This is a genomic window from Spirosoma terrae (assembly GCF_010435915.1).
GTDB lineage: Bacteria > Bacteroidota > Bacteroidia > Cytophagales > Spirosomataceae > Spirosoma > Spirosoma terrae.
The window spans coordinates 288,358-346,028 of the sequence record NZ_JAAFZH010000006.1; the positions used below are offsets into that span (position 1 = coordinate 288,358).

Here is a 57,671-nt window from a genome sequence, read left to right on the forward strand (position 1 = left end):
AGTCCATTCCTTCGAACCACAGGCAGTGGCCAAAGGAATCCAGCTAACCCTACGTACCGACAATATCACCAGTCAATATTGGTTTGATACCGATAAGCTCGAACGTATCGTTTCAAACCTGATTGCCAATGCGCTAAAATTCACACCCATGGGTGGTAAAGTTTCGGTTGAGCTATCACTCATTAACAGACTGGGGTTCAATAGATTTCCAGACACAATAGCTCCTCAGTCCTCTCTCTTACAGTTATCGATAGCCGATAATGGTATTGGTGTTCCCCCTGAGCAGCTTCCTCACATTTTTGATCGATTCTACCGTGGCGACAGTTCAGGTGTAGAGTATCAGGAAGGTACCGGCATTGGCTTAGCGCTCGTAAAAGAACTGGTTGAAATACAGGCCGGTACCATTACCGCTACCAGCAAAGTAAGTATAGGAACTACTTTCACACTTACGTTGCCCTATCGTCCGGCAGAGGCCCTTCCCGACTTTCCTCCCAAACCGGCCCCACTTCCCCAACATCCGCTGCAGCAGCCCACAAACGACTCCGTTGCCGAAGAAACAGCTGTGGTACTACTTGTCGAAGACAATGCCGCTTTAAGTGACTTTATCGCTGATACTTTTCCAGCAAATTACCAAATTCACCGGGCAGCAAACGGAGCAGAGGGCCTGGAAAAAGCGTCGCAGCTAATCCCGGATTTAATTATTAGTGATGTGTATATGCCCGTTATGGATGGTTATACCCTTTGCAGCCGATTAAAAAAGGACACACGTACGAGTCATATTCCTATAATTCTGTTGACTGCTAAGTCGTCAATTGATAGTAGGCTGGAAGGATTATCGCTGGGCGCCGACGATTATATTGCCAAGCCTTTTCATATACAGGAACTTCAGCTTCGGGTTCGCAATTTACTGGAACAGCGTCGGCAGTTGAGGGAACGTATTGTGTCTAGTTTAGCTAACCCTGCTACGCCTACTGATAGCATTACTATTGCTACCGATCCCTTGCTGGATAAACTTTCCCAATTGATTGAACAGCATTTGGACGTAGCGTCTTTCGGCGCTGAAGAACTCGTGTTGGAAAGTGGTTTGAGCCGAATGAATTTACACCGAAAACTCAAAGCGCTAACGGGTGAATCGACGGGTGAGTTTATCCGGAATTATCGCCTTAAACGAGCCGCTCAGTTACTACGTCAGGGCTACTCCGTTTCAGAAACGGCCTACCTTGTTGGCTTTGAAGACCCCTCCTACTTTGCGCGTTCTTTTAGAAAAACGTACCAGATGACACCGTCATCCTATTCAAATATGTACAAATAATTTAATATACACAATAAAAAATATACTATACTTAATAGAGCTACAGTCACTTTATTTTTATGCAATTGGTACGCCAGTACCTGTTTTTGATATAAAAATACCAGATATAATTGGTACAATGAACGGACATTTGTAACCCATGATTAACTTAAAATGACAAACTAACAATGCAAGTGTATTCCGTAACTCGTAGACAAAATTCTCTTTTTCTTCAATTATTAGATCAACCCCTGAAAACGTTTATAGACCTCCGGTTGATGGCTAATGACAGGCCTATCTGATAAGCGATTCGTTTGCAGCATTGCTGTATCTACCCACCTAATTTTTAAGCCGTTTACTCACCATGGAAAAGTTATCCGTACTTGATAGACCTAACACACACCCATTGCCCAGCATTGAACCAATTGATAGCTTCGACAATATCTACAAACGATACGTAGGGAAAGTATATCAAAAGTGTTTGGCAATGATACATGATCCTGAAGTAGCCAAAGATTTCACTCAGGATATCTTTATAAAAGTCTTCGTTAAACTAAACACATTTGAGAATCGTTCTGCTTTTTCAACCTGGCTGTACGCTATATCCCATAACTATTGCATCGATTATTTACGGGCTACGAAACGTACTGAGTCATTAACAGAAGCCATAGTAACTGAAGTTAGCGAGCAGGATCAAACAGAAACCCCGGCCACCAGCCAATGGCAAGCGCTTAGCTTATTTATGAACAACCTCCCCGACGAAGAGGTAGCGATGCTACGTATGAAATATGAGGAAGGTTTGTCCGTAAAACTCATTAGCCAATTATATAATTTATCAGAAAGCTCGGTTAAGATGCGCCTGAAACGAAGCCGCGACAAATTACGGCTCTTATGCCTAACCGCTATATCTGACAAAGAGAAACACTTTCGAAACACTTTGTTATCATAAACTATCACCCACCGGAATACTGTCCCTACCTGCCGAGCAGGTAGGGATATTTTTTAGCCGATTTTATGGCTAAACCATTGGCAACAATGGATAGGCCCCCATCAATACGCGTTGCACATCAGTTTCCGGCAAATTGAGCCATTGCTGCAATACGGTCGCATAAACCGATCTGAAATCGTGCTGCATGGCGATGTTATCATTCACCGTGGCATTGGCAGGCAATGCAGGATTGGTGCCAACGATCGCAGCTTTCACCGCGTTTCCAAAATAAACCACGGGAGCAGCTACACCATGATCGGTCCCCCCACTGGCGTTGGATTTAATACGTCGCCCAAATTCGGAAAATGTCATGCCCAGTACTCGATCTGCTACGTTCAGCCCTTTAAGATCGTCCATAAAGGCCCCTATTCCTTCCGAAACCCGACGTAGTAGCTGAGCGTGCGTTCCTGTTGTCGTATCATCTGCTTCGGCTTGCCGGGCATGCGTATCGAAACTGCCGGTGCTAACTAAGTAAACTTTTGTCCGTAGTCCCCCAGCTATTAAGCGGGCCACAATCTTAAGCTGGTCAGCCAGCTGATTTTTACCGGGCGATGGGTACTTATCCGACTGCCTGGTAACGGCCAGGGCGGCTTTTTTGATCACACTGGCATATTGATCCGTCTTCTGTGATACTTCCTCAAGATAAGCCAGTTGCTGCCCCCAACGCGAATCGTTCGTTACGTCGGTTTTATCTTCCACCAGATTATAAAAGTTTGTTGGATTGCTGATGGCAACACCCATAGTAAAAGCCGGCCCCTGAAAAGCCGATGCCACCACCGAGCCTACCTGAATGGCCAATGGGTCAGGCATGGTTTCATTTGGGTATTTATTGGGGAATCCCGGAAATATATCGTTCAGATACCGACCAGCCCAGCCTGTGTTGAGGATCTTGTCGGAGTCGGAGCCAGTCATCCAGATATCAGTGGCCCGGAAATGCGAGAAATTAGGTTTCGGATAACTCACCGCCTGAATAATGCCCGCCTTTCCCTCGTTAAAGAGCTGCTGAATGTCACTAAGAGCCGGATGCAGACCAGCCGAACCGTTCCCGTTTATTGGTAGCAACTTGTTTTGGGGAATGGCAATGTTTGCCCGGGCGGCCTGATAAGCACCATACTGATCGATGGGAACAACGGTATTTAAGCCATCATTTCCCCCATTCAACTGAATCAGGACCAATACCCGGTCGTTCGCTAACTCATGTCCAGCAGCAGGCATCAGCGATGTCTGTGCCATTGCTTTCAGCGAAAATCCGTTCAAAAACTCAGGAATGATAACACCGGCCACCGCGGCATTCCTAATGAATTCTCTACGTTTCATAAGCGACAACGATGCTTGTGTGAATAATAAGTAGATGATCAATACTAGGCTCAATGCTTTCCAGCTAAGCCAACTGATACTGGGGTAGGTTCATAAGGTATTTATATAAGCTTTTCAGCTTCTTCTGCACGTTATTACGGTTAGCGGCATCATCCGGTCTGGCCGTCAGATTCGTCCAGGCTTGCGTCCAGTAATGATCCGACATGGTATCCTGCAACCCCGACAATAAGATGCTGCTTTTTATATATTGCTTATCCTTATCGGGCAACTCGATCATATAAAGCCGCTGAACAGCATCGTCAATGAGCGCAACCGGATCAGCCGGATTGGGTAAAGCCTGCGTGTAGGCCATCACATCGATCAGTAGCTTATTACCGTTCCGATTGATATTTCCGTTGATCATACCATCGGAAAATACATTGCGTTTGGGTAAGGTATCTGAATTGACCCATATTCTATCGAACATAGGTGCCTGATAATAAGCTGGCCATCCCGCCACATTAGGTGGATCGCCAATATCCTGCTGCATATCGGCCGTCCTATTTTGAACAGCCTGCCACAACCCATACTGGTCGACATAGTTTGCTGTTTGTGGAAACGAAACGCCAAACTCCCGACAGAGCCCAATCGTATAGTCCAGCGGACTCTTTATCATGGCTCCTCGATTGGCTGCGTCAAAAAAATGCTGACTCCCAAACAATTCCCGCAAAACGGGCTTGATTTCGTACTTATTGGCCCGAAATACCTCAGCTAGAGGTCCTATCACCGTAGCCTCGGTCGCATCATCGATCTGGTGATAGACAAAAAACCGATACAACTTCCGACAGATAAATCGAGCCACTTCATCCTGGGCAAAGATCATCGTCAATAGATCGTCCAACTCCTGCTCACCCTCTGGACCTCGACGGCCCTTTATCGTAGTGTTGCCGTAAAACTCCGAAAATGTTTTATCGGAACTATCGTGACGGCCCGGATCGAAAAGGCTCACAAACGTAGTGGTGTCATTCCGAAAGCCGGTTAATACTTTAGCCGCTGCCTTCACGTCGGCCTCCGTGTAGTGAGAACCAGGCCCTTTTCCCACCGTAAACAACTCCTGAAGCTCACGGCCATAGTTTTCGTCGGGTGCTTTTTTATTACTGGCTGTTCCGTTCAGATACTTCAACATGGCCGGGTCTTTGGTAACAGCTTTTACGAGTTCCTTAAAATTTCCGAGCGCGTACTGACGTAACAGGATATTGTGCCGGTAACACATCAGCGCATTATCGATCATGTTGGTCTGAGTAGCAAAATGATTATGCCAGAATATGACCATTTTTTCTCGGAGGGTTCGATTCTGATTGACCATTAACCCAATCCACCACGATTTAAATGAATTCTTCCGACGATAGTTGTTCATACCATCATAGTTAATCGAGGTTGTCCAGGTTTCGCCGGGCAAAATTTCGTCGTCGGTGAATTTGTCGTCGTTATAGTTATTAATGGGAGGAGCAGGTGCAGGCTCGTCGGCCAGCAGCGTGCCCAAAGCCTTTCGAAGACTGAGTGTCTGGACATACGCTACGTCCTCTGGCTTAGCGCCAAACATGGTACGTTTTAGCAGATGCTTTACATCCTCAACAGTCCACTTTCCGCGAAAGGGCTCCAGTCGTTTTGTAGGCTCCATCATCTTTATAACCTTACTTCGGTAGGCAACTTAGTAGATACAGACCTATAGTTAAACAGTGAATTCGGGCAAATAGCGCGTTTTTAATTAAAGTTTAACTGTCCCATTGGCTCAATCAGCAGCCTTTCTTGCCACTCATCCTGTCATACAACCACTGCAGTAGTTTGCATTACATAGTACCATCCACAGCCTATATCTTTGTTTCACCAATCGGAAATAATCCGGCTGGAAACAAAACAGAAACAGACAAAACAACATAGCCATGAAAACCTCCATCAAATCTCTGCTTTTCGCCCTTTCTCTGAGCGCTGTTACATCATTTGCTGCTTTTGCTGACGTAAAACCCGAACGTCCAGCCCAGGTGGCCGCTTTTAAATCCAGTGTTTTCCCAACCATCGATGGCAAGCTGAGAATTTCGCTCGACAAAGAAATAGGTGGTCCAGTTGATATTCGCTTGAAGAACGACGAAGGCGCGGTCGTATATAATCACCACCTCGACAAAAAAGATACCCAATATCGTACGAGACTCAATTTGAGCGAGCTGCCCGATGGTACGTATCAGGTAGAAATTACGAATGGTACCGAAATCAGTACGCAGTCAATCACAATCTCGACTAAAAAACCAACAACGCCTACTCGCCTTGTTGCTCTCAATTAACGGTTTGCACAGAGTATGTAAAAATCCCCACAAGCCTTGCTTGTGGGGATTTTTCTTTTGCCTGCAGATAGAAAAGAAGTAAATCCGTTAACCGCTCAAAATACGCCTGGCCTTCCTACTAGTAAACGGCTGATGGGCCGATAATCGACAAAATCAATATCGGGCGCTACGTAGCCTGGTTTTACCGGTTCTTCTTTTACCAGATCCGTACTTAGGTATTTCTTATTGCTATCACACAGAATGGTAACCACTTTGGCAGCCGGCCCTAATTCCCGCTGAAGATTGATCGCTCCAACCAGATTGGCACCCGATGAAATACCAACGGCAACGCCCAGTTGCATGGCCAATTTCTGCGCTACTAGAATTGAATCCCCATCGCTAGCCTGAACTACTTTGTCCAGCTCTTCCAGTTTGAGTATATCAGGAATAAATTCATCGAAAAAACCCTGAATCCGATGCGTCCCCGTTTTATAACCAACTGATAACGTTGGCGATTCGGCAGGCTCCAACGGATGAACCCGAATGTCTGGCTTCCGTGATTTTAAATAACGGCCAACGCCCATCACCGTTCCGCCCGTTCCGACACCAGCCACAAACGCATCGGGTGTTACATCAACGCCCTGCATCTGAAGCCATATTTCTTTGCCGGTAGTCAACCGGTGGGCCTCCGCATTATATTGATTGGCGAATTGCCGGGGCAGAAAAACGTGCGGATCAGCAGCCGACATTTCTTCTGACCGACGGATGGCACCCAAAAAGCCACCTTCTTCTTTCGTAAACAAAATTATATCGGCCCCCAGACTACGTATAATATCGATACGTTCCTGACTGATTCCGGCGGGCATTATAATCGTTACGGGATGTCCAAGCGCCCGCCCAACAGCCGAGAAGGCAATTCCCGAGCTACCACTGGTTGCTTCAACAATACGGTCCCCCGGCTGAATATTCCCCTGACGATACGCCTGATGGAGCACATGTAAGGCCATTCGGTCCTTCATACTACCCGTCAGGTTGTAATGTTCACATTTGACATAGATTGATCTGGGTTGCCCCCGATCGGTATAAAACAGTTCGAGCATAGGCGTGTTGCCAACAAGATGCCAGAGATGCTCAAATTTTTCCTGAACAGGTGCAGTAAGCGCGGTGTCGATGGCTGAATTCATACGAGACAATATACGGGGCCGTTATCTTTTTTAGCTACGAACAAACAAAGTAATCTGATCGAGCTCGAAATTGCGATAGAGCCGATAGTAGATAACTATTATTCTTCCATAAGAGATACTTAATTAAGGAATTTTACAAATCTAGAGTAAGTATATTTAACACGTTTTTAATTGATCAGCTGGCCATATTCCTTTCTATGCGTTGTTACTTTGCCGGGTAATAATAGGATCGAATGTTGTTCAACAAACTCACGTGCTACCTATTCAGCATGAGCTTACTGAGTCTGACCGCTTCAGCTCAGCCAACAATTACCTTACGACAGGCTCTCCAACAAGTGCGAACAAACAGTCCTGTTCTGCGGATCGAGCGCCTGAACGTTAATGCTGCTCAAGCCGATCAGGTAACGGCCAATCTGCGCCCTAACCCATCACTGAATAACCAGACGCTCATCCAGCTAACGCCTACCCCAGGTGCCGAAGCCGTAGGTCCTTTCAGCCGACAGCGACGTCAGTTCTGGATACAAGCAACTAAGGAGTTCGATATTCACAATAAGCGGCAGTATCGCAATCAATTTGCCGAAGCCAATACCAACCTGGCGGTTCAGAACGTAGCAGAAACAGAACGAAACCTGCTCTTCGATGCGGCTAACCGTTATCTGGATGCCTGGTATGCGCGCGTTCAGCTAAACCTGTTGCAACGAGCCAAGGCGAACGTCGATACGTTGGTAAAACTCAATCAGGTTCGACTGAAGAATCTGGTTATCAGCACAACCGACCTGACGCGGACTCAGCTTATTTCGGATCAGTACGACATTCAGACCCGCACTGCCCGGCAGGATCTCGCCAATCGATTGAATGAATTGCGATTAGCGCTGGGAACGACCGACAGTATCAATGTAGCCATGAATGATTCCGTCGTTAGTCCGTCGGTAGTGAACCCGCTGGGACATCTGCCCAACGTAACAGTAAGCGAAGATAGTCTACTCCAGTTAGCGGCCACCTCTCGTACCGATGTCAAAGTAGCCGCAGCCAGTCTGGAAGCGGCCCGACGTAACGTCGATCTACAGCAGGTACTGGCCAAACCACGTAACGAAGCCGGTTTTATCTGGAACCCACAGAATGCTATTCCTTATGCCGGTATTTTCCTGACGATAGAACTACCGGTGTATAGTAGAAATCAGGGGGAAATTCAAAAATCCAGGGTACTCCAGGAACAAACCGGCCAGGCAGCGGCCCTTGTTCAGGCCCGTATCCGATCTGAAGTCGAAACCGCGTATCAGTCGTTCATCACCAGTCGCCGGAATATTGACCGATATAGCGGCATTCGGCGGGATGCCGATCAGGTACTAGCCTCTGTGCGGTATGCCTATCTGCGTGGAGCCACTACGCTGATCGATCTGCTTCAGGCCGAAAGCTCCTGGTTCGATACCCAAACTGCTTACTATCAAACACTTTATACGTACCGTCAGAACTACGTTCGTTTGCTCTACGTAACGGGCGAGATCAATTCCTATTAAGATGAAAGTTTTTCATATCCTGTTCATAGCGCTCTTCCTGTTCACAAGTTGCAAGGACAAAGCCAAACCCGTTACGCAGGCCATACCTCGCCCAACCGTCAGTCCGGATGGCGTTCGAATCAGCTTTCCGGATTCAGCGATGATCCGGTCGTTTGCCACCGAACCAACTCATTCTGAAACCATCCGAACCGACTTTGCGGCACCCGGACACGTAGCGGCTATGGTCCTAAAATCCAGCGAAAATCCATCGGAACGACTGGTTCTGTTCGACGACCCCAGCTTGTCGAATAACTACACGGCCATTCTGCAACACCGAATTAATATTCAGACCGAACGCGGTAATCTCGAACGGGTAAAAGACTTGCAAGTGCATGGCGCAGCATCGGGCAAGGAAGTTATTGAAGCCCAAACTCGACTGGCAAACGAAGAAGCAGCCATTATTGCGGATGAAGCCACGTTAAAACTAGCGGGCTTCGACCCGGAGGAGCTTCGTCATGCCCGCCCGAATACCATACTGGTCGTATGCGAAATCCCGGAAAATCAGTTTGGTATGATCACCAAAGGGCTACCGTGTATCCTCAACTTCACCTCATTCCCCAATGAACGGTTTCCGGGACGTATCGACAACGTAAATGATTACGTCGATAACACAACCCGCCAGATTAAGCTTCGTATTTCGGTTCCGAACCCGGATGGCCGACTCAAGGCTGGCATGTTTGCTACGGTCGCTTTTGGCGTTACAGAAGGCAATTTCATGACGGTATCCCGCGATGCTGTTGTTACGGTGCAGGGCCGTGACTACGTCTTTGTCAAAACGGCGCCACTCGTTATTGAGCGTCGGGCGGTACAGCTTGGCCAGCAACGGGCAGGCCGCATTGTGGTGCTTAGCGGCTTAAAAGAAAACGAGCCCGTTACGGTCGTCAACACCATGCAGTTAAAAGGCCTAAGCTTTGGCTATTAGTGATTTAGAGAGTGGCGCTGGCCTTGGTAACCCATCACTGGCTGGCTGCTAACATCCTTTACGTATGATTCAGAAATTAATCACATTTTCTCTCAAAAACCGCTGGATTATTGTCGGGCTGGCTATTGCGGTAATGGGGCTGGGTTTATGGTGTTTCAAACTGCTCAAGATTGAAGCGTACCCGGATATTGCGGATACCAACGTCATTGTTATTGCCAAATACGATGGTCGGGCCGCCGAAGAAGTAGAACAGCAGGTGACGATTCCCATCGAACGGGTTTTGAATAACGTACCACACGTAACCGACCGCCGATCTCGTACTATCTTCGGCTTATCAGTCGTACAGCTCAACTTCGATGAGACGGTTACCGATTATTTTGCCCGTCAGCAAATTATCGAACGACTGAGTAATGCTCAGTTGCCCGACGGCGTTGAACCTGAGCTGGCTCCACTCACTACGGCCGTAGGCGAAATTTACCGGTACGTGATCGAAGCGCCCCCGAGCATGACGCCTATGCAACTGCGCGACTTGCAGGACTGGACCATTATTCCTCAATTGCTTCAGGTACCGGGCATAGCCGACGTAACCACGTTTGGTGGACCAATCAAGCAATATCAGGTTATTCCTGATCCGGCCAAACTTCGCAAGTTCGATCTGACGTTACAGGACGTTATTCAGGCCGTTCAGAACAACAACCAGAATACAGGCGGGAACGTCATTTCGCGGGGTGGTCAGGGTTTTGCGGTCAGGGGGTTAGGAGCCCTGAAATCGCCGGAAGATATTCAAAATATTGTCCTGAAAACGAATGAAGGCGTTCCCGTACTCGTTCGCGACGTAGCGAGCGTAGAGATCAATCCACCGTCTCCATCCGGCATTTTGGGCTACCGCATTCCAGATGAGAAGCTGGATGTTATCGGTGCCACGGAAGGTATTGTGCTGTTACGTCGGGGTGAAAACCCGAGCGAAGTCCTTGAATTGCTTAAAGAAAAAATTGCCGATCTGGAAGCACGTGAGCTGCCTGCCGGAGTTCATCTTCGCGTACTGTACGACCGTGGTTTCCTGATCGACCACTCGCTGGAAACCGTAGCGCACACACTGATCGAAGGAATTTCTATCGTAGTTATCCTGCTGGTTCTGTTTCTGGGAAGTCTACGGGCAGCCCTGGTTGTTACGGTCACAATTCCGTTTTCGCTGCTGTTTGCCTTTATTCTGATGAAACTGGTCGGTATTCCTGCCAACCTGCTGTCGTTAGGTGCCATTGATTTTGGCATTATTGTCGACGGAGCCAGCGTGATGGCTGAGCACCTTATTCGAAAATACCGATCGGCCGGCCCAGCCGAACGAAATCAGGGCATTACCAACGTAACGGCCCGATCGGCCGGTGAAGTGGCGCGGGAAATTTTCTTTTCCGTTACCATTATCATTCTGGCCTATATGCCCATTTTGCTCATGCAGCGGGTAGAAGGTAAACTCTTCAGCCCGATGGCACTGACACTATCCTTTGCGGTTATTGGGTCGTTGCTGTGTGCGTTAACGGTTATTCCGGTCCTGATTTCATTTGCCTTCCGCAAGGCGCTGGCTCCCGATGGGAAACCTCTGAAAGAACATAAGAACTTTCTGCTTTCTCCGCTGGAACGTGGCTACCAGTGGTTACTCCATTCGGCGCTTTTCCGGGCTCCGCGACTCGTCGTCGGAGTTGGTATGGCGCTCGTTATGGTTATGATTGGATTTGGCCTGAAACTAGGCACGGAGTTTCTGCCCGAACTCGACGAAGGCTCTATTTTCATGCGGGCTTTTATGCCTTCAGGCATTACGATCCAGGAAAACGCGAAGATTGCACCAAAAATCCGCGACATCGTTGCCAAGTATAAACCCGTCAGTTTCGTTATTACCCAATCGGGACGGAACGACGATGGGACCGACCCGTTCCCTACCGACCGCACTGAAATTCTGATCGGGCTGAAGGATTACAGTACCTGGTCGGATAGTATCTCGAAAAAAGAGATTGTTCGCCTGATGCAGAACGAGTTGCAGGAAGCCTTTCCAGGCGCTTTCTTCTCTTCGGGCCAGCCCATCATCGACCAGGTTATGGAAATCGTAACCGGAAGCGCTGCCGATCTGGCTATTTCTGTCGTCGGCAGCGATTTGTCACTGATGCGGGCCCGAGCCGATAGTATTGCTACGTTGGTGAAAGGCATGAACGGAGCCGTAGCGGTCAATATCGAGCAGGAAGGCCCTCAGGATCAGCTGGCGATACGTATTAACCGCCCTGCTGCAGCCCGCTACGGAATTAACGTACTGGAAATTGAGAATATGATCGAAGCGGCCATTGGCGGAAAAGCCATCGGCTCCATTTACGACGAAGCCAAACGCTACGATATCATTGCCCGCTTTACGCCCGAAAGTCGCGGGAGCATCGATGCTATTCGACTGCTACAGGTTCCTTCCGCGTCGGGGGCGCTGATTCCGATGAGCGAACTGGCCGACATTCGCTACGTTCAGGGACAAACCAATATTTACCGGATCAACGGCAAACGAATGATTACGGTACGTACCAACATTCGAGGACGCGACCAGGGCGGATTTGTTCGGGAAATCAGCCAGAAGGTGAGCGACCACGTTCATATTCCCGAAGGATACAGCGTCATTTATGGTGGTCAGTACGAAAATCTGGAACGCGCGGGCGGGCAACTGGCAATATCCATTCCGCTCACGATCGTAGTCGTCTTTTTATTCCTGTTCATGCTCTACGGCAACGTACGCGATACGTTGCTGACGCTAACCTGTTTGCTGTTTGCCCTGGCGGGCGGGATTGGTGCTCTGCTACTACGTGGCTACAACTTCAACGTATCAGCAGGCGTTGGGTTTGTATCAATTTTTGGCATTTCGGTGATGGCGGGAGTTCTGCTGGTGTCAGCGCTGAACCGCAACTTAATGGTCAGCAACAAACCGCTGATGGAGGTAGTCATCGAAACCGCCCAGGAACAGTTCAGAGCTATTATGGCTATCATGGTCGTTGCCATTATTGGGCTTGTACCAGCTGCTATTTCAAGCGGAATTGGCTCCGACGTGCAACGGCCACTGGCAACGGTTATTATTGGTGGTCTGACCACTACACTGCTCTTTACGCCCCTGATCATTCCTCCTCTTTTCTATATCGTCAACAGGAAGCGGCCACGCCCGACACCCTTAGATGCATCGGGACATCACCTTCCCCAACCGATTGAAGAAGGAACAGAGATTTAGGTTTTTGACAGGGTTAACAGGATGTGCTGGTATTCAAACAGATACCTTCCTGATTCTGTTAATCCTGTCAAAAAACCACTAAAAATCAGTGTTAGCCTGTTTCAGATCGAGCTCCTTAATCCAGATATTCCGGTAAAGCACATCATGACCTTCGGCCTGAAGTTTTAGTCCACCAGGCGTATCGGTAATACCTTTTCCACCGTTGTTACCACCGTCTATACCCGAATTAGGTCCGCCCCACACCTGATTGATAGGATGATTCGTATGCGCTTTCGTACCATTTAGATAGATAGTAACCATGGCCGGTTCAACCCGTTCGCCATCTTTAAAACGGGCGGCCCGAAACTCAATGTCATACGCGTTCCATTTTCCAATGCCTGTGTAGAGTTTGTAAGGCGATGGCGATTCGTTGATAATTGCTCCCAGGCCATGCGACGTAGTATCCCCATCAACAATCTGAATCTCGTACCGATTTTGCAGGTACACGCCACTGTTGCCACCGGGTTTGCTAACGTAAAACTCTACGTGCAGGCGAAAATCGCGGTACGTTTTCTTGGTAACAATATCGGCAGCACCATATTTCCCGCCCGCAGCCGATGGGTCGTTGCTGTTCATAACCGTACCGCTCCCAGCCGGGTCTTTTTCAATGGCCCACTTAATGGGCAACGTAGCAGCTAGCCGAGGACCTTCCCAATACGTCCATTTTTCATCGAGCATCTTACGCGACCCATCAAATATAACTTCGGCCCCTTTAGGCGCTTTGGTACCAACTCCCAACTGGGCATAGGCTGGTGCAAAAAGGCTCAACGTAACACAAACAGCCAGTCCGGCATCACGTAGCGCTGTCGATAATCGTCCAGATAGATTCATCCAATTGAGGTTTCTTTTTATAGAGAAGTATTTTGACCTGTTTATCTAACCTAGAAACGTCAGCCTTCTACTTCTTTATCCGGAGCGATTGGGTTCTGATGAAATATTTCCTCCAGTCTCGCAAACAGCTTAGGATGTCTCTCCTCCAGTAAATCAGGGCGTTTAAAGAAATATTCCGACACGACGGCAAAAAACTCCGCTTCGTTTGTAATTCCATACGGATTAATGTCGGAGTGATTGGCTTTTATATCGTTGATGCTCTTGTGAATAAGCTCTAGCCAGGGCTTTATATGGCTCTTATCCAGCAAATATTCCGGTAAGCCATCCGTAGCGCCATCCACTTTATCCAGTAGATGAACAAACTCATGAATGCCCGTATTGCCCTTACTAGTCTCATTGGCGAATCCTTCATGAAGGGCCGGTTTCGACAGCACCATGGTACTTTGCAAGGCTCCCCCTTCGCCTACCATTCCTAAAATAGTCCGATCGTCGCCCGTTGTCTCGTAGGCATCGTTAAACCGATCTTCATAAAGTAGAACATCCGTAAGCGGATAGTACCAGTCTGTAAATCCGAAAATTGGAATGATGGCACTGCTGGCAACCAGCACCCTATCGACATCATCAATGGCAATACCGACGCCTTCCACCTTAGTACGATTCAGAAAAAGGCGAACGCGTTCTTCAAACTCTCGTTTTTTACTATCACTTAAGGATCGGTAGTAGGAAACATGTTCCTGCAACAGTGCCGGATAATCGGCTGGCAAAGGCAAAGCATCTTGCTTTTTCTGCTTCCATTTCTGCCAAATAAACCAGGCGGCCAGCAGCACAAATATACCGATCAGGAAAATCATACAGTTAGTAGGTTTAGTTATCTCCGTTGAACCGCAATCAGGCAGCCAGCGCCCCATATACGTTCACAGTCTCACAAACGAAAGTAAGGCTACTTTCTTATTTATCAGTAAAGCCGATTAAAGCTTTTGTACGTGAACTGATACGTTCGACTCCACATGAATCAGCGCCTGGATACCATCGGGACGGACGGCCACGCGCTGCGGCACGAACCGGAAGGATTTAATACCCAAATCTGTCTTTTTACCCGGTCCTTTTTCGAAAGCCTCGTTGATTCGTTCAGGCAATTTCTTGATTTCACTGCCCAACGGGATCGTTAACATTTCTTCCAGCAGTTTACATATACCTTTATGGATCAATGAATTAGATAACTTTGATAGCGCATTATCTGTCTTCGCATCGAAATCCAGATCGGTGACGCTCAGCGTATTCGTAAGCGTATCGAACACCGGTCGTCCGCGCAGATACAATGTTCCATCAATCAGACCGCTTACCCCCGCTTTGACGACTACCATCCGCTGACTACCATACACCGACGCGCTGTTTATTTTCAACAGCCCCATCGCCACTTTTTGCGGCTCTTTTTCCAGATAATTAGCCAGTGTACGGTTAATATCCGCATAAGGAATAAAACTGACCACACTTAGCTGGGCCGTTTGCGATACCGTATCGCGCTTCTGGAGTTGTGGCAACGGAACGTCTGGATGAGTAGGTTCTTTTGGCTTTAACTCCGTCTGGGTTTCGAAAGCAATACGTAGATGCGTCGTTATTTGCTTACTGTTACCTGTTATCGGGCTGGCAGCCACACTCATCGGCTTCGGCAAGAGCCATAAGCCGTATTCCTTGTTGAGTAACAAAGGTTTTTGAATATCCCGCCAGATTGGGCTCACGGTTTTATCAAGTCGCAAATCGTTATAGATGGCCGAGTTGATGGCCTGCTCGATGCTCGACTGGTGTTTTTCGAGAATATTCTGCGCAAAATTGGTTAATGAAATCTCCTTACCCAGCAATCGAATTTCTGGCTCGATGATCCACTGATAATCAACAAATTTAACATCGCTGGAAAGTCGCCAGTCGGACGTAACGCTCAGTGGACTCTGAAAATTTACGTGTAGCGCACAAAACGGCTTATCTGGCGGCTGTTTATCCCTCCCGAAAGGACTGATCAGCCACAGTTGCAGGGGAGCCGAAAACTTGATTTGCTGATTTTCGTATTGAATATGCACCGGCCCCGAACGTTCGACTCTAAACGATACAATGCCTCCGGCCTTCCCGCCCTTTGAATCTTTACCGACCAATACAGGGTCTAACTCCCGATTAATTTTGGCTTCTAATTCGTTCAACTGGAACGTAATAGGCCCTGCCAGATAAGAAATCTTGGGAGGAATCGGCGGATCGAATCCTTCTTTTTTGGGTGGCTGCGTATCTACATTCTGACATTGCATCAGAAATAGAGCTACCGCCAATCCAAATAGTACCTGGATTTTTGATAAGGGTTTCATGAACGTGTAGTGATAACTCGCTTACTGTTAAGCATTACGGAATAACAGAGCGGCCTATACTATAGATAACTCCCATCGAATTCAGGTTGTTTCTAAAGTTTCTCTTGCCGATTGTGAGAAATCTGTCCGTACCTTGTGTCTATGAATGAAGCTCAGGGCGACACTAATCTGCTGAAAGAACTACTCCATTATCCAATGCCCTTCGGTAAATACAAAGGCCGTTTGATTCGGGAGTTACCAATATCCTATCTGGAATGGTTTGTTAAAGAGGGGTTTCCGGCGGGAAAACTTGGTATGTTGCTACGTACTATGTACGAAATTAAGCTGAACGGATTGGACTACCTCCTGGATGGCATCCAACGTAACAGATAAGCCCGGCAAGCCGGGCTTATCTGTTACAGCTAGAACAATTTTTCATTAGGTGGCTTAACACCTTTCATGCGAATGTAAATTGTGCATTGACCACGATGGTGGGTCTGATGTTCAAATGCTTTTGCCAGAACAACTTCTTTGGTCATTTCGCGCTGCCCCATTTTCACGGATTCGCCTAATTGGGCATCGCTCATACCTTTTACAGCATCGATCACAAAATCGTAGCTATCCATAACTGCTTTGGTAAGGGCAACTTTCGTTTTTAGATCGGCCATTTCTTCTAATTTCTTGCCCTGCATTGGATTTACTTTTCCACTGGCTAAAGCGCCAAAATTATAATTAGCGTTGGCCAGATGAAGCATCTGCTCGGCAAAACTGCGAATTTCCGACGTTGGCTTATAATTCACTCCATCTTCAGGCATAGCATCCAGGTATTCTTTCGTGTACTCTTTGGCACGCTGCCAATCGGCGGTTAGCTGGCTTATTGTTGCCAGCGGAGCAGATGCCTGTGCTGCTGATAAAGCGATTAGCAGGCCTAAAACGATCAGATAAAGGCGAGGTAATGGTTTAGTTAACATGCTGCTACTTGATTAGTTGGGTACGGGTACGAAGCTAGCAAATTACTACTGGTTTACAGGCTTATAGATCACTTTTTCTCATCTTCTTTTCCTTTGCCTGCTGTACCCGCTGATTTCCAGAAATCAGGTGTTCCGTATTTCCCTCTGGACACATCACCACCATACAGTACCGAATTAAGCAAAACCCGGTACGTTCCCAGCGGTTGCCCACGCCATTGCGGCCGGAAGCCAATCAGAATAGCATGTCCTTTACCGTGCTGTACGTCCAGTGAAGCCGCGTATCCCTGCAAAAATTTCTCGCCGAGCATATAACCCGACCGTAACGGCGAACCAGTTGGCGCAAATTTGGCCAGTGCCTGCCCCTTAAAGCCATCTAACGTAGCAAAAACCGGACTTCCATCTACGAAAACAACAGCTCTGGAGGGCATACCAGCCATGACCGGATGTGTTGGATCAGTTTCTACTTCCAGCAATGAGCCGCCCGTAAAATAGTCTTTCCGGGCAACACCAGCCACTACATTCTTGACGGGCAGATGCAATGCTTCAATGGCGAAATCGCAGCTTGCATTCAGGCAAACCAACGTACCGCCCTGGCTAACGAAAGCAGACAGATTCTTTCCGCCCTGATCGCCAAGCCCACCTTCGTAGGCAGGCGGTACCATGCCTTTTACAAACCCATTCTTTATCGTTTGCGGGCGGTCGGAGGCCAGTAGAATCACATCGAACCGATCACTGAGGTCGCCCGCCAGCACATCGGCATTGCTGATGGTCGCGAACGGAACCTCAAACTGTTCCAGCACCCACTGCGTCCAGCCTTCATCCATACTGGCAGTCCAGGGTTTGTAGAGGGCAATACGGGGTTTCACAACAGCTCCGGCTGTATTCGTGGTCAGTTCGGACGTAACGCCCAGTTCCTTAGTCCATGGCTCCAACGATGCTTTGCTTACCCCACTGATGGCATACCGCTGATTATCTTTGTTAAATTTAACCGTGCCGCCCGCTTTCAGCGAACGACTGATTACTTTGAAGGCATTATTCTCGGCCGGACTAACGAGAGCCACCGTTCCCGAGCCAGTGATACGTCCTTCGGGTGCTTTGATAGCCGCTGAAACGGGATTGGTATCGAAGCCAATACCACCCACAAAATCGGCTGGCGTAGCATCCTTTTTATCATCTTTCTGCCAGTCCTTAGCCGTCGCACTAATCAGTTGAATCGCCCCTTTTACGTCGGCAGTAAGCGGGGTGGTGGCCGGTATTACGTTTAGTTCAAATTGCAGCGGCAGAGTCCAGCCAGCGGCATCATAGGGCTGCTCGGGCGGTCCACCGGGAAATTCACGCAGATCAGGATACGACTGCACATCCATCAATTGCTTCGTCAGCTCAGCAAACTCCTGATTCATGGGAATCACCCACGTCCCTTTCGGATACGTACGTCCGTCAAACGCTACCTCTTTGGTTAATTGGCCGATTCGAATTCCGTGGAACGCCAACCGACGTAACAATTCGACGGGACGTACCGGATCACGCTGTTTTTGCGGAATAAAATAAGCATATGGAGGTTCCTGCTCGTATTTCCTAATCGTGTTACGTCCAGCCTGATAGCGATTGTACAACAATACGTCACCATATTTAGCCGCGTAATCGAGGGTAGCTAATGAAGCCGTCTGCATGTACGCAATGGCATCGCTGATACGCCACCAGCCACCCGGCCAGGGGCTGGAATAGAGCGATTCGATCCGAAATTCGTTTTTGTCTTTCGGGAAATCACGGACGGTATAAAAGTGGGGCGTTGCGTAGTTATAGAGCGCTGTTTCAGTCCAGAACGCTGGAATATTCTGCATAACGGGCATAAAGTCGATGTATCCCGGATACCAGGCATCGAATCCCGTGCCCATGTGCGTAGCGCCTTTTTGTCCGTTTGTTTCCAACGCCTGCGCCATAGCCATGCCAATCATATTCACCTCGCGGGCAATAATGGGTGGTGTTTGCGGAGCAATGGGTTCGGCAAAAGGAGGTAACCAGATACGGGTCGGAAAAGGCGATGTCTGGTGGTGTACAAAAATGATGTTAGGCTCCCAGTCCCGCCAAGTCCGTTCAACCACCCGCGACTCGATCATGTTCAACATGTAGGCATCGCGGTTATTATCGTGACCTACATATTTCTGATATAAAAACGGCGTTGGTGCGATCTCGTAGGGCGTTCCTACGTTTGATGCGTACCAGTCGCCCACCATTGTTTGCCCATCGGGGTTGAGCGAAGGCCAGAGTAAGAGAATGACATTATCCAGAATGGCTTTGATTTTCGGATCATTGGCTTTGCTTATCATGTCATAAGCCAGCGAAATCGTATGCTGCGCTCCTGCCACTTCCGTCGCGTGTAAACCACCGTCGATATGGACCAGCGGTTTGCCTTCTATAGAAAGCTTTTTCGCTTCCTCATCCGTCAATCCATCCGGGTGAGCGAGACGTTGGGCGATGCTACGGTATTTGTCGATGTTGGCCAGATTTTGCGGAGACGAAATCAGCGCAAAGTACCAGGGTCGGCCTTCGGAGGTTTCGCCAACGTAAACCAGTTGCAACTTATCGCTGGCCTCATCGAGCTTTTTAAAATAGGCTAGTGATTGTTCATACGTAGCCAGTTTGAAATCGGCCCCAACCGGAAAGCCAAGCGTTTCTTCGGGTTTGGGAATTGGTTTTTGCTGCGCTACCGCCAGCGACCAATAACCTAACAGCGTAAATAAAAAAGCCCATTTTGAGGGATACAGGAAGGTAAATTTCATGGATGGGTATTCAGGTTGTATATAAATGGCGGCCTGGCTCTATTAACGAGTTAAACTACAGCTGACAAGTATAGAAACAACTATTGAATTTTTACACCAAATCAATCTTTAATACTTTTTATTACCAGTAATTCATAATAAAATTTCACTATATCATCAATACATTACGTATCTACTCAATGCAAAATACGTATCAGGATAGCAGCGGATTGCTTTTCATGCCAGCTACAGTTTCTGGAATAAACAGCACCGTGACTTCCGACAAAAAAAGCAGAAGCACCGTTGTGCTTCTGCTCTATGAATACCAGTAAATGATTCCTGCTTAGTTGCCTCTCGATTCAAGTTTTACGAGCGCATTGATCTGGTCGTCGGTCAGCGCGGCATTATAAAGCCGAACTTCATCCAACGCACCCGTCAGATAACTCGCCCAGGACTGACTCGTTGATTCACTCGTCAGACTGGGGTCGGTCTGAAACTGGACCGTACCAAATACCATTTTACCGGGTTTATTCCAGGCTAAAGCGCCGAAATTCGTTACCGCCGACGTAGCAGCTTTATTGCCATTGACGTATAACGTAAACGTCGACGTAGCGGCATTGTACGACAGCGCAATATGGTTCCAGGAATTGTATAGATTAATAATGCCTTCTTTTGTCACCCAGGCATCTTTGCTCCCGTTCTGAATATGAGCCTTAAAGATCCCATCGTTGCCTGAGCCACCGTTCTCAAAAAAGGTTTCGATATTTCCCCAGAATCCGTTGCTCTGCGATAAGCCCACCAAACCGATGATACCACCGGCAGCCGTTGTCGACTGACTATTTACCCAATAGCCTAGTGTGAAGCTTTGCATTTTTAGAATGGCATCAGTCGGATCAAATAGCATATAGCCTTTCTGGGCACCTTTCATCGCCTGACCTTTCAGGCCATTGACAAAGGTTGTACCCGTTGGTGTACCCGCTTTGTTCGACACCTTGTCGGTATAGTCACCATCGAAAGGCCAATAGCCAACCAGATTCGCCTTACCAATTTCACTGGATGAGGAGAATCCGCCAATCGACAGAGCGGGTGCATAGCTCTTGGGGTCGAATTTTTCATAACAGCCAGACAAGCTCATGGTTAATAAGCCTCCCAGCAAAAGTGTTGCCTTGGATTGTATCAATTTCATGGATAATTCGGTCAGTTTATGGTAGGACCGATCTGATTGCCAGCCCTTTTGTAGAGCAAGCAACCAGACAGTTCCATAGTAAATAGTGAGCTATTAATAGCCAGGATTTTGCACCAGTAAACCAGCACTCAGATCAATTTCTGTCTGAGGAATTGGCCATACTTCGTTCTTATTGGCTTTCCACCCTTTTGGTCCAAACACGGTAGCCGCGCGTCCCTGACGGATTACGTCAAAATACCGGTCAAACTCCATGGCTAACTCTACCCGACGCTCCTGCCAGATAGCGGTACGTAGCGCAGCCTTATCGGTGGTGGTTATTTTAGGCAGGATGGTGGTGCTGGTACCCCGCGCCCGCGCCCGAACCAGTTCGAGTGATGCCAGTGCCTGCGCTGAATTACCCAGTTCATTGGCTGCTTCGGCATTCATCAGCAATACGTCAGCGTAACGAATAACCCGTACATTTTGCTGAGCCCCTTCATTGAAGCCACTAACAAAAAGCTTAAACGGAACATACGACTTCTGGTTATACATCGGGTTATCGCCTACCGGCGGAATGACATCACCCTCTGGTGTTGTTTCGCCCCGGAAAATGATGGTAGCATCCCGCCGTGGATCACCCGCTTCGAACGCATTGGCCAGCTCCTGCGTCGGTACGTTGAAGCCCCAGCCTCCACCAGTTACCCCACGCACACCCTGAACCTGCGAATACTGCGAGTTAGACGCATCTTTATTGCTGAGAACGAGTTCATTCTGAATCTCAAAAACAGATTCCGAGGAGTTTTCATTTTCCAGTCGGAACAACTTCTCGAAATCGCTTACCAAGGCGTAACGACCCGATGTCATAACCTGATTGGTCAGGTCAAACACCTGCTGCCATTTCTGCTGATACATCGATACTTTGGCGTGCAACGCCTGCGCAGCTCCTTTGGTGATCCGTCCGGCATCGGCAGCCGGATAGGTTACGGGCAACACCTGCGCGGCTTCCGTCAAATCTTTCTCGATGGCCGTGTAAACGTCTGCTTTGGGCGTCCGGGGCAGGTTATATTCAGCAGCGCTGGCGGGTAGGTGCAGCCGTAGCGGTACGTCGCCAAAAGCCCGAACCAACCGGAAATACGAATACGCCCGCACAAATTTCGCTTCGGCCAGATAGCGGGCCTTCAGCGATTCCGTCATCGAAATCTTCGGAATATTATCAAGTACCTGATTGGCGTAGTTGATATTCTGATATTGACCAGACCAGAAACCACCTAACTGGCCGTCACTCGACCCAACCGTAAAGCGGTCATAATCGTTGAAGAACGTAGCGTCGGAGGCCGAACTCCCTTTTTCTGTTTCGTCGGAACCTACACTTTCCAGCGCGATGGGCGCAAAAGCCGTATTATTCCAGCCACGCAAATTTGCATACATGGCGTTGACCGCTTTTGTGGCATCTTCTTCACTCGTCCAGAAAACGACGCTGGCTTCCTTACCCTGCGGATCAGTTTCCAGAAATGTTTGCTTACAGGCCGATGGAAAGAAAAGTAATCCAGCCAATCCGGCATACAAACCGATTTGACGGAGGTTAATTTTGTGATCTATTGTTTTCATTCGATTATGCCGTAATTAGAAAGTAACGTTGACGCCAAAATTGTAGGTTGCCGACAAAGGATATACGTTGGCATCGATACCCGCCTGCGTTGGTTTGTTTTCGTTAGCGCGCACTTCGGGAGAAAGTCCTTTGTACTTGAAGAAGTTAAAAGCGTTCTGCGCGTTGGCGTAAACCCGAAGTTTTTTAAGTTTCAGGCGCTGAGTCAACTCAGGAGCGAACGTATAGCCTAATTGCGCGTTTCTAACCCGGAAATAGCTTCCATCCTGAACGTAAAACGAGTTAGGCAGGTAGTTTTGGCCACCACCGATATTGACGGACGGGTACGTATTGGATGTTCCGGCTCCGTGCCAACGGTTATCATAAAAATCCTTCGTGAAGTTTTCATTACCGTAGCGCCAGCCCAGGTTGGCGTTATAAATATCCACTTTAGCGACGCCCTGAAAATCCAGCGTTAAGTCAAAGTTTTTAACCGTCAGATTCGTGTTGATCCCATACGTCCATTTGGGGTTTGGGTTACCAATCACCTGCCGGTCCAATCCAGTAATGGCGCCGTCTGGCGTTCCGTTCGTGCCGCTAATATCTCGGTATTTGAAATCGCCCGGTTTCGCATTTGGCTGAGCCGACGCTTTTACCTCATCTTCGGTCTGGAAAATACCGTCAACAATGTAGCCATAGAACGAACCGATTGGATCGCCCACCTGGGTGCGGGTTGCTTGTGCACCACCCGTCAGACCAACCCCACCATCATAGATTGGGTTAGCCCCCGACGACACGGCAAGCACTACGTTATTGTTCAGACCAGCATTGGCACCGATGCTATACGAAACATCTTTGCTGATGGTGTTCCGCCAGTTTAAGGCAACTTCCAATCCTCTGTTCCGGAATGTAGCCTGGTTGCCAATAATCCGGCTCGACGACGTACCAATTGAGCTAAGTACTGGAATATCAAAGATTGCCTGTTGCGTTTCTTTGATATAGTAATCCAGTTCAACCGTCAGTCTCGATTTCAGCAGGGCGGCTTCCAGACCAATGTCGGTTCCGACACCACGTTCCCAGTACGTAACCGGCGGAATAATTGAGTTGATGCTCGCTCCGGTGTATAGTTGTCCGCCGAAGAAAGCCGCCAGGTCACCTCCGTTGGCAACTGTCAGTGTAGACAGGTTAGAGGGCACCGACGCATTACCAATTTTACCCCAACTGGCCCGGAATTTCAGGTTGTCGAAAATCCGCTGGTTTTGCATGAATGGCTCGCTACTGATTACCCAGCCGACGCCAACCGATGGAAAATAACCCCAGGCATTGCCGCCCTGATAGAATTTAGATGAACCATCGGCCCGTAACGAAGCATTGATCAGGTAACGATCCTGAAACGAGTAGTTCACGCGACCGAAATACGACGCATAGGTTGCCAGATCGCCTTCATCCTTAACGTTACGGCCGTCAGCATTACCCAGCGCCAGATACAAATCGCCCTCGCGGGTATAGGGTACGTTCAAAGCCGAAGCCGTTAACTTATACGACTGGTCCCGTTGTGCCGACTGACCAAGCAGTGCCGTAAAATTATGATCGCCAATCTCTTTGGTGTATGTCAGCGTATTTTCCAGAATCCAGTAACGAGCCTGTGGGCGCGTAAACTCCAGATTACTGGTCGTGTTACGTTGTTTGAACGTTGCTACGTAGGCCGGTGTATAGCTACGGGTTTCATCCTGCGAGTAACGTCCACCAAAGCTGCTCTTAAATGTCAGCCCTTTCAGAATAGTCAACTCGCCGTATATGTTACCGGTCAGCAGCGTTTTCTTGGTGATCTGATTGTAGAAATCTACAGTCACCTGTGGATTGAAGTTATTGCCATCGCCCAGATTGTAATCGGTAGGATCGCCATACGTACCATCGGCATAATACACGGGCACTACGGGTCCAGCGGCATACATCTGACGGAAAATACCACCAGCCTCATCCTGCGACGAACTGAAGGCACCGGTTGCCGTATAGCCAACCTTTAGATTGTTCAGCACCTGAAAATCGTTCTGAAGACGAGCGGTATACCGTTTGAAGTTGTTACGTTCCACAATACCATCCTGATACAGATAACCCAGTGACAAATTATACGTCGACTTTTCGGTACCCCCACTGATCGATAGCTGATGGTTCGTAATGGGCGCGTTACGTAGTATCTGCCGATACCAGTCCGTTCCCTGACCGTATTGCGCCGGATCAAGAATAGGCTTGCCACCGTTGATGGTACTTAATTCATTGACCATCGTAGCATATTCATTGGCATTGGCCATTTTGATCGGGTTAGTCACTTTCTGATAACCGACAAAGCCATTGTAGTTAACTACGGCCTGGCCCGATTTCCCTTTTTTGGTGGTGATGAGCACAACGCCATTGGCCGCCCGAACACCATAAATCGATTGAGCTGAAGCATCCTTCAGAATGTTCATACTCTCGATATCACCCGAGTTCAGAAAGCTGATATCATCGAACCAGACCCCATCCACCACATACAGTGGGTTTGCACTGCCGTAAGCCGTACCTGCACCGCGAATCCGAATCTGAGGTGCTTCGCCAGGCTTACCCGAGTTATTAATCTGCACACCGGCCACTTTACCCTGCAAACCACTTACCGCATTCATCGACGGCTGTTTAATAATATCATCGCCTTTGATCTGCGCAACGGCACCCGTTACGTCCAGCTTACGCTGCGTTCCATAACCAACCACAACCACTTCAGACAAGGCACGGGAGTCGTCGTCTAACGTTACGTTGATCGCTGTCTGCGACCCCACCGTAACCTCTTTCGCCATCATTCCGATCATAGAAAATACCAGTACAGAACTCTGAGCTGGTACTTTAATTGTGTACGTCCCCTGAGCATCAGTAGGAACGCCAATAGTAGTGCCTTTTATAAGTACACTTACCCCCGGAAGCGCTGCTCCGTCCGATGAACTGACTTTACCTGACACGGTAATCTGCTGCGCTAGCGAAACGGTGCTAACGATCAGGAAAACCAGTAGGTACGCTAATCGTACAAAAGTTCTCATTGAAAATCTAAACATTGAATTTTTAGAAGAATAAATTGAAGCAAATGTATTAGCACCCAGGTCTATTTTCAAAGATTCTGCCCTGGTACAGCCTACATCAATACCACATCATTAAAAATAATCCAATAAAAAAGGTCCCAAATGGCCCTTTTTCCCGCCAAAAGACAATCGTCCTTAAGACGATCCAAGCATCAATAAGTAAGTCAACAATTGAAAACTTTCGTATAATTATCCGGCTGGACAGCATCAGGAGCGTACTGATTTATGCATTGATCGCGCGTTAAAACCAGCATGATTAGGGTCGAAGTCGTTAATTTTGTCAATGGATTATTTTAAAAATCTGCTTGATTTACTAAAAGTCGAACGGGAAGAAGATCGTAATCAATACCGTAAACTCACCGAATCTACATCGATTGCCGACCGTCGGGCCAATGGTTTGACCTGGTATCCGATCGCTATCCGAGGATCTGAACTAGGCCGGGGCGACTACCTGACCGTAGAAGTTGAACGAACAACTCATCAGGACATCCAGCACCAGCTTCGCTTTGGAATACCCGCCGTTTTATTCAGCAATCACGATCCCAAAAACGATCGTGTCGAAGGCACCGTAACGCATCAAAGTGGTAACCGATTAAAAATAACGTTACGTACCGATGAACTCCCCGACTGGTCGCGCGATGGGAAGCTGGGTGTCGAGGCCCTTTTCGACGACAATAGCTACGACGAGATGGAAGAGGCTCTTAAAGCGGCCAACACCCTCAGCGAAAAACCGGACAATCGGCTAATCGGTATTCTGACGGGCGAAAAATCACCGACCTTCCATACGGAAACCCCTCCCCTACTAGTACCGACACTCAATCCGAGTCAGGTCTCAGCCGTTGAAAAAATAATTACGGCCAACGAGCTAGCTATCGTGCATGGCCCGCCAGGCACCGGCAAAACCACTACGTTGATTCAGGCGATCAAAGCGCTCCATAAGCAGGATAACAAGAAAATTCTGGTCGTTGCCCCCAGCAATACGGCCGTTGACCTGCTTAGCGAAAAACTCAACGATGAAGGGCTCAACGTTTTACGGGTCGGCAATCCGGCGCGTGTTTCCGAACGACTAATGGCACTCACGCTGGAGCATAAAATGAGTGAGCATAGCGCCATGAAAGAGGCTAAAAAGCTGAAAAAGCAAGCCAACGAATTCCGCAACATGGCGCACAAATACAAGCGTAATTTCGGAAAAGCCGAACGGGAACAGCGTAAAGCCTTGTTCGATGAAGCCCACCGAATTATGAAAGACGTGGCCAATACGGAACAATACGTCATTGACGACATTATCGCTAAAACACAGGTCATTACCGCTACGCTGGTTGGTTCCAATCATCACACCGTACGCGCTTTAACGTATCATACCGTGGTGATTGACGAAGCCGGTCAGGCCCTGGAACCGGCCTGCTGGATACCTATCCTGAAAGCCCAAAAGCTTATACTGGCTGGCGATCATTGCCAGTTGCCACCCACCATTAAATCGTCGGAGGCCGCCAGAAACGGACTAAATACAACATTATTTGAAAAGTGTGTGGCTTTGCACCCAGAAGCCGTTACGTTGCTGGATGAACAGTATCGAATGCACGAACACATCATGGGCTATTCATCACAGGTGTTTTATCAGAACAAAGTGAAGGCTCATGCGTCAGTGGCCCGCCACTCCTTGTTTGATGGCGATACGTCGCTGGTGTTTGTCGATACGGCCGGTTGTGGATTTGATGAAAAGCTAGACGGGACAAGCTCAACCAATCCGGAAGAAGCCAGCCTGCTGATCAGGCATTTAACGCAACTTACTACTGATGTACGTAGTCGCTACGCCAAGGCGGACCTTCCCACCATAGCTGTCATTTCGCCTTACAAACAGCAAATTGCTATCCTGAAAGAACAAGTAGCCCAATCCGCTGATTTACAGGAATATGGCGACAAAATTTCGGTCAATACGATCGATAGTTTTCAGGGACAGGAACGGGATATCGTTTATATTTCCATGACACGTAGCAATGCCGAAGGCGACATTGGCTTTCTTTCTGACATCCGGCGTATGAACGTAGCGATGACCCGTGCCCGCAAGAAATTAATTATTGTGGGCGACAGTGCTACGTTGGCGAATCTGGCCTTTTACGCTGATTTCATTACGTATTCCGAACAGCTCAATGCCTACCAAAGCGCCTGGGAATGGATGTAGACCCATTTCCCAGACCGCGTATGAGTCAATAAAGTGTACCTTAGCAGATAAACAGGCTTTTTTTGCCACCTTTTCCATGAATCTTTTAGTTGTTGACGACGAACCCGACGTACAAGCTTTGTTTGAGCAGCGATTTCGCCGGGAAATCCGAAGTGGGGCGATGACATTTACATTTGCCCATTCAGCTCAGGAAGCACTTGATTTTCTTACTCGTGAAGGAAGTAATAATTTATTAATCCTGTCGGATATCAATATGCCGGGCATGAGTGGCCTGGAACTGCTTAAGCGTATTCGTGCTATGTATACGCTCCCTCCTCCGCCTGTAATCATGATGATTACGGCCTATGGCGACCAGCCAAGTTACCAACAGGCCATGCAGGACGGAGCTAACGATTTCTTAAGCAAACCCCTTGATTTTACAGAACTGAAGGCTAAAATCGCCCAATTAGCGGGTTCATAAGCATTTTTCGCGTCCTTATCCATACCGAGATAATGGCAACTTTGTGTTATTTTACAGTCCCATCGGCCGTTAACGCTATCGATTATCTGGCATCAATCAATCCAGCGAAAAGTAGCTCATAATCTGGTGAGCGGTCAGGCGAGTAGCCTAACGTAGCGTTTTTCAGAGACTTACCGCTGAACGATACGGGCGTTTGATGGGTTAATTTTGCGTTATTTACCTTAACGAATGACAGCTGCTCAGACCTTGTATCGTTTCCTTGGTGTTCGTTCTACCGAAACGTCAATAGTCAGGCTTTTTTTTCTGCACAATTTCTTTCTGGGCATTGGCAACATCCTGGTCTACGTAGCGGCCAATGTTATCCTGCTTGAAAATCACCCACTAACCAGCCTACCCATTGCTTACGTCGTAGCTGCCCTGGCCATGATGGCCGTTGGACGAATCTACACGTATTACGAACACCACTTACTACTGAAACGGCTGGCCATTCGAGTGCTGCTGGCGGTGGTAATCCTCACGTTCGTCATGGGAGCCATTGTCTGGCTGGGCCATTCGGTGGTGGCTGCGGTTGCCATTATGGCGGGTTATCGAGCCATTTATTTACTTACCAATCTGGAGTTCTGGGGGGCTTCGGCGGTTGTTTTCGACGTTCGCCAGAGTAAGCGGCTATTCAGCATCATCAGTTCGGGCGATATGCCAGCCAAAGCGCTTGGTGCTCTTCTGTCAGTACTGGTACATGCTCACGCCGAGCTGTTTATCCTGCTATTGATTGCATTCGGAGCCTTTTTGTCGGCCATGTATGTGTTTTCGCTTACCGTAAAAGCACACGTAGTAGATGTCGCTCCCGCTCGAATGCAACTCCATCGCCGTCCGCAACCATCGTTAATCCGGCAGCTATTTGGTGGCAGTGAGCTGGTTTTTTCCATGTGTATCAGCCTAGCAGCCATTGCCTGCGTGGTTACCAGCATCGAGTATTTCTTTTTTGTGAACGTCAAGGAGAAATTCCACCATCAGGAAGACGTCATGAAATTTATTGGTACGGTACTCGTGCTTACGTACCTGTCGGCGATGGTGTTTAAACTCCTCTTTTCCTGGAAAACCTTCGAACGGATGGGTATTCGCTGGTCGCTGGCCGTATTGCCAATTGCCGGACTGCTCAGCGTGGTCGTTTTTGTTCTGCTGCACGAGATGGGCACAACCGAAACCGGCTTACTGATCTATTTCTGCGGGTTATATCTTCTGCTTGAGGTACTACGCCGGGCCGTTTTCGATCCTATTTTCCTGGTACTTTTCCAGCCTCTTTCTCCCCAAACTCGTCTGAAAGGCCATACGCTGGTCAAAGGTTTTTACGAGCCGCTGGGTATGGCACTGGCGGGTTTGCTGTTTATTGGCCTCCACCACTCGCCCGCCCTGCCGAGCTGGTTACCCTTCGTATGGATTGCCTTACTGATGAGTCTGGCACTCTTTTTTCTGAATCGGACGTACCGGTCTTACCTGGATGCACTTAAAAATGCCCTGGAGCGTCGATTTTTGGCCAGCGATGAGTTGCTGGTACCAACAACAGCCCGGAAAGCTATTCTGGACAACCTGAAAAGCACCCATACGGCCGATGTGCTTAACGCGATCGAATGGCTACAAACGAATGAACCCGATACGTTAGTCGCGCAATCGAGCACCCTCCTTCAGCATCAGGACAAGCTGGTTCGTACCAGCCTATTGAGTACCCTATCGACCCAGTTGGAGCCTGCCGTTTTACATCACGTCGCAACAACAGATACCGAGTCAACGCTACGTCAAACAGCCGCACGCTGGTTGGCCAGGCACCCCCAAACGCCCCCCGAACTGCTCGACAACCTTTGGCAGCAAACGGATTTATGTATCCGAATCGGCACTATTCAGGGCCGTCTGGAAGTTCAATCCGCTGATACGGTTGCTCAACAGCAGCTATCGGCTCTGGCAACTGCTATTGAGGTCGATAAGCAGAAGGCCGCCTTAGCACTCCTGCCTTTTCTAGATAATGTGGCGCAGTATATCCTGGTGGAACAGGCACTGAGTAGTCCGGTTAAATCACTGCAACAAGCCGCTGTTCGGTCCATGAGTACTGTAGTTAGCCCACAGTTAACGCCGAAACTAGTTGAATTACTGACCTCTTCGATATTTTGGCGAGACGCGCTGCAAAGCTTAATCAGCAATGGATCAGCCAGTTTACCCTATCTTCGGGCAACTATCCATCCGCACGTTAGTCAGGCTTTTATTCAGCGGATAGCCCTAATTTGCGAACGTATCGCTAGTCCCGACAGTCGGCAATTATTAATTGAGCTGGCGGAATTACCCAATCTATTCTGGCGCGCTTCCGCGTTACGTGCCTTACGCATTTTTGATCCAATTGAAGCCGAATCATCTCGTTTTCAAGACCTTCTGAACGAAGAGTGGCAACTTGCCCAACGCCTGATTGCTGGTATCGACGGCGAAGAAGACCCCGCTATGGTTGCCAGCCTAGAGTATGAGTTAACCTTACTCATCCAGCGTATTTTCGGCCTATTGACGCAACTATATGGCTCAGAGACTATTGCGAATGCACAACGCGGAGTTTTACATGCAGCCCGCGATCGTAAGGCAAATGCGCTCGAAATGCTCGACAACCTGATTCCACAACCTACGTACCGCAGCCTGCAAACGCTGGTCGATGATATGCCCGTTGCCGAGAAGCTACGATTGCTGACCAAGTTTAACGGACCGCTGGCTGATCCGGAACCCATTCGGCGCTATATTATTCAGCAGGGCAACACCAAGTTTTCGGACTGGACCATTAGCCTTGCCCTACGTAGCATTTCTGTTGATGCCGTGTCGACAACTTCGCTCAACCATTTTCTTGACTCATCGAACCCGCTCATACGGGAAAGTGCGCTGACGGTGGTTGCGCAACTGCCACAAAATAACCCAGACCGTCAGCAGCTTCTAACCAGCCGTACGACTATGAACAATCATCAAACTGCCCAAATTTCAATCGTCGACCGCATATATGCTCTTAAACGAACCTCTCTGTTCGCCAGCACGCCCGAGAACGTATTGAGCAGTATTGCTCAGATCATGAACGAAGTAACGTATCACGAAGAGCAGGAAATTTTCAAGAAAGGCGAAACCGGAACGAGTTTGTTTATCGTTTATGACGGCGAAGTGGGTATCTACGACGGAACGGAGCAACTCGCTACGTTCGGCAAAGGGGGCTTCTTTGGCGAATTGGCGCTACTGGATGCCGAACCACGATCGGCTAGTGCCATTGCGCTGACACATGTGCTGGCTTTCCGAATCGATCAGGAAGATTTTTACGATCTTATGGAAGAACGGGGTGAAGTATTGCAGAATATTGTCCGGGCACTTTGCCAGCGGCTCCGTCGGCAAAACGAGGTGCTACGCGATTTGTCGGCGTCGGTTTAAGCCTAGTTATCCGATTCCAGAATCCCCCTTAAATCATCCAGATGCCTCTGCTTCTCGCTTTGTCGCCAGGCAATAGCGGACGCCGTCCAATAGTGATGATTTTCCAGGAACTTAACCTGTACGCGGTTCCATGCCGGGAGATCAGCGATAAGATTACGCGCTTTCAGCTCGCGAAAAAGCGAATCGGCAATTGGCTCAAAATCGTCGCGGCCGAGATAGTCCAGATCGGCATCGCACAAGATCTGGGCGAGATGAGAATCCGGCGATTGCGGAATTTTTGTTGCCATAATCATGGAACAGATCCGTTCGATCTGGTCGGACTGGAAGCCATAATCGGGTAAAACTTCGCGAACGATCTCGCACCCCATCTCCTCATGCCCCTGATAGGCTCCCAGAAAACCGGCATCATGAAAGCAGGCCGCCGTACGTAGTAAGGCAAGCGACTCATCATCACTCACTCCCTCGGCAGCAGCCAGTTGCTCAGCAGCCTGCACTACGTCGAGCGTATGATGAATACCATGATAATACAAGGTATCGGGCAAATTAGCTCGCAACAATTCCAGAATGTACGCTTCTGCAGCCTGATAATCCATACGTACTTACTTTAAGAGCTAGGCTAAAACTTCATAAATCGTAACCGCATTGGATTTGTTTTTCAGATTTACGTCGCCGACCCGCTCGCATTGAAACGATTCCTTGATTCGTTCATACGTTTGCTCACTAATCACAATCTGATTGGGTTTGGCAATAGCCTGAAGCCGCTGCGCTACGTTAACCGTATCGCCAATGACGGTATAATCAAGCCGTTTCAGCGAAATAGAGCCAATATTACCCGATACCATTTCGCCGGTATTTATACCCGTCGATACGCTGGGCTGAAAGAGTACCCCTTCGCTTTCTTCCTGCTGATTCGTCTGAATCTGCTGACGAACGGCCAGAGCTGCGTCGATAGCACGGTCAATGTGGTGACTTCCCCGGAAAACGGCCATTACGGCATCGCCCATAAATTTGTCGACGTAGCCGCCCTGCGCAATAATTTCCTTGACCATCTGGTCGAAATACGTATTCAGCAGATTAACAACCTGAACAGCAGGCATTTTCTCCGAAATAGCTGTAAACCCGCAGATATCGAAAAAGACTACGGTAGCTTCAACGGTTTCGCTGGCCATCAACGTATTTTCAAACTCGGGCCGGGCCATGAAATTAATAACCGTTTCATCGACATACATCTTCAGGATATTGTTCTCCTGAATAGCCTGAATGGTTTCGCGCACCTGCTCGACCTGACGGATGGTTTTTTCGATTGTGATTTCAAGATCAGAGAAATCGACCGGTTTCATCACAAAATCAAAAGCCCCCCGATTCATGGCCGTTCGGATGTTGTTCATATCGCCATAGGCCGACACCACTACTGCTTTTAGAATGGTATTATGTTCGGGAATTTTTGCCAGTAAGGTCAAGCCATCCATGATGGGCATATTGATGTCGCACAGAACGATCTCAATATCAGGATTTTCGTCTATTTTGGTTAGAGCCTCTTTCCCATTGCCAGCAAACATAAATTCGTAAACACCTTCGCGAATTTTCCGTCTGAATTTCTGCTTTATTAGTAATTCCAGGTCGGCTTCATCATCGACCACCAGAATTTTTGTGCTCATAACTGATAACGGGAGCGTCTACTTCATGCGAAGTAAACTCACTTGGTTGGTTAAAAAAAACGTGTAGCTCGTTACGCTACTGTCGATTGCTACGTATCTAGAATCTACCATTTACTACTCTAAGATACGGGTAATCCAACAGATGCGGGAAGCGTAATGATAAATTCAGCAAACTCATTTTCTTTCGTGCTGACTTCCAGCGAGCCACCGTGGCCTTTGGTAATAATATCATACGAAAGCGATAAGCCCAACCCCGTACCCTCACCCGTAGGCTTTGTGGTAAAGAATGGCTGGTAGATCTTGTCGAGCATCTCCTGTTTGATACCCAGTCCGTTATCCCGAATCTGTATTTCAACCATGTCGCCCAGCGCTCGGGTTACTACGCTAACCTGGGGATTATAGTCGCCAGACTGCTGTTTTTTCTTTTCGGATACGGAATAAAAGGCGTTGTTAAACAGGTTCAGCAACACACGGCCAATATCCTGTCCTACCCCAATAATTTTATCAACTTTGGGATCAAATTCGGTGATCAGCTCGCAGTTAAAGCTATTATCTTTCGCCCGCAATCCATGATAGGCCAATCGCATGTACTCATCGCAAAGGGCATTCACATCAATCGGTACGCGTTCATCGCTCGTTGCCCGCGAATGTTGTAACATGGATTTTACGATAGCACTGGCCCGTTTGCCGTGATGATGGATTTTCTGCTGGCTCAGACTAAGTTCGTCAGCAAGGGTAAGGATATATTGCGCATCAATGTCTGGCTTTTCCAGTTCTTCCTTCAGTTCATCGATCAGTTCGACGGATACCTCCGAAAAATTATTGACAAAATTCAGCGGATTCTGAATTTCATGAGCAATTCCTGCCGTTAGCTCGCCCAATGAAGCCATTTTCTCAGACTGAATGAGCTGGTTCTGAGCGGCTCTTAAATTTTCTAATGTTTGCTGCAATGCTTCTTTCTGGCCCCGAAGCTCCGCCGTACGTTCATATACTAGCTGTTCCAGCTCCGTATTCTGGGTTTCAATCTTGCGCGTATGGGCGATTTCTTCCTGCCGTTTTTGCAGCAGCTCCTCATCACTTTTCTTCTGCCGATTGGCCAGAAAAACAAACGTACCGAGCCAGAGCGTAACAAACAATCCCGTCGCGTCAAGTATGCCATCAACAATTCCTGATAACTTCAGATTCAGGATTGCCAATAACAGTGAAGCAACACTGTAGCCAATAACGGGGAACACTCCCAGCAATAATAGTCGGGCGGGCTGGTAGGGCTGCAACTCCCGCAAGGTTACGACCACAAACCCCAGAACGACAAGCACAAACGCACTGCCCAGCAGTTCGTCTCGCAACGAAAACACGGCCTCAATAGCAAAAGAAACGCCAAACAACACCCAAAACTTATCGACGTAGCGGTTCCATTCGGGTAGCCGATTGGGCATATCAATAAATTTGCGGTACCACCGCAGCATCAGGATGGAAAGTGGCCCACTTAATACGAGACTAAACATAAAAACGGATATTGATACGTTAGAGCGGTGGTTGTGTTATGCAAAATAACACGAAACCGTTAGTAGTGTACAATTACTACCGAATGTACGCTTGTTCTGGTGACAAAATCACGTATTTTTCTTGTTCTCACAGAATAGACCTGACCAGACGTAAGGTTATCTGGTTACGTCATAAAGTTGCTACCTGGAACGCCCAGGCTGGTAGACTAATGGAGAATTCGTGACGCGTCTCTTATTTCTCGCCGGATGCCAAAGGGAACGTAACGAAGAGTTTTTTCAGGATGAATGAAAAAGAAGAACGGAAAATAGCTCGTATAGGCCCACTTTTCCGAAACATGACGGCTAAGCCAGACCCCGATCCGGCACAATTGAAACCGTTCTAACATCAATTGCTCAGCGCAACAAATCCCTTGACGACGTAGTGGGGCTATCGGCTGGTGCCAAACATGATTTTGCCGGAGGAGTTGGGGAGCTGGCAGGTCTTAAATCCATTATGTTTATTGGATTAGAAGACGTAAAAGGGCGAGGAATTGAACGACACGGCAGTCCAGTTGCCCAGATACGTCACTACAAATTACTGAACGAGAAGGGGCAGCATTGGGCCATAATTCACGTAACGGCCGATGGTCTGGTTACGGATTATGATATCGTAGAGCAATAACGGCTTGATGGCTATTTCGCCCAAAAAGTAGACACATAAACTTACGTCCATCGTCTGAAATGATATACGGGCGGCCCGAGCAGATGACAGTTTAAGATGAAGCAGAGGTTATAGTAGGTCGGTCAGGGTGAATTTGGTAACTCTCACTAGACTGGCGTTCGTTTATTGTATCAGCAAAGTGGGCTGGTGAACAAAACTTTGAGTAGGGGGTATCCAACATTCGTATGTTTTGTTCCATACCAATAAGCTAACCCGCTATAAACTAAATCTTTATACTTGAATTCCTTCTTCAAGGAACGTACATACCAAATCACATACTGCTTTTAAAACGCTTAATGGCGTAGATACATGAACTTCTCTTGAGATCAAGAGGGAGCGTTTTAAAAGAATATGTCATGTGCATCAGTAGCCTTAGTTTTTCATATTCAGACTTTTGCAACAGCTAATGCCGCTATTTTAAGTTCAAAGCAGCCTTGTTTGTAATATAGTAGGCAGGGCATAAGGCATGCCCGATTTGGCTGGAATGATTATATCGCAAACCATAAGTCTTTTGGCTATCGGCAGAATGAAAAAGGAATAAATAAGCAGGGAGAACTAAAAAAATTCGAGGAATTCAGTGCTGCCGGTGGGCTGCATAGCGATGCTGCAGATTACGCAAGATTTATGATCGGCACAATGAAGGGAACCGGACTGACTTCAACCTCCTTGAAAGAAATGCTCCGCCGTCATGTATATCTCAGTGATAGTACGTCAGCCTGGACACTTGGATTTTCAGTATATAAAACCAAGTACGGCGATCTGTTTTTTCATAGCGGAAACAATGGTGATTTTACATGTAGTATGGCATTTAATAAAGATAAGAAATGCGGATATGTTATCCTGACAAACAATAACCGCGCAGGCTACATTGAAGATAAAATACTTCCCCTATTTAAATAAATTCAACAGATAACTCTTAAACTCCCTTTTGGTCTTCCGCTGTGTCAATGGGACTTCGCCTGACAAATCCCTCCAAATCTAATGGCTCGTAAAACGCCCCAATATTGAAACAGACACATGAACGCTCCCTCGTCTCACGTAGGAGCGTTTTTTGAGATTATAGTTTTGCATACGAATGCGATTCCCCACTGGCCTGTTCTGACGCCCGCAGATCAATCGTAACGCAATTTGTTTTGATTAATCAACGGGTTCATTCTCCAGGTAAACAGGCTTAACATACGAACCGTACACCTTAATGGTGGGCCATCGTTAGGCTTTGGCAGGCTACGTAAATTTAAAGACAGCCAGAATGATAATGGCTAGAAACACCAGCAGTTGAACCGTGTGAAACTTAGTCAGCCTCCTAACCGCAGGGTGGCCTGCTACCTGTAGACCAATGCCCTCAGATAAAAGGCTTTTGCTTAACCGCTTCATTTGTGGACTGCCCACCAGCAGCCCGTTCAGCGGCAGCAGCAAGATCAGACCTAGTTTTACTTGCAACCAGAACTGCTGTAAATAGACGCCTTCACTGAGTATCGTCAGACCGATCCCCGAAAGTAACAAAACGACCCCACCGGCTAATAAGATCCGGCCTAGACCCGACAGCAGGCTAAAAAGACTGAGGGCTGCCTGATCCTCCTGCTTCAACAGGCTGACAAACGAGCGAAACACGACCCACTCGGTAAGGGTGGCGCCCACCATTAGGACCAGCCCCGACAGGTGTAGCACGAGCAACACCGCTCGTAATGTGAAGGCATCCATCAGGCGATTGCTTGTTTAGTATTGCTGAATAAAAAAAAGCTCGTGATGATCATGTAGACGGCCGTACCGCCATGAACCAGCAGCCGGGGCCAGTCCACTCCGTTCTGCTGGTAGATCAGCAAGCAGTCCGTAAAGGGAATGATGGTGGCAGCCGTAAACACGTACGCGGTCGCTTGCTTCATCCGGTTCAACCATAAAGCCAGTAGGGCTATTCCCGAAAAAATATCGCGTATTCCCTTAATGCGTCCGTAGGCAAGACCTGAATCCGTAAAAGACCCTATCCCGAAATCGTCCATACTGATCTGTGGGGCCAGCATAAACCGCAGACCGATGAAGAGAATGCCCAGCGCGATGGGCAGGATCATCCAGGAGGATGCCGACTGCCAGCCCCAGGGGGCCGATGCCAGTTGTGTTTTCATAGTGCTATTGTCGTGATCGATTATGACCACAAAGCTCACACCTAAAAAACAGCCCCTCGTTCACCCAGGTTAATTAATGCGACTGGGCCATTCGTTTTCGAATGCGGCTCAGGGATTGGGGCTTGATACCCACGTAGGAGGCAATATAATATTGGGGAATGCGCTGAGCTATATCGGGGAACTTGGCCAGAAAGGTTTGGTAACGCTGCTCGGGTGGGTCAGTGTAAAGGGAGTTGATCTGGTGGATGGCACTCACAAACACCTCGCTGATGGCCAGCCGTCCAAATCGTTCCCCCTGTTCAACCTGTTGGTATAACCGGTCCATATTGGCTTGGCTAATACTATAGACGGTAGCGTCTTCCAGGGCCTGAATATTGGTGCGGGAGGGCTGCTGAGGCAGAAAGCTGGCGTAATCACATACAAATTCGCCCTCTTTGTTAAAGTAACTGGTTTTCTCCTCTCCCTCGATACTGGCATAATAGCGAACCAGGCCCTTCTCTATAAAGAAGACGTTTTTGCATACCTGCCCCATCTGCAGCAGATGTTCACCTTTGGTCAGGTTGAGTTGGCGAACTAAGGTGGCAATGATGGCTTCGTCGGCTGAGGAGAGCGGAATATAGTGCCGAATGGTATTGAGCAATCGATCCATTCTCAAAAATAAGCATGGAATCACGTTAGTTGAACCAGAACAAAAGGTAAAATGGGTTTGCTGGTTGAGTAGAAGGACTTTGGAGACTAACGGGGGCTCCGTTAGTACGAAATAGCGGATCTGAGACTAATAGCTTACTTTACTGGATTGTCTATTCATAAAAAAAGAGCATTTCATGAGATCGGATTCAGAAGGTACAGGTTGACAAACTAAATAAGGATTTCCTCGACGCCTACTTTACTTGGAAAAGGAACCCTCCTATATCAGCATAAAAATATATCCTGGACTTCTCAGCAAACGGATTTGGACTTCCCAGAAAAGCCCTACCACAGAACACAGTCTAATTTTGCCTCATAAACAAGTAACAACTATGGCAAAGACAGTTTTAGTTACAGGCGCTTCGGCAGGAATTGGAAAAGCAACGGCTATTTTACTCGCCCAGAACGGCTACAACGTCTACGGGGCGGCACGCAGAACTGAGAAAACGCACGATCTCAGCAGTTACGGCATCAAGCCCATTGCGTTGGACGTAACTTCGGAGGAAAGCATCGTTAACTGTGTGAAACAAATTACCAATGAAGCCGGAACAATTGATATTCTGGTTAACAATGCCGGCTTCGGTTCGAGTGGAGCCGTGGAAGATCTATCCATTGACGATGCACGGTATCAGTTAGATGTTAATTTGTTTGGTGCCATGCGGTTGACTCAATTGGTACTACCACAAATGCGGGCCAATAAATGGGGCAAAATTGTAAATATTTCGTCCATAGGCGGCAAAGTTGCCTTTCCGCTAGCCGGTTGGTATCATGCCAGCAAGTTTGCCCTGGAGGCCTTGAGTGACAGCTTACGCATGGAAGTTAACCAGTTCGGAATTGACGTCATTGTCATTGAACCGGGTGGCATAAAATCAGAGTGGGCCGACATTTCCAATGAAAAAATGACCGCTGTCTCAGGACATACTGCCTACAAGGACATGGTGGCCTCCACGCAGAAAGCCACCACGAACCTGGCTCTCCCGGAACCAATCGTTATTGCAAAATTGATCAAAGAAGGCATTGAAGCGAAACGACCCAAAACGCGCTATGTCGGCGGATATGGTGCAAAACCAATTCTGTTTCTACGGAAAATTTTGCCAGACACTTTGTTTCAAAAGGTAATCTTGAGTCAAACAAAAGGCTAATTCCCGACGGGCATGCAACAGCAATCTCAACAACATATCGTTTTGCACGCCTGTACAAAAGATGAATTCGGGCATGATCCTTTTGTATCCGAGCATTGGCTGGTACTGATTGTTTCAGGTAGCTCAGAGCTGTTTTCGCAGCAGGGGACTGTTTCACATCCCGCAGGAACACTGGGCTTGATCCGGAAAAATCAGTTGGTAAAAGCGGTGAAGAAGGTGGGCGATGCCCACACGTTTTCTTCCATCAGCATTTGTTTGGATCAAAAAACGCTACAGAAATTCAGCACAGACTACGGTGTTGTATCAGACAGTCCGTACGTCGGCGAATCGAATGTGATCATGGACGTAGATCCGGTTATGAAAAGCTACTTCGATTCGCTAATGCCCTACTTTGCGCAGCCTGAAAAACTGACCCCCGCCCTGGCACACATAAAAACAATGGAGGCCATCGAGTTATTGTTACGTAAGGCTTCACTGAAAAACTTTTTATTCGATTTCAGCGAACCGCATAAGCTGGACCTGGAAGCGTATATGAACCGACATTTTTCATATAACGTACCCCTGGCCCAATTTGCGAAACTGACTGGCCGGAGTCTTTCGGCTTTCAAACGCGATTTCGCGGTCATCTTTCGGTCAACCCCTGAACGATGGCTGCAAAAAAAGAAGCTGGAAATGGCTTACTTTCTCATTGCCCAGAAAAAGAGAAAGCCATCAGACGTTTATCTAGAAACAGGCTTTGAAAACCTTTCTCATTTTTCCGTCGCTTTCAAAAAAGAGTACGGTGTAAATCCCTCCGAATTATTACGCAACTACAGCGTTACAACCCCATCTGACAACAGCTCATCCACTGCCCAGCCTACCTAGGTAGCATAGCAAAAGCCAGTCCTTCCCATGTGGGGAGAATTGGCTTTTGACTCACGGCCGACCAGTGTATGTATAACGCTGGAACTGACCACTGCCGATGCTGAGCGCTACTGGTCACGCCAGTAGGTTCATTCGTTACGCCTGGAATGTTGTATAATCGGAGTAGCCTCGTTCGTTCCCTGCGTAAAACGTACCCGGATCGGCCGTGGCCAGGGGCCAGCCGTGTCGATACCGTGCTACCAGATCGGGATTAGCTACGAAGGGTAACGCGAACGAAACCAGATCGGCTTTCCCGGACGCGATGAGTTGATTGCCCGTCTCGAAACCGAAGCCCAAATTGGCCATCAGCGTACCGTTATATCGGGCCCGGAACCAGCCAAAGAAATCAGCCTGCCAGTCAGCCAGTGGTGTGCCGGACAGATCGAGTCGCGGTCCGACGATTTCTACGAAAGCCAGCTCATAGGTATTAAGCCGGTCCAGTATGTAGGCAAACGTAGGTACGGTGCTTTCATCCGGCTGGATGGTTCCGCGATTGAAGGCGGCAGGTGTGAATTTGACGCCAACTCGTCGATTTGGAAATACCTCAAGGACGGCGTCCAGAATGGTGAACAGCAGCCGACACCGGTTCTCGATGCTGCCACCATAGTCGTCCGTTCGTTGGTTGGTTGCCGGACTCATGAACTGGGGTATTAGCGTAAACAACTGGGCATGTAATTCCAGTCCATCGAATCCAGCCGCCAGCGCGTTCTGGGCCGCCAGTGTAAATTCTTCGACGGTAGCCCGGATCTGGTCAAGGGTGTAGGCCTGAGGTGTCATCGTTTCCTCAAATCCGGTTGGGGTATACACTTGCTCGTTCGGATTGATCGCCGATGGACCCAGCGGTAGCTCGCCATTCAGATAAACTGGATGAGATACTGCTCCAGAGTGGACCAATTGGAGAAAAATTCGTCCCCCAGCCTGATGAACCGATTCGGTTACGGTTTTCCAGCCCGACACCTGCTCGGGCGAGTAGATGCCGGGAATGTTTAGAAAGCCAACGGCTCGCTGGCTAACCCATGCGCTCTCAGTTAGAATCAGCCCGGCACTGGCCCGTTGAGCATAGTAGGTAGCCATCAGTGGAGTCGGCGTTAATTCAGCATTGGTAGCCCGGGCCCGGGTCATGGCAGCCATGACGACTCGGTTGGGAAGCGTAAGTGCTCCCATCGTATAGCTCGTCAGGAGTGGTTGTTGTTGCGGTTTCATCGTGTTTTTTCGGTCAAAATTCACCCTACAGCTAGCCAGAACCAATAGGAGCAAAAATGTTCCTAGGGGGTAAATTTTGTCCCCTATGGCCCGTTTTCTACACTAGAATTACTTTTGCACAAAGGATATAAGTATGTACGAAAAGAAAATTCCATTGCCGCTGGAATGTGGCCTGATGATGACCAGGGAGGTGTTGGGAGGAAAATGGAAACCGAATTTATTATTTGCTATTGTGGAAGGCATTAATCGACCCAGCCAGTTGCAGCGGGCTATACCCGGAGCTACCAAGCGAGTATTGAATCTTCAACTTCGGGAGCTGGAAGAATTTGGGGTTATCGCCAAAAAAATTTATCCGCAGCTTCCGCCCAGGGTGGAGTATTCGTTGACCGAAGTTGGCCAAACGCTGTTACCAATTCTACTCCAGATGAATACGTGGGGTGAACAGAACCGAACCTTGATCGAAACGGTAATTGCCGAACGAAGCAAACGGTAATTACCGACATAAATTCACATTTACAGGCCTGAATTCGGTTTTGCGCGTGTTGGAGACTTGTAGTTGGAAGGCCTAAACAATCTCGTTGACATTGCCCAACACGCGCTACGTTTGTTAGCAACTCTACTGACGAAAAATCACTGTCGACAAATCGCCTTATCAATTAGTGGGTTGCTATAGTTTATCGGCACCTTACGCCTTGCTTGTCGCCACTTCAGAAGGCGTTTTTCCGAAGGTCTTTTTAAAAACAAAGGAGAAATGAGACAAGTCTTCGAAACCGACTTCCAGATAGACGGTACTTGGTTTCTGGTGTTGGCTGTTGAGTTGAAAATACGCTTCGTCCAGTCTTTTCTTCATGAGCCAGCTTCCAGGTGTCATGCCAAAGGTTTTTTTGAAATCCCGTTTGAACGATGAAACGCTTCGTCCGGTCAGAAAGGCAAATCGCTCCAGACTGATGTTAAACCGAAAATTTTGCTGCATGTACTCCTCTAAATCAATTTTGTGGGGAGCGCTAAAATTGAAAAAGATTGACGCCAATTCGGGTTGCGACCTTAACAGAATCAGCAAAAGTTCTTCCCGTTTAATATCGGCAAACGTTTCGTCCAGCTCTGAATCGCTGGAGTAATACGGCTCCAGCGATTGAATATACTGCTTAATGAATGAATTCTCGTTGACATACAGAAACGAATCACCGTAGGTTGAGGGACTTACTGGGTAAGTATGTCGTTCGGTAAAGCGTTTTAAAAATGGTTCATCCAACGTAATGATGATCTTGATAAACTGATCATCTTCCCTGAACTTGGTATAGCGAATCAAATGATTTTTTCGAGCGATGAAGCAATCACCTGATTGCATACTATAATGCTTTCGTCCGTCATACGCTTTCATCGATCCCTTCAGCAGGAACATAAAATAATGGTCTGAAATAAACTGCTCCGGTGAAAGTTCAGGTCCTAAATGACAGGAATGAATTTGATGGGTAGTCATTTTTTAAAGTCTGACGATAGCGCATAAAGTTACGCCGGAATCTCACTATCCAAGCTGGCCAAAATAGCCTCTTCTTTGCTTCGTGGGTGCCAGTCTAACATATCTTTCGCTTTCTGATTCGACATGTTGATATAATAGGTTGAATCAATAGGTTTCAGCTCGGCCATCATACCGGCTTTTTGAGTACGTTCTTTTTTGATAAGCTGGGCCACGTCATAAAAACTAACCACCCCATCTGAGGTCGCCAGAAAGCGTTGGCCTTTGGCTTCGGGTAGTACCATCGCTTTAATATGAATGTCGGCTACATCGCGTACATCAACCACCCCAAAGGTAAATTGCGGACTTTCGGTAACCGTACCATCAACGAGTGCTTTAATTACGCCCTCATACGAAGCCGGAAAAATCCCGCCAATAATGGACCCAAAAATACCTACCGGATTAATCACCGTCAGTTCTAACCCCTCTCCCTGATCCCGAATAAAATTCCAGGCCGCTTTTTCTGCTATCGTTTTGGATTTGATGTAGGCTTGAACCGGGGCGTTTTCGTCAGTCCAGTCGTTCTCCGTAAATGTATGCCCGTTGGGATCGATACTGTAGCCAATCGCAGCAAACGAAGAGGTCATCACCACCCGTTTGACGCCCGCTTTTCGGGCCGCTTTCAAGACCCTCAACGAACCATCACGAGCCGGTATGATGAGTTCGTTCTCGTCTTCAGGCGGCACTAATGGAAAGGGAGAGGCTACGTGCAACACATACGTGCATTCCCGGGCCGCTTCGTCCCAGCCCTCATCGGCGGTCAGGTCGGCTTCCACGTAGGACAATTGGTCCAAATCAACGATACCGGATTCATTCAGAGCCTGAACGATAGCCTCTTTTTTAACCAACGAACGCACGGTAGTTTTGACGGTGAAGCCCTTTTGGAGCAGCCTCAAAATTGTGTGAATGCCCACAAAACCAGTCCCTCCGGTCACCAATACAGTTTGATTAGTCATTGTTCCCTGTTTTAAATACAGGGACAAAATTGGGGAGTAAAGCGGTGGGGAGGTTTGTTGTGAAGGCCAAGTTTTGTTTGTTGTGGAGGTCAGCTGTCAGCAAAGACGAACAAAAACGTTGGTCAAATCTGAGGCTGGCGACTAATAGCCATCTATTTACTATTTAGATTTTAAAAGCCAGTCGAGTAAATGTATTTGGCTATTAGTTATTTTTTGCACAACTACACTACTTTCAAATGATACGAAAGTAGATTAATCTCTATCGCTAATAATGCCCATTTTAAGCGATGGGTACAGTAATTGGCCTGGCAAAGTCAATCTGTTTGAGCCTTAGTCTCAAATTGTCATCCGCTCGGGCGGCCCCGTCACTAATTAAACCGCAGCCGCGGACGGTCGCGACGACGGACCGTTCAAAATCTCATATTTTAGCTGAGTTTGCGATACTATTGTCCTGAACCCTTGAAAGTGAGCCAGTGAAAAGTAGGGTAAAAAACTTAACTTTCACTGGCTCACTTTCAAGGGTTCAGGCCATTGCCAGTTCATGCCACAAACTTCGCTACATCTACCCTTTATTCATTTATATGCGTTTATATACTCACAATTTTATTTACGTAGCACTCACTAGTGTTGGGGTTTATTAGAGTAAGTCAATTTGGTAGACTGACCTTTCGAATCTGTAGGATATCCTTTCCGTTTCGGTCTTTTATATATTGATTGAAAACCAGTAAAGGATCACGAGGAGAAAAAGAAGGTGCGCCTATGATTTTTCCTTTTTCCTGGTTGAGAAGCTTTGTAGAAACACCTGTTATCAGATCAAAAATGTAAACAGAATTTTGCGCTACATACGCAATTTTAGTCCCCTCTTTGTTTAGGTTAAAGGAGTAGTCAATTGAAAAAGGATTACTGGTTAACAACGTCATATCGCCCGTACTTACGTCGATTTGAGCGAGTTGATTGAGCTCATCCTGATCTTTAGCCAGGGCATAAATAAATTTCCCATCAGGACTTGATCGCAGCCAATGCCGGGTATCTGACAGTCCTTTTTTAGAAAAAGTAATCCGTCTTTGGTGTATTCCCTTCGGTACCTGGGGCCTTTCGCCTGATTTTCCTACGGCTAAAGAGTCCACCAGAATTTTTCCCGGATCGATGTCGACAATAAACACCTCCGTTATTTGCTTGCCCTCGTTGTTCAGAACGTTACCCTGAAAAGCAATGGCATACGGAACGTGCTGGCCTGATGCCTGTGTATAGCCGTTTTCCCCGACCCAACACTCGTCGAACGCTTTATTGATTTCATCGGAACCTGGCCTGGGACTTCGCACGACGTTGGTTACAATAGCCGAAAACATAATCCCATCATTGTTCCCCTGCCCAGACTCTACGTTAACGCCCTTACTAAACGGCACCATTACGCCGACCACCCTCAGGTTAGGATCAATCAGTTCATCGTTATACGTAAAGCTTATGAGTTTCCCATCCCCACTCCAGCCATGAGAATGGGTTCCGCCCCGGAGCGAACCGGGTGTATAGGGGGCATTGATATCTCTGGCATCGTAATAGAAAGGATGATTAGGCTGACTGATATCGATGCCAACACCTGTTCTTCGGGACATGGCATACGGTTTTTCCTGATTGGCATCAGCTAATCCATGAATAAAAATTACTTTATCCGTTACTGGACTAAAAGACACCGCCCCCACACCTGGCCCATAAATGGTTTGGTTTTGGGTTCTATACAGTATTTTTTCTTCCCCAGTACCAACATTTACAATACCAATGGTAGACGTCTCTCCAATTTTGGTGTCATCATTCCTGCCATCGAAAACGATCCATTGGCCATCTTTTGAAAATACACCATTGTGGTGTAAGGTGTGACCTGCCGGCAAAACGGTCAGGCTATTATTCTTTACTGTCATACAACTAGTTACCAAACCAAGAGCGATGATCCAAAGCCGTTTCATACAGAATATACATTCTCCCGTTTCTCATCCGCTACGCTTATAAGCCGCACCTCATCGATTCAGCCATCAAGTGGGATACGTCAATTAGCCACCTATAGCTTTTAGTCAAGTACGCGCTTAGCCCTGTTGCACCAGGCGGGTGCAACAGGGAGCGATGGTCTAATCACCCTGGGACTTATTTTTTATAGTTTACTTCTAATTTTTCGGAAGTCTTCAATGCGATGGAACGTCAGATAATTCGCATCATGGTTGTTCTTCGCATTGGCAATTCCATCAAAATAGGCGGTTCTGGAAAGAACAATTATATCATTTCCTTCAAATGACCAATCTACGTACTGAAAGCCGTGATTAATGACATCTTCGTGTTCCAGGATAACCTTCACATCATCCCATTTTTTTAAATCCGAAGAACTTTTCAGCATCAATACATTCCGGAAACCCGACGGGTTACGGTCTGGAAATTGCTTCCGGTATTTGTCAGGTATTACGTTGGCCAGGGTCCAGTATTTCTTGCTCAACGTATCATACTTGATCACAAACTTTTTACTACCACCATCAAACGGAATAAAGCCTGTTTTAGGATCAAAATCCAGCGTTTTACCGTCAGCGTTTATGGCTACCATAGCCGCCTTCTCGTCGGGCGATTTTTTGTTGGCCACTCGAAGCATATCCCACATTCTCTGGTCTTTATCAACCACAAAGTTGCCTTCCAGCCACCCAGCAAAATCGCCGTCATTAAAAGTGCTGTCATACAAAACAGGCGTACTAGCTTGCCAGGATTTTGAATCCAAAAGGTCCGCATCGACGGGCGCTGACATGACCATTGCTCCGTAGCGTTTTCCCCATTGAAGGATAGGCCCATGAGCCGTCTCCATCGGCCGCCAAAGTCGGCGGTTATATTCGATTACGGGCATGGGGGCACAGTGGAATTCGCCCGTCAGCAGTACGCCATTTTCTTTGTTGGTTGGCTTGGTCCAGGTAGCTCCTCCATCCGTCGACTTTCTGATGAGCACTGTACCATGATGCCGATCGGGCCCGAGTAAATAGAGCGCTCCTCGATGAACAAACAGAGAACTCCAAAATGCTCCGTTAATGTCGGCCAGATAGCGCCAGGTTTTCCCTTTATTATTCGACGTATAAATTCGTGTAACCGCCTGATGCCATTCAGAACTTTTTGGCCCAAAAAAGTCGTGTGAAGCCACATAATCGCCATTGGGCAACGTAACCAGACTTGGGGAGCCGATGTATTTTTGCGATGAACTGGGTTCATAGCAAACAATATTACCCGGCACGGTCTGAGCCTTGATCATGGACCAGCAGGTCAGCAAACAGGCGATGAAAAGCGCTTTAGTCGTTTTGTTTCTCATCTCGTTAATAATTCGGGTTTTGTTGAATAACTGGATCAGAATCGATCACAACCTGAGGAATTGGAAAGACCAGTTGGAAAGGCTGGGCATTTTTACCGCGTGCCTGGGCATCCGAAATAAACTTCCCGGTACGAATAAGGTCCATCCGTCGGTGTCCTTCATTAAAAAACTCATGACCTCTTTCGAGCAGGATCATATCCCGGAAGGCTTCTTTGGTAGCTACGTTTTCCAGTTTCAGTCCCGGCAGCCCGGCTCTGGTCCTAACCTGATTTACCAGTTGTAGGGCTTCGGTACTAGGCCCGTTCAGTTCATTGAGAGCCTCGGCCCGTGATAGCAAGATGTCGGCCAGCCGTATTTCAGGAATATCATTGCCATGAGCAGCCCCTACGTTATTGGGATCAGGCCAGTATTTAAATGAGCGAATATTATCACTACCACGCAGTTCAACTCGCTGATCGGATGCATTTATATAATACGTAATCATCAACTCTCTTCGTTTATCAGCGGCTTCGAACGTATCGTAGAATTTGTCATAAATCCTGAATTCGTTGGGCCAATTTAGCCAGGTCGATTTAAATACAAGCCCCACTTCCGGTGCCGATTTAAAATTATCCGGGAATGATACGTTACTCCAGCTATTGGCTGTTACACGATCGGAAGAAGCGATGGCCGGCCTTACCCAGATATACTCATTGTTGTTTTCATTGTCAACTTTGAACATATCCTTATACGTAGCGAACAAGGAATACGTCTTGAACGAACTCAAAAACTGCGCAGACACCGTACTGGCTTCATTCCAATTTTTGGTATTCAGATAGAATTTGATCAGATAGCCAGAAGCCGCAGCTTTATGGGCTCTGTATTTCTGAGCCTCCGCACCCGGATTGGGTAAGTTTTCAAGCGAAAACTTCAGTTCAGCAGCGATGAATTGCTTAAGCTCATCTTCTGAGGCTCTGGGTAAACTCAGCCCCTGCGACGAACTGGTACGTAAAGGTACTGTTCCAAAAAAGAAGTACAGTTTGTAATAACTTACCGCTCTCAAAAACCGGGCTTCGGCTTCGTACAAGGTCTTTTCAGCAGCCGACAGGTTTGAGCCCGGAATATTTTCCAGCAAAATATTGGCATTTCTGACGCACTGATAATAAGAATCCCAATTCTGGATGAGAAAGTCCATGTTAGGGTCCCAGTTAAAGTCTCGATAGTTTCGGATAGTAGCTTCGACGTTGTCGCCACTCTGGTATAAAATATCCGTCACAAATTCCTGAGGCCCCAGCACATAAATGGAGTTATTGCCATTCATATTGGCCGCTTTGGCGTAGGTTTCATACAGGACCGACGTCAATCCTTCTTTTGTTTTGAGGTAGTTTTCAGGAGCCAGTTGTGAAAACACCTCCTCTTTTAAAAAGTCGTTGCAACTGCTTAAACACAGTGTCGCTGTGAGCAGGGCACCTATCAGGATATAGTTTATCTTCTTTTCCATGATGCTACAGATTTAGGTTTAGACCGAATAGGATAGTTCTGGCTGTTGGGAAGGCATTCCAATCGATTCGAACACCACCACCATTCGGATTGATAGAAGGGTCATACCCTTTGTACTTGGTCCACATGGCCAGGTTTTGTGCCGTAACAAAAACGCCTACCCCTTTCACCGCCGAATTTTTGATGGAAAAATCATAGCCTAATTTTACGGTATTCAGTCTCAGGAAATCGGCACTTTCAACTGTATACGTGTTTACCTCTTTCTTCCCCTGCCCTAACGGATTAACAAATGAGGGGTAAACCGCTGACGGATTTGACGGAGTCCATCGATTTAGCAGGGGTTCCGACAACCGATTCCTCAACAAATTGGCCGGGAAATACGTATCGACCAGGTTGTTGTTTAACATTTTTGCTCCCCAGGCGCCATCAAAGAAAACGTTAAGGTTGAAACCCTTATACGTGAAGTTATTCGTCAAGGAAGCCATGAATTTGGGAAATGGATTTCCTATTACCTGCCGATCATCGGCATTGACGATCTTGTCGCCGTTTAAATCACGATACTTGAAATCGCCCGGTTTCACATTGTCTTTTGTAGCGGTAAAATCATCACCCGTTTGCCACACGCCATCGATCGTGTAGCCATAGAAGGCATACATCGGTAAGCCGACCTTAATGATCGCTACGTTGGCAGTGCCACCCGCACTTCCGGTGAAAATATTATCAATCCCACCCAGATTAAGCACTTTATTATTCATCCAGGTCATATTAAGCGTCGTTTCCCAGCTCAGTGGCCCTGACAGGTTGTTGCTATTGATCAACACTTCAAACCCGCTATTCCGAACTGAGCCAATATTGGTCATCATAGTTGTGAAACCAGTGGTTCGGGGGATCGGCAGATTCAGAAGCATATCTCGGGTTGTTTTTGTGTACCAGTCCAGACTACCCGTAATCCGGTTGCCCCAGAGCCCAAAATCCAATCCAAAATTGAGCTGCTCCGACGTTTCCCATTTCAGGTTGGGATTAGGCACTCGGTTAGGCGTGGTTGTGCTTACCTGCTGGCTACCGATAACCGCTTTTTGCCCGGTTGTATACGTAGTGAGCGACTGATAGTTATCGATCGCCTGATTCCCGGTTTGGCCCCAGCTCGATCGTAGTTTTAATGCCGTAATGTATTCCGCATTTTTTATAAACTCCTCGTTTTCAAGTCGCCAGGCAAACGCAAAGGAAGGGAAAACACCATACTTGTTGTTTTCACCAAAACGAGAAGAGCCATCAATTCGCAATGAGCCCGTCAGTAAGTATTTCTCAGCGATGTTGTAGTTCACTCGCCCCAGATAGGACAACAAACTATTCCGTGATCTCGAACTTGTGGCGATAAAACGAGTGGGGTCGCCCAGGCTAAGGTTATCGGTTTTTGTGGCATCGGAAGGGAAGCCGCTTCCCTGCGATGTTAGGTCATTGGCGTTAAACTGCTGAGCCGTAGTCCCAAAAAGTACATTCAGATCCTGATTGCCAAATCGTTTTTTGTAGTTCAGCGTCAATTCAGACAGGAAGCTGTTGTTTGTTCCCGTTAATACGCTGGCAATACCTCCGTTTGCTCTGCCTTCAATGGTTTGTCGATCTACATACGTATCGCGACGTTGTGAAGTTATATCAGCTCCCAGGTTTAATCGGGCGCTGAAATCCGTCAAAAACTTAACCTCGCCATACACATTACCCAACGTCCGGTAGAGATCTGATGTAGACGTTTTGCCATTAGCTATGGCAAGCGGATTATCTATGTTCATATTTTTTGAAAGAACATAGTTGTTATCCTGATCATAAATAGAAAGAGTAGGCTCATAGGCGATAGCGGCATAAATTATACCCGCTCTTTCGTTGAGATCGAAGCCGTTCGCTACGTAGGAATCCGCTACGTATGATGACGTAATATTGGTACCAACGGTAAAATTCTTGTTGGTATGCTCAAGATTGACCCGGGCGCTATATCGTTTATTACTTGAGTTTATCAATAGTCCATCCTGATCGAAATAATTCAATGAGGTATAGTATTTCGTAGACTGATTTCCGCCCGAAAAAGAAAGATTGTGACTTTTAATCGGGGCATTTTTATGATACATCCGCTTTAACCAGTCTGTTCCTCCTGAAAACTCGCCAATCTTTAAATTGGCACTTCCGGCTCCGGCATCAATCAAACTGTTCATAACGGCTTTATAGTCATTGGCACTTAACAGGTCAATATCATTCATCACATTCTGGACACCGTAATACGTATCATAATTGACTTTTAGGCCGCCCTCTTTACCACGTTTGGTCGTAATCAAAACGACTCCATTCGCTCCTCTCGATCCATAGATTGCGGTTGCGGAAGCATCCTTCAACACTTCTATGGAGGCAATATCGGCCGGGTTAATGGAGTTCAATGGATTTCTTGCAGTGCGCATTCCCGTGAAATTGGCTCCGGTGCCACTGACGGTAGTCGAATTATCGATCGGAAATCCATCTACTACGTATAAGGGTGAATTGCCCGCGTTAAGCGATCCCATACCCCGAATGTTCACCGTGATGCCACCGCCAGGTTCGCCACTGTTCTGAATAATCTGAACACCGGAGACTTTTCCTGCTATTAGCTGTTCGGCAGAGACATTGACACCTTTATTGAAACTTTTTTCGGTCAGGCTCGCTACCGATCCGGTTATATCACTCTTTTTAGCCGTTCCGTAACCTATAACAACGACATCTTCCAGCATCGAAATATTGGGTTCCAGCTCAACATCGATCTTTTTTTGATTGGCGAGATCAATTGTTTTAGCTAAAAACCCTACATAACTCACGGTAATTTTTCCGTTCGGACTGGAAACGGTAAGTCTATACGTTCCCTCCGAATCGGTAGTCGTTGCCAGGTTAGTTCCCTGAACTATAACCGTGGCTCCAGGTAAAGGCTCCCTGGTTTTGGCATCAATTACCTTTCCGGTAATTACATCTTGGGCAAAGGCCGTTATCGAAAACAATAGCAGTAGCCCTGCCAGCCGAAATTTGATTAAATGTCGTTTCATGATTTACAATGATTTAGGGCAAGTCGGTTTAGAAAAGGATTACTGTTCTTAGAATGGATCACATTTTATTGTTCATAGGCTACCATGTTTAAATTGATTTCCGTTGCCAATTCCTTGAATTCATCATAGAGCGCATCGAGCTTCTCGTAATCGGCTGCGTTCCTTAGCTCACTTCCATTGCGGCAAATTTGTGTGATACCCAGCCCTCGTTTTTCGAGAATGTACTTGGCACTGGCGGGATACGTATCATGCATAACATCCATATTCTGAGCAAAAAACTGCTGCACCTTGCCGACTTCTTCAGAGTCTTCATTGTAATGGTTGCACAGCCAGACGATTAACTCCGGGAAGTAATTACCCTGAATGCAGGATAGACCTGCCGCATTGGCTTTCAGTGAATCTACCGCGTGCACCATGTAGGCATCATAGAGGGCAAAATCCGCTACGTCTTTAGTGGCAGCCAGCTTGGCCCGCACGTTGTCGATACGTAACGAGGTGTCTTTATGGTATTTGATACGCCCTGTCTTGACCAATTCCCCCAGAAATTCGGGTCTTAAAATTCGTTTATAAGGAACTGGGCATTCATAAAACCCGAGAGGGATATCGCCCGTTAATGCAAGCAATTGGTTTACATTGGCTTCAAACACATCGTCAGCGTCCGTTTCTTCGGCCAGCAAGCCCGTTATAACAATCACGCTATCAATGCCTGTGCGGTATATTTCCTTTACAAAGGCGGCCTGATTCTCCAGACTATCCGGGAACGTACCTGTGGCAACTACCGGCACTCGTCCATTGACTTTCTGCACGATGAACGATACAGAAGTCAGCATTTCTTCTTTGGTAAGCTGGTACATTTCGCTCGACAAACAGTTGGCAAAAAGACCACCCGCTCCGGCTTCCAGATACAACTCAATCAGGTCCTCCAGAATGTTGTAATCAATAGTATTCCCTTCCTGAAATGGGGTGAGCATGACAGGTACAAATTTTTTAGTCGTCATATCGTTTATTGTCTTCTTAGTTTTTGAGAGATGTTACCTGCCAGGAAAATGGATAAAGTACCTACCACAATGATCATATTGGCATGGAGCGGATAGCGTAAATAATCGTACTGAACCGGCAGAAGGTACGAGAAGCTCATCCAGAGAATAACCAGCACACCAAGGATAGTGCCGACTAGCGCATCTTTGTTCGTCGCTTTTTTGCTTATTAAACCCAGTAAAAACAGCCCTAACATTCCCCCCGCAAATATGCCCGACAGCGTCCACCACACGTCTAAGAGGCTTTTGACACCAATCATGGCTATTCCGCAGAGCATCCCGATTAGCCCCACTACAACCGTGGCGATGTACAACGTTTTCAAGCTGTTCTTCTCGGTCGAAGTCGGGTTAAAATAGCGCTTGTAGATATCTTCGGTAAAGACGGTGGCCGAAGCGTTCATGCCGGAACTTATCGTGCTCATAGCCGCCGAAAGAATGGCCGAAACAATCAGTCCCAAGAGACCGGTTGGAATCATATGTACCATAAAATGCGGCATCACTTTATCGGCATAATCGGATGGCTTCATCGTAGCTGCCAGTTGGGCCACTTCCGCCCTATTTTTAGCCAGACCGAGCTGCTCAGAAGCCGCCTGAAGTTTAATGCTCTGGAGCAGCTCCGGATGCTGCATGTAATACGTATACAAACAGGTTCCGATCGTAAAAAACAGGAGCGATACCGGAACATATATCCATACACAAAGCCAAACCGACTTGTTAGCTTCCGTTGCGCTGGTGGCTGCGTGATAGCGCTGGACGTAGTTCTGATCCATTCCGAAATTATTCAGATTGATAAAAAAGCCGTATAACAGCACTACCCAGAACGAGGACTGGACAAAATCAAAATCTACCGTGCCGAGACTGAATTTATTCTCTGCCGATCCCACTCGAAGAATATCGCTGAATCCGCCAGGTACTTCATTGACTACCAGATAAATAATGATAACGGCACCCAACGTTTTCAATACGCCCTGCACGACTTCGGTCCAGATTACGGCTTCAATCCCACCCATCACGGTATAGATTACAATACAGATTCCGGTCACCACCATGATCGTCACCATGCTATAGCCGGTCAGCGCCTGCAAGGTCAGTGAAATCCCAAAAAAGATGGACCCGATCCGGGCCAGTTGAGTGGACAAAAAGCAGATTACTACGTAGGTTCTGGCCCAGGTACCGAATCGCTTTTCAAGATTGGTGTACGCCGATACTTCTTCCGTGCTCCGATAAAAGGGAACAAAGTATTTGGTGGCAAACCAGGCTGCCAACGGCATAGAAAGACTAAACACAAAGGCATTCCAATTTCCGCCAAAAGCTTTACCCGGAACGCCCAGGAACGTATTACTGCTTAGGAACGTAGCGTAAATCGATATGCCGATGGCCCAGCCAGGGATCCGACCGGCCGCGCGGGTAAATTCATCGGCCGAGGTATTTCTTCTCGAAAAGTAAACACCTACCAAAACCATAGCAATCAGGTAGGCAATAATAATGGCGATATCCAATATCGGTAAATTAGTCATGAGCTAATTTTTTATATCGGTTATAGAGTGTTTCATACGTCTTCTGCTTTTCAGGATCAGGGCTGTACGTTCGTACAATCTTGGCCGCAATTGCTTTTTTGGCCTCCTGCACATCAGGATAAATACCGCAGGCAGTGGCCGCAAAAATAGCCGAGCCCAATGCGCAGGTCTGCTCACTGTCTATTACGTGAATATTGACGCCCATAACATCCGCCAGCACCTGTACTACGTAGGGTGATTTAGTGGGAATACCTCCGGTGGCTATCACATTCTCGATGGGAATATGAAAAGCCCGGAATCGCTCCAGAATGGCTCTTGACCCAAAGGCTGCCGCTTCAACTAACGCTTTGAAAAAATGGCCTGCCTGGGTAGCCAACCCAAAACCATAGGCTGATGCGTGAAGACTAAAATCGGCATCAGGGGTCCGTCTGCCATTATGATAATCGGTAAATACCAGATCCGATTCCGTTACGGGTAGTTGACTAGCCTCCATAGTAACGTAGCGAAAGAAGGCATCATCCAGTTTAGTAGCTAGTTCCGGACTCAGTTGATCGCCAATAATGGCTCGGGTTGGTTCCAGCAGTAACTTTTTGAACCAGTTGAACATATCGCCAAAAGCAGACTGCCCTGCTTCAAAACCAACCATTCCAGGATCAATAGAACCATCTACCTGTCCACAAATACCCTCAACCAATGGTAGCTGGTCTGATGCTGGCACGACCAGCATGTCGCACGTCGAGGTGCCTATTACTTTTACCAGCGTATACGGAGCGATACCCGCACCAACAGCTCCGTGGTGGGCGTCAATGGCGCCAACGGTTATGATGGTAGCTGGATTAAAACCAAACGTATCGATGAAATAGGGAGCGATCTGGCCAAAAACCTGATCGGAGGTATACGTGTCGCTATAGAACCGGTTGCTCAGCGCTGCAAAAGTGGGGTCAACAGCGTTGAGAAATGCGGCAGATGGCAAGCCTCCGAACGATTCGTGCCACATAGCCTTATGCCCGGCGGCACAGCGATTTCTTTTTACAGCGGCCAGGTTATCCGTTCCGCACAAATAGGCGGGAATCCAATCGGATTGTTCCATCCAGCTGTATGCATTCTGGAATACCTGGTCGTCGGTCCGGTTGATGTGCAGAATTTTCGCCCAAAACCATTCAGAGGAATATATTCCTCCGCAGTACTTGGTGTAATCTACCTCCCACTTTTTTGACACTACGTTTATCTCGTCAGCCTCCTTCGTGGCAGTGTGGTCTTTCCAGAGGAGAAACATCGCATTGGGGTTTTCTGAAAACTCCGTTGACAAAGCCAACGGGCGGCAGTTTGCATCAACTGCCACGGGCGTAGAACCGGTCGTATTGGTCGCAATCGCTACCACATTAGCCGCACGTTCGTTGGCAAAGAGTTTTCGGAATACCTCATCAATGGATTCCATATAATCCAGCGGATGCTGACGGTATTGATCCTTCTCCGGGTTGCAGTATAACTGCTTTTTCCATCGTTTATAGTACGATACTCCGGATGCCAGCTCTTCTCCCGTTACGGGGTTGAGCAACAGTCCCCGAACGGAATCCGTGCCAAAGTCCAGCCCTATCACCAATTTGGTTTCCATAGGCTTAGATGCCGCAAAAATTGACGTTGATTCCCAAACTGACGAACGTAGCGGCTTTGATTTCTGCAGCCTTACGGACATCAAAGTCCCCGTCGACATAAACTACCTGAATGTGGTTTGCCTTGTGTTTGGCCATCATCTGATCGCGGCTCACACCGTCCAGAACGCCATGCATGACAGGCCATTGCGGGTCGGTCAGTTTCCAGAGCCGGTCGACGTCTGCTGCTGGCAATTCCACGCACCTCCCCGTCCCTATGTCACACCAAAGCTCATTATTCTCTACGTAGACCCGGCTCCAGACAATCTTGCCGGGCCTGCTGACACCCCGAAGCGTACCTCCTCCTTTTCCGAAAAACATTGGTGGCTGACGCATACTGTCGGCACCGGCATAGCCACCCTTGAAATGGGATGCTGGCGCGGCTCCCGAGATCAGGAACACCCAAACAAACTCATCTTTGCCGTCTATACTGAAGGTTTCACCGTAACGTAAATCATGCAGGGTATTATCGCCATCGAGTCCAAGCTCTCGCCATAAATGATAGGTAACGTAACCGTCTATACCGGCACACTCATCTACTTCATTAAAATGCGGCAGGGCTACGTTCGGGTATAATTCGTTGCCTTTAGTGTCAAATACTGGTGGTCGATCCGTGTTATTTAACAGCCCCTCGGCTAAATCACTCGCGGCTGTCAGTTCCTTTAAGCCTTGCTGGTACTGAATCCCGATGGTGTCGCAACCAAATTCATTAGCCAATCGTACAGCCGCAATATACATTTTGCACTGTTCCAGCGTCTGCGTCCGGGTAAGTTCGTTAGCTGGGTCATTTCCCCAAACAAAGTTCATACCTTTTTGCAACAGCCAATCCAGCACGGCATTCGCTTCGGCATCCGTAACGGTCAGCATGTTGGCGTATAAGGTCGACTGGCTTAATCGCTCTTTATAGATACCAAGCGACTGTATAAGATCATCCGGTACGATGGCATTATACATCCCCATACAGCCCTCATCGAACACCCCCATAACCACTTTGTCGTCCTTCATCCGAGTGGCCAGTTTTTCGGCCACCATAACATCATTTCCCTGTAGATTAGTAGGATCAAACCGGTTCACGTGGGAGAAATCGTGGGTAACCTTACCCGTTTCCAGCCACTCCTTCAGTTTGGCGGTGAAGAAGGGATCAGTAAAGTCCTTACTCCATAAGAAACTGTAATTCACACCGGCTTTTGTCAATGAGCCCGTCAGATTGAGAGCACCAACCAGGCCAGGATACGTACCGTCCCAGTTAGCAATCACCAAAATCGGTCCTTCATGCGAAATAAGTCCCGCCAACACGTGGTGGCTGTACTGCCATACGCTCTCGGCCACAACCAGCGGCCGTGTTTTATCAATGTCTCTGAAGATCTTTATTCCAATGTGCTGGTAATCGATAAAGCCGTGTCCTTTTTCTTCATTGTAAGGGTGGGCTCTTCTGATTTCCCATGAATAGTTACGGAAGGCCTTTGCCAGCTCCTCTTCCATTTTTTGTTGCATCGGCCAACATTTGAGGTTTGCCGACGGTCTGAGGTCTCCACTACAGACC

43 protein-coding genes (1 of these 43 running past the window's edge) are annotated in these 57,671 nt (G+C 47.7%); 15 read left to right on the forward strand and 28 right to left on the reverse strand.

Annotated features, from left to right (window positions below):
- Together GK108_RS15975 and GK108_RS15980 are read left to right on the forward strand one after the other, a co-directional pair.
- Positions 1-1,312 carry the final stretch of a hybrid sensor histidine kinase/response regulator transcription factor gene (locus GK108_RS15975; RefSeq protein ID WP_163950351.1) on the forward strand. 2,654 nt of this gene lie to the left of the window's left edge, so the window shows 1,312 of its 3,966 coding nt (coding positions 2,655-3,966); its start codon lies beyond the left edge, outside the window; the stop codon is at positions 1,310-1,312.
- A 343-nt stretch (positions 1,313-1,655) separates the two neighbouring features.
- Positions 1,656-2,240 (forward strand): RNA polymerase sigma factor, encoded by a 585-nt coding sequence (locus GK108_RS15980; protein ID WP_163950354.1) that lies wholly within the window; start codon positions 1,656-1,658, stop codon positions 2,238-2,240.
- A gap of 69 nt (positions 2,241-2,309) precedes the next feature.
- On the opposite strand, the gene GK108_RS15985 is transcribed toward GK108_RS15980, so the two are convergent.
- Both GK108_RS15985 and GK108_RS15990 read right to left on the reverse strand, forming a co-directional pair.
- Positions 2,310-3,596 carry a DUF1501 domain-containing protein gene (locus GK108_RS15985; protein WP_163950357.1) on the reverse strand — a complete coding sequence of 429 codons (1,287 nt, stop codon included), beginning with the start codon at positions 3,594-3,596 and terminating at the stop codon, positions 2,310-2,312.
- A gap of 64 nt (positions 3,597-3,660) precedes the next feature.
- A complete protein-coding gene (locus GK108_RS15990; RefSeq protein WP_163950360.1) occupies positions 3,661-5,259 on the reverse strand; it encodes a DUF1800 domain-containing protein in 1,599 nt (532 codons plus the stop codon).
- Positions 5,260-5,518: 259 nt separating this feature from the next.
- Between GK108_RS15990 and GK108_RS15995 the strand changes: the two genes are divergently transcribed.
- Complete coding sequence (locus GK108_RS15995) at positions 5,519-5,914, forward strand: T9SS type A sorting domain-containing protein (protein ID WP_163950363.1); 396 nt, start codon at positions 5,519-5,521, stop codon at positions 5,912-5,914.
- 95 nt (positions 5,915-6,009) lie between these two features.
- Here the strand turns inward: GK108_RS15995 and GK108_RS16000 are convergent, their stop codons facing one another.
- Positions 6,010-7,077: a PLP-dependent cysteine synthase family protein gene (locus GK108_RS16000; RefSeq protein WP_163950367.1), complete on the reverse strand. Its 1,068-nt coding sequence runs from the start codon at positions 7,075-7,077 to the stop codon at positions 6,010-6,012.
- 269 nt (positions 7,078-7,346) lie between these two features.
- Between GK108_RS16000 and GK108_RS16005 the strand changes: the two genes are divergently transcribed.
- The 3 genes from GK108_RS16005 to GK108_RS16015 all read left to right on the forward strand — a co-directional run bounded on the left by GK108_RS16005 (position 7,347) and on the right by GK108_RS16015 (position 12,802).
- Positions 7,347-8,594, forward strand: coding sequence for a TolC family protein (locus GK108_RS16005; protein WP_246224922.1), 1,248 nt, complete (start codon positions 7,347-7,349; stop codon positions 8,592-8,594).
- Between the two features lies 1 nt (position 8,595).
- Positions 8,596-9,555 carry an efflux RND transporter periplasmic adaptor subunit gene (locus tag GK108_RS16010; protein ID WP_163950375.1) on the forward strand — a complete coding sequence of 320 codons (960 nt, stop codon included), beginning with the start codon at positions 8,596-8,598 and terminating at the stop codon, positions 9,553-9,555.
- A gap of 64 nt (positions 9,556-9,619) precedes the next feature.
- Complete coding sequence (locus GK108_RS16015) at positions 9,620-12,802, forward strand: efflux RND transporter permease subunit (RefSeq protein WP_163950378.1); 3,183 nt, start codon at positions 9,620-9,622, stop codon at positions 12,800-12,802.
- A gap of 78 nt (positions 12,803-12,880) precedes the next feature.
- On the opposite strand, the gene GK108_RS16020 is transcribed toward GK108_RS16015, so the two are convergent.
- The 3 genes from GK108_RS16020 to GK108_RS16030 form a co-directional block, all read right to left on the reverse strand.
- Positions 12,881-13,672 (reverse strand): 3-keto-disaccharide hydrolase, encoded by a 792-nt coding sequence (locus GK108_RS16020; RefSeq protein WP_163950381.1) that lies wholly within the window; start codon positions 13,670-13,672, stop codon positions 12,881-12,883.
- 59 nt (positions 13,673-13,731) lie between these two features.
- Entirely contained in the window at positions 13,732-14,523 is a 792-nt protein-coding gene (locus GK108_RS16025; RefSeq protein WP_163950384.1) for a M90 family metallopeptidase, read from the reverse strand.
- A 117-nt stretch (positions 14,524-14,640) separates the two neighbouring features.
- Positions 14,641-16,023, reverse strand: a complete 1,383-nt coding sequence (locus GK108_RS16030) for a DUF4403 family protein (protein WP_163950387.1) — start codon at positions 16,021-16,023, stop codon at positions 14,641-14,643.
- Between the two features lie 141 nt (positions 16,024-16,164).
- Between GK108_RS16030 and GK108_RS16035 the strand changes: the two genes are divergently transcribed.
- The gene (locus GK108_RS16035) at positions 16,165-16,395 is read left to right on the forward strand and encodes a DUF3820 family protein (RefSeq protein WP_163950390.1); all 231 of its coding nucleotides are present in this window, start codon (positions 16,165-16,167) and stop codon (positions 16,393-16,395) included.
- A 29-nt stretch (positions 16,396-16,424) separates the two neighbouring features.
- Here GK108_RS16035 and GK108_RS16040 read toward each other — a convergent pair whose 3' ends face one another.
- From GK108_RS16040 to GK108_RS16060, 5 genes are all read right to left on the reverse strand, one after another.
- Positions 16,425-16,973: a DinB family protein gene (locus GK108_RS16040; protein ID WP_163950394.1), complete on the reverse strand. Its 549-nt coding sequence runs from the start codon at positions 16,971-16,973 to the stop codon at positions 16,425-16,427.
- A gap of 68 nt (positions 16,974-17,041) precedes the next feature.
- Positions 17,042-19,753 (reverse strand): M14 family metallopeptidase, encoded by a 2,712-nt coding sequence (locus GK108_RS16045; RefSeq protein ID WP_163950396.1) that lies wholly within the window; start codon positions 19,751-19,753, stop codon positions 17,042-17,044.
- Between the two features lie 322 nt (positions 19,754-20,075).
- Complete coding sequence (locus GK108_RS16050; protein WP_163950399.1) at positions 20,076-20,918, reverse strand: LamG domain-containing protein; 843 nt, start codon at positions 20,916-20,918, stop codon at positions 20,076-20,078.
- 93 nt (positions 20,919-21,011) lie between these two features.
- Complete coding sequence (locus GK108_RS16055) at positions 21,012-22,505, reverse strand: RagB/SusD family nutrient uptake outer membrane protein (RefSeq protein ID WP_163950402.1); 1,494 nt, start codon at positions 22,503-22,505, stop codon at positions 21,012-21,014.
- A 15-nt stretch (positions 22,506-22,520) separates the two neighbouring features.
- Complete coding sequence (locus GK108_RS16060) at positions 22,521-25,550, reverse strand: SusC/RagA family TonB-linked outer membrane protein (protein WP_163950404.1); 3,030 nt, start codon at positions 25,548-25,550, stop codon at positions 22,521-22,523.
- Positions 25,551-25,872: 322 nt separating this feature from the next.
- Between GK108_RS16060 and GK108_RS16065 the strand changes: the two genes are divergently transcribed.
- From GK108_RS16065 to GK108_RS16075, 3 genes are all read left to right on the forward strand, one after another.
- Entirely contained in the window at positions 25,873-27,771 is a 1,899-nt protein-coding gene (locus GK108_RS16065; RefSeq protein WP_163950407.1) for an AAA domain-containing protein, read from the forward strand.
- A gap of 76 nt (positions 27,772-27,847) precedes the next feature.
- Complete coding sequence (locus GK108_RS16070) at positions 27,848-28,231, forward strand: response regulator (RefSeq protein WP_163950410.1); 384 nt, start codon at positions 27,848-27,850, stop codon at positions 28,229-28,231.
- Between the two features lie 228 nt (positions 28,232-28,459).
- Complete coding sequence (locus GK108_RS16075; protein WP_163950417.1) at positions 28,460-31,669, forward strand: cyclic nucleotide-binding domain-containing protein; 3,210 nt, start codon at positions 28,460-28,462, stop codon at positions 31,667-31,669.
- 2 nt (positions 31,670-31,671) lie between these two features.
- Here the strand turns inward: GK108_RS16075 and GK108_RS16080 are convergent, their stop codons facing one another.
- The 3 genes from GK108_RS16080 to GK108_RS16090 all read right to left on the reverse strand — a co-directional run bounded on the left by GK108_RS16080 (position 31,672) and on the right by GK108_RS16090 (position 34,832).
- Positions 31,672-32,262 (reverse strand): HD domain-containing protein, encoded by a 591-nt coding sequence (locus tag GK108_RS16080; RefSeq protein ID WP_163950420.1) that lies wholly within the window; start codon positions 32,260-32,262, stop codon positions 31,672-31,674.
- Positions 32,263-32,280: 18 nt separating this feature from the next.
- Positions 32,281-33,327, reverse strand: coding sequence for an adenylate/guanylate cyclase domain-containing response regulator (locus tag GK108_RS16085; RefSeq protein ID WP_163950467.1), 1,047 nt, complete (start codon positions 33,325-33,327; stop codon positions 32,281-32,283).
- Positions 33,328-33,446: 119 nt separating this feature from the next.
- On the reverse strand, positions 33,447-34,832 hold the full coding sequence (locus GK108_RS16090; protein WP_163950469.1) for a sensor histidine kinase: 1,386 nt from the start codon (positions 34,830-34,832) through the stop codon (positions 33,447-33,449).
- A 421-nt stretch (positions 34,833-35,253) separates the two neighbouring features.
- On the opposite strand from GK108_RS16090, the gene GK108_RS16095 reads away from it, so the two are divergent.
- Both GK108_RS16095 and GK108_RS31555 read left to right on the forward strand, forming a co-directional pair.
- A complete protein-coding gene (locus GK108_RS16095) occupies positions 35,254-35,493 on the forward strand; it encodes a hypothetical protein (protein WP_163950471.1) in 240 nt (79 codons plus the stop codon).
- Positions 35,494-35,991: 498 nt separating this feature from the next.
- The gene (locus GK108_RS31555; protein ID WP_163950621.1) at positions 35,992-36,432 is read left to right on the forward strand and encodes a serine hydrolase domain-containing protein; all 441 of its coding nucleotides are present in this window, start codon (positions 35,992-35,994) and stop codon (positions 36,430-36,432) included.
- Between the two features lie 324 nt (positions 36,433-36,756).
- Here GK108_RS31555 and GK108_RS16105 read toward each other — a convergent pair whose 3' ends face one another.
- The 3 genes from GK108_RS16105 to GK108_RS16115 form a co-directional block, all read right to left on the reverse strand.
- Positions 36,757-37,233 (reverse strand): DUF2214 family protein, encoded by a 477-nt coding sequence (locus GK108_RS16105; RefSeq protein WP_163950473.1) that lies wholly within the window; start codon positions 37,231-37,233, stop codon positions 36,757-36,759.
- Complete coding sequence (locus GK108_RS16110) at positions 37,233-37,652, reverse strand: DUF4267 domain-containing protein (protein ID WP_163950476.1); 420 nt, start codon at positions 37,650-37,652, stop codon at positions 37,233-37,235. Before GK108_RS16110 ends, GK108_RS16105 begins: the two co-directional genes overlap by 1 nt.
- Before the next feature lie 73 nt (positions 37,653-37,725).
- Positions 37,726-38,301 carry a Crp/Fnr family transcriptional regulator gene (locus GK108_RS16115; RefSeq protein WP_163950479.1) on the reverse strand — a complete coding sequence of 192 codons (576 nt, stop codon included), beginning with the start codon at positions 38,299-38,301 and terminating at the stop codon, positions 37,726-37,728.
- A gap of 370 nt (positions 38,302-38,671) precedes the next feature.
- Here GK108_RS16115 and GK108_RS16120 point away from each other — a divergent pair, with 370 nt between their 5' ends.
- Together GK108_RS16120 and GK108_RS16125 are read left to right on the forward strand one after the other, a co-directional pair.
- The gene (locus GK108_RS16120) at positions 38,672-39,481 is read left to right on the forward strand and encodes an oxidoreductase (protein WP_163950482.1); all 810 of its coding nucleotides are present in this window, start codon (positions 38,672-38,674) and stop codon (positions 39,479-39,481) included.
- Between the two features lie 12 nt (positions 39,482-39,493).
- Positions 39,494-40,345, forward strand: coding sequence for a helix-turn-helix domain-containing protein (locus GK108_RS16125; protein WP_163950485.1), 852 nt, complete (start codon positions 39,494-39,496; stop codon positions 40,343-40,345).
- A gap of 135 nt (positions 40,346-40,480) precedes the next feature.
- Here the strand turns inward: GK108_RS16125 and GK108_RS16130 are convergent, their stop codons facing one another.
- Positions 40,481-41,587 carry an alkene reductase gene (locus GK108_RS16130; protein WP_163950488.1) on the reverse strand — a complete coding sequence of 369 codons (1,107 nt, stop codon included), beginning with the start codon at positions 41,585-41,587 and terminating at the stop codon, positions 40,481-40,483.
- A gap of 133 nt (positions 41,588-41,720) precedes the next feature.
- On the opposite strand from GK108_RS16130, the gene GK108_RS16135 reads away from it, so the two are divergent.
- A complete protein-coding gene (locus GK108_RS16135; protein WP_163950491.1) occupies positions 41,721-42,080 on the forward strand; it encodes a winged helix-turn-helix transcriptional regulator in 360 nt (119 codons plus the stop codon).
- A 192-nt stretch (positions 42,081-42,272) separates the two neighbouring features.
- On the opposite strand, the gene GK108_RS16140 is transcribed toward GK108_RS16135, so the two are convergent.
- From GK108_RS16140 to GK108_RS16185, 10 genes are all read right to left on the reverse strand, one after another.
- Positions 42,273-43,067, reverse strand: coding sequence for a helix-turn-helix domain-containing protein (locus GK108_RS16140; RefSeq protein ID WP_163950494.1), 795 nt, complete (start codon positions 43,065-43,067; stop codon positions 42,273-42,275).
- A 29-nt stretch (positions 43,068-43,096) separates the two neighbouring features.
- Positions 43,097-44,059 (reverse strand): SDR family oxidoreductase, encoded by a 963-nt coding sequence (locus tag GK108_RS16145; RefSeq protein WP_163950498.1) that lies wholly within the window; start codon positions 44,057-44,059, stop codon positions 43,097-43,099.
- Between the two features lie 647 nt (positions 44,060-44,706).
- Positions 44,707-45,975 carry a DUF3748 domain-containing protein gene (locus GK108_RS16150; protein WP_163950502.1) on the reverse strand — a complete coding sequence of 423 codons (1,269 nt, stop codon included), beginning with the start codon at positions 45,973-45,975 and terminating at the stop codon, positions 44,707-44,709.
- Between the two features lie 227 nt (positions 45,976-46,202).
- The gene (locus GK108_RS16155; RefSeq protein WP_246224923.1) at positions 46,203-47,387 is read right to left on the reverse strand and encodes a sialidase family protein; all 1,185 of its coding nucleotides are present in this window, start codon (positions 47,385-47,387) and stop codon (positions 46,203-46,205) included.
- Positions 47,388-47,391: 4 nt separating this feature from the next.
- Entirely contained in the window at positions 47,392-48,867 is a 1,476-nt protein-coding gene (locus tag GK108_RS16160; protein ID WP_163950507.1) for a RagB/SusD family nutrient uptake outer membrane protein, read from the reverse strand.
- A 4-nt stretch (positions 48,868-48,871) separates the two neighbouring features.
- Positions 48,872-51,922 carry a SusC/RagA family TonB-linked outer membrane protein gene (locus GK108_RS16165; protein ID WP_163950511.1) on the reverse strand — a complete coding sequence of 1,017 codons (3,051 nt, stop codon included), beginning with the start codon at positions 51,920-51,922 and terminating at the stop codon, positions 48,872-48,874.
- A gap of 65 nt (positions 51,923-51,987) precedes the next feature.
- The gene (locus tag GK108_RS16170; RefSeq protein ID WP_163950515.1) at positions 51,988-52,920 is read right to left on the reverse strand and encodes a dihydrodipicolinate synthase family protein; all 933 of its coding nucleotides are present in this window, start codon (positions 52,918-52,920) and stop codon (positions 51,988-51,990) included.
- Positions 52,921-52,925: 5 nt separating this feature from the next.
- Positions 52,926-54,476 carry a sodium:solute symporter gene (locus GK108_RS16175; protein ID WP_163950519.1) on the reverse strand — a complete coding sequence of 517 codons (1,551 nt, stop codon included), beginning with the start codon at positions 54,474-54,476 and terminating at the stop codon, positions 52,926-52,928.
- Positions 54,469-56,091, reverse strand: a complete 1,623-nt coding sequence (locus GK108_RS16180; RefSeq protein ID WP_163950522.1) for a ribulokinase — start codon at positions 56,089-56,091, stop codon at positions 54,469-54,471. Before GK108_RS16180 ends, GK108_RS16175 begins: the two co-directional genes overlap by 8 nt.
- Before the next feature lie 4 nt (positions 56,092-56,095).
- Positions 56,096-57,622, reverse strand: a complete 1,527-nt coding sequence (locus GK108_RS16185) for a fucose isomerase (RefSeq protein ID WP_246224925.1) — start codon at positions 57,620-57,622, stop codon at positions 56,096-56,098.
- Positions 57,623-57,671 lie beyond the last annotated feature (49 nt).

Excerpts from the sequence above, each read along its gene's own strand:
- GK108_RS16055 (WP_163950402.1), bottom strand. The coding sequence starts at position 22,505 with ATGAAAACAATAGATCACAAAATTAACCTCCGTCAAATCGGTTTGTAT.
- GK108_RS16075 (WP_163950417.1), top strand. The coding sequence starts at position 28,460 with ATGACAGCTGCTCAGACCTTGTATCGTTTCCTTGGTGTTCGTTCTACC.
- GK108_RS16015 (WP_163950378.1), top strand. The coding sequence starts at position 9,620 with ATGATTCAGAAATTAATCACATTTTCTCTCAAAAACCGCTGGATTATT.
- GK108_RS16180 (WP_163950522.1), bottom strand. The coding sequence starts at position 56,091 with ATGGAAACCAAATTGGTGATAGGGCTGGACTTTGGCACGGATTCCGTT.
- GK108_RS15990 (WP_163950360.1), bottom strand. The coding sequence starts at position 5,259 with ATGATGGAGCCTACAAAACGACTGGAGCCCTTTCGCGGAAAGTGGACT.
- GK108_RS16090 (WP_163950469.1), bottom strand. The coding sequence starts at position 34,832 with ATGTTTAGTCTCGTATTAAGTGGGCCACTTTCCATCCTGATGCTGCGG.
- GK108_RS16140 (WP_163950494.1), bottom strand. The coding sequence starts at position 43,067 with ATGACTACCCATCAAATTCATTCCTGTCATTTAGGACCTGAACTTTCA.
- GK108_RS16050 (WP_163950399.1), bottom strand. The coding sequence starts at position 20,918 with ATGAAATTGATACAATCCAAGGCAACACTTTTGCTGGGAGGCTTATTA.
- GK108_RS16045 (WP_163950396.1), bottom strand. The coding sequence starts at position 19,753 with ATGAAATTTACCTTCCTGTATCCCTCAAAATGGGCTTTTTTATTTACG.
- GK108_RS16005 (WP_246224922.1), top strand. The coding sequence starts at position 7,347 with ATGAGCTTACTGAGTCTGACCGCTTCAGCTCAGCCAACAATTACCTTA.
- GK108_RS16185 (WP_246224925.1), bottom strand. The coding sequence starts at position 57,622 with ATGCAACAAAAAATGGAAGAGGAGCTGGCAAAGGCCTTCCGTAACTAT.
- GK108_RS16040 (WP_163950394.1), bottom strand. The coding sequence starts at position 16,973 with ATGTTAACTAAACCATTACCTCGCCTTTATCTGATCGTTTTAGGCCTG.
- GK108_RS16030 (WP_163950387.1), bottom strand. The coding sequence starts at position 16,023 with ATGAAACCCTTATCAAAAATCCAGGTACTATTTGGATTGGCGGTAGCT.
- GK108_RS16115 (WP_163950479.1), bottom strand. The coding sequence starts at position 38,301 with ATGGATCGATTGCTCAATACCATTCGGCACTATATTCCGCTCTCCTCA.
- GK108_RS16070 (WP_163950410.1), top strand. The coding sequence starts at position 27,848 with ATGAATCTTTTAGTTGTTGACGACGAACCCGACGTACAAGCTTTGTTT.
- GK108_RS16065 (WP_163950407.1), top strand. The coding sequence starts at position 25,873 with ATGGATTATTTTAAAAATCTGCTTGATTTACTAAAAGTCGAACGGGAA.
- GK108_RS16085 (WP_163950467.1), bottom strand. The coding sequence starts at position 33,327 with ATGAGCACAAAAATTCTGGTGGTCGATGATGAAGCCGACCTGGAATTA.
- GK108_RS15995 (WP_163950363.1), top strand. The coding sequence starts at position 5,519 with ATGAAAACCTCCATCAAATCTCTGCTTTTCGCCCTTTCTCTGAGCGCT.
- GK108_RS16120 (WP_163950482.1), top strand. The coding sequence starts at position 38,672 with ATGGCAAAGACAGTTTTAGTTACAGGCGCTTCGGCAGGAATTGGAAAA.
- GK108_RS16110 (WP_163950476.1), bottom strand. The coding sequence starts at position 37,652 with ATGAAAACACAACTGGCATCGGCCCCCTGGGGCTGGCAGTCGGCATCC.
- GK108_RS16000 (WP_163950367.1), bottom strand. The coding sequence starts at position 7,077 with ATGAATTCAGCCATCGACACCGCGCTTACTGCACCTGTTCAGGAAAAA.
- GK108_RS16170 (WP_163950515.1), bottom strand. The coding sequence starts at position 52,920 with ATGACGACTAAAAAATTTGTACCTGTCATGCTCACCCCATTTCAGGAA.
- GK108_RS16080 (WP_163950420.1), bottom strand. The coding sequence starts at position 32,262 with ATGGATTATCAGGCTGCAGAAGCGTACATTCTGGAATTGTTGCGAGCT.
- GK108_RS15980 (WP_163950354.1), top strand. The coding sequence starts at position 1,656 with ATGGAAAAGTTATCCGTACTTGATAGACCTAACACACACCCATTGCCC.
- GK108_RS16165 (WP_163950511.1), bottom strand. The coding sequence starts at position 51,922 with ATGAAACGACATTTAATCAAATTTCGGCTGGCAGGGCTACTGCTATTG.
- GK108_RS16155 (WP_246224923.1), bottom strand. The coding sequence starts at position 47,387 with ATGAGAAACAAAACGACTAAAGCGCTTTTCATCGCCTGTTTGCTGACC.
- GK108_RS16160 (WP_163950507.1), bottom strand. The coding sequence starts at position 48,867 with ATGGAAAAGAAGATAAACTATATCCTGATAGGTGCCCTGCTCACAGCG.
- GK108_RS16135 (WP_163950491.1), top strand. The coding sequence starts at position 41,721 with ATGTACGAAAAGAAAATTCCATTGCCGCTGGAATGTGGCCTGATGATG.
- GK108_RS16060 (WP_163950404.1), bottom strand. The coding sequence starts at position 25,550 with ATGAGAACTTTTGTACGATTAGCGTACCTACTGGTTTTCCTGATCGTT.
- GK108_RS15985 (WP_163950357.1), bottom strand. The coding sequence starts at position 3,596 with ATGAAACGTAGAGAATTCATTAGGAATGCCGCGGTGGCCGGTGTTATC.
- GK108_RS16130 (WP_163950488.1), bottom strand. The coding sequence starts at position 41,587 with ATGAAACCGCAACAACAACCACTCCTGACGAGCTATACGATGGGAGCA.
- GK108_RS16150 (WP_163950502.1), bottom strand. The coding sequence starts at position 45,975 with ATGACAGTAAAGAATAATAGCCTGACCGTTTTGCCGGCAGGTCACACC.
- GK108_RS16145 (WP_163950498.1), bottom strand. The coding sequence starts at position 44,059 with ATGACTAATCAAACTGTATTGGTGACCGGAGGGACTGGTTTTGTGGGC.
- GK108_RS16025 (WP_163950384.1), bottom strand. The coding sequence starts at position 14,523 with ATGATTTTCCTGATCGGTATATTTGTGCTGCTGGCCGCCTGGTTTATT.
- GK108_RS16105 (WP_163950473.1), bottom strand. The coding sequence starts at position 37,233 with ATGGATGCCTTCACATTACGAGCGGTGTTGCTCGTGCTACACCTGTCG.
- GK108_RS16125 (WP_163950485.1), top strand. The coding sequence starts at position 39,494 with ATGCAACAGCAATCTCAACAACATATCGTTTTGCACGCCTGTACAAAA.
- GK108_RS16175 (WP_163950519.1), bottom strand. The coding sequence starts at position 54,476 with ATGACTAATTTACCGATATTGGATATCGCCATTATTATTGCCTACCTG.
- GK108_RS16020 (WP_163950381.1), bottom strand. The coding sequence starts at position 13,672 with ATGAATCTATCTGGACGATTATCGACAGCGCTACGTGATGCCGGACTG.
- GK108_RS16010 (WP_163950375.1), top strand. The coding sequence starts at position 8,596 with ATGAAAGTTTTTCATATCCTGTTCATAGCGCTCTTCCTGTTCACAAGT.
- GK108_RS16035 (WP_163950390.1), top strand. The coding sequence starts at position 16,165 with ATGAATGAAGCTCAGGGCGACACTAATCTGCTGAAAGAACTACTCCAT.